The sequence below is a fragment of the Nostoc sp. JL34 genome (assembly GCF_017114945.1).
Lineage (GTDB): Bacteria > Cyanobacteriota > Cyanobacteriia > Cyanobacteriales > Nostocaceae > Nostoc.
Window position 1 is genome coordinate 1 of sequence record NZ_JABXKQ010000076.1, and the last position, 57,671, is coordinate 57,671.

Annotated in this window: 48 protein-coding genes, 3 pseudogenes and 1 riboswitch (1 of these 52 running past the window's edge); of the genes and pseudogenes, 28 read left to right on the top strand and 23 right to left on the bottom strand. The window is 42.7% G+C overall.

Annotated elements, in window-relative coordinates:
* Positions 1–256: 256 nt before the first annotated feature.
* Positions 257–1,036, top strand: coding sequence for an ABC transporter ATP-binding protein (locus tag HWQ44_RS15075; RefSeq protein WP_292719849.1), 780 nt, complete (start codon positions 257–259; stop codon positions 1,034–1,036).
* 417 nt (positions 1,037–1,453) lie between these two features.
* Here HWQ44_RS15075 and HWQ44_RS15080 read toward each other — a convergent pair whose 3' ends face one another.
* The gene (locus tag HWQ44_RS15080; RefSeq protein ID WP_292719851.1) at positions 1,454–2,116 is read right to left on the bottom strand and encodes a GIY-YIG nuclease family protein; all 663 of its coding nucleotides are present in this window, start codon (positions 2,114–2,116) and stop codon (positions 1,454–1,456) included.
* A 199-nt stretch (positions 2,117–2,315) separates the two neighbouring features.
* On the opposite strand from HWQ44_RS15080, the gene HWQ44_RS15085 reads away from it, so the two are divergent.
* Complete coding sequence (locus tag HWQ44_RS15085) at positions 2,316–3,245, top strand: carbohydrate ABC transporter permease (RefSeq protein WP_292719853.1); 930 nt, start codon at positions 2,316–2,318, stop codon at positions 3,243–3,245.
* A 183-nt stretch (positions 3,246–3,428) separates the two neighbouring features.
* Here the strand turns inward: HWQ44_RS15085 and HWQ44_RS15090 are convergent.
* Positions 3,429–3,847 (bottom strand): annotated as a pseudogene (locus HWQ44_RS15090) (glutaminase); the annotation flags it as partial.
* A 914-nt stretch (positions 3,848–4,761) separates the two neighbouring features.
* Here HWQ44_RS15090 and HWQ44_RS15095 point away from each other — a divergent pair.
* The 6 genes from HWQ44_RS15095 (at position 4,762) to HWQ44_RS15120 (ending at position 11,620) form a co-directional block, all read left to right on the top strand.
* Positions 4,762–5,853: a septal ring lytic transglycosylase RlpA family protein gene (locus HWQ44_RS15095; RefSeq protein ID WP_292719855.1), complete on the top strand. Its 1,092-nt coding sequence runs from the start codon at positions 4,762–4,764 to the stop codon at positions 5,851–5,853.
* Positions 5,854–6,036: 183 nt separating this feature from the next.
* Positions 6,037–7,641 (top strand): bifunctional pantoate--beta-alanine ligase/(d)CMP kinase, encoded by a 1,605-nt coding sequence (locus tag HWQ44_RS15100; RefSeq protein ID WP_292719856.1) that lies wholly within the window; start codon positions 6,037–6,039, stop codon positions 7,639–7,641.
* A gap of 514 nt (positions 7,642–8,155) precedes the next feature.
* On the top strand, positions 8,156–8,758 hold the full coding sequence (locus tag HWQ44_RS15105; RefSeq protein WP_292719858.1) for a superoxide dismutase: 603 nt from the start codon (positions 8,156–8,158) through the stop codon (positions 8,756–8,758).
* Between the two features lie 263 nt (positions 8,759–9,021).
* Positions 9,022–9,228, top strand: coding sequence for a hypothetical protein (locus tag HWQ44_RS15110; protein WP_099099470.1), 207 nt, complete (start codon positions 9,022–9,024; stop codon positions 9,226–9,228).
* Between the two features lie 104 nt (positions 9,229–9,332).
* The gene (locus tag HWQ44_RS15115) at positions 9,333–10,469 is read left to right on the top strand and encodes an AIR synthase related protein (RefSeq protein WP_292719861.1); all 1,137 of its coding nucleotides are present in this window, start codon (positions 9,333–9,335) and stop codon (positions 10,467–10,469) included.
* Between the two features lie 464 nt (positions 10,470–10,933).
* A complete protein-coding gene (locus HWQ44_RS15120; RefSeq protein ID WP_292719863.1) occupies positions 10,934–11,620 on the top strand; it encodes a PHP domain-containing protein in 687 nt (228 codons plus the stop codon).
* An 84-nt stretch (positions 11,621–11,704) separates the two neighbouring features.
* Here HWQ44_RS15120 and HWQ44_RS15125 read toward each other — a convergent pair whose 3' ends face one another.
* From HWQ44_RS15125 to HWQ44_RS15150, 6 genes are all read right to left on the bottom strand, one after another.
* The gene (locus tag HWQ44_RS15125) at positions 11,705–12,409 is read right to left on the bottom strand and encodes a precorrin-2 C(20)-methyltransferase (protein ID WP_292719865.1); all 705 of its coding nucleotides are present in this window, start codon (positions 12,407–12,409) and stop codon (positions 11,705–11,707) included.
* Between the two features lie 2 nt (positions 12,410–12,411).
* Positions 12,412–13,038: a precorrin-8X methylmutase gene (locus tag HWQ44_RS15130; RefSeq protein WP_292719867.1), complete on the bottom strand. Its 627-nt coding sequence runs from the start codon at positions 13,036–13,038 to the stop codon at positions 12,412–12,414.
* A gap of 48 nt (positions 13,039–13,086) precedes the next feature.
* On the bottom strand, positions 13,087–14,631 hold the full coding sequence (gene cobG, locus HWQ44_RS15135; RefSeq protein ID WP_292719869.1) for a precorrin-3B synthase: 1,545 nt from the start codon (positions 14,629–14,631) through the stop codon (positions 13,087–13,089).
* Positions 14,632–14,680: 49 nt separating this feature from the next.
* Positions 14,681–14,812, bottom strand: a riboswitch (cobalamin riboswitch).
* Positions 14,813–14,968: 156 nt separating this feature from the next.
* Positions 14,969–15,454 carry a molybdenum cofactor biosynthesis protein MoaE gene (locus HWQ44_RS15140; RefSeq protein WP_292719871.1) on the bottom strand — a complete coding sequence of 162 codons (486 nt, stop codon included), beginning with the start codon at positions 15,452–15,454 and terminating at the stop codon, positions 14,969–14,971.
* Between the two features lie 132 nt (positions 15,455–15,586).
* Positions 15,587–15,712 carry a hypothetical protein gene (locus tag HWQ44_RS15145; protein ID WP_292719874.1) on the bottom strand — a complete coding sequence of 42 codons (126 nt, stop codon included), beginning with the start codon at positions 15,710–15,712 and terminating at the stop codon, positions 15,587–15,589.
* Between the two features lie 198 nt (positions 15,713–15,910).
* The gene (locus HWQ44_RS15150) at positions 15,911–16,243 is read right to left on the bottom strand and encodes a hypothetical protein (protein WP_292719876.1); all 333 of its coding nucleotides are present in this window, start codon (positions 16,241–16,243) and stop codon (positions 15,911–15,913) included.
* Between the two features lie 325 nt (positions 16,244–16,568).
* Here HWQ44_RS15150 and HWQ44_RS15155 point away from each other — a divergent pair, with 325 nt between their 5' ends.
* The 7 genes from HWQ44_RS15155 (at position 16,569) to HWQ44_RS15185 (ending at position 24,819) form a co-directional block, all read left to right on the top strand.
* A complete protein-coding gene (locus HWQ44_RS15155; RefSeq protein WP_292719878.1) occupies positions 16,569–17,138 on the top strand; it encodes a Rieske 2Fe-2S domain-containing protein in 570 nt (189 codons plus the stop codon).
* 137 nt (positions 17,139–17,275) lie between these two features.
* Positions 17,276–18,061 (top strand): HAD family hydrolase, encoded by a 786-nt coding sequence (locus HWQ44_RS15160; RefSeq protein WP_292719880.1) that lies wholly within the window; start codon positions 17,276–17,278, stop codon positions 18,059–18,061.
* A 172-nt stretch (positions 18,062–18,233) separates the two neighbouring features.
* Complete coding sequence (locus HWQ44_RS15165; RefSeq protein ID WP_292719882.1) at positions 18,234–19,412, top strand: DNA double-strand break repair nuclease NurA; 1,179 nt, start codon at positions 18,234–18,236, stop codon at positions 19,410–19,412.
* A gap of 14 nt (positions 19,413–19,426) precedes the next feature.
* On the top strand, positions 19,427–19,570 hold the full coding sequence (locus HWQ44_RS15170; RefSeq protein WP_292719884.1) for a hypothetical protein: 144 nt from the start codon (positions 19,427–19,429) through the stop codon (positions 19,568–19,570).
* Between the two features lie 471 nt (positions 19,571–20,041).
* Positions 20,042–22,735: a PAS domain S-box protein gene (locus tag HWQ44_RS15175; protein WP_292719886.1), complete on the top strand. Its 2,694-nt coding sequence runs from the start codon at positions 20,042–20,044 to the stop codon at positions 22,733–22,735.
* A gap of 65 nt (positions 22,736–22,800) precedes the next feature.
* Entirely contained in the window at positions 22,801–24,156 is a 1,356-nt protein-coding gene (locus tag HWQ44_RS15180; protein ID WP_292719888.1) for a GTP-binding protein, read from the top strand.
* A 402-nt stretch (positions 24,157–24,558) separates the two neighbouring features.
* Entirely contained in the window at positions 24,559–24,819 is a 261-nt protein-coding gene (locus HWQ44_RS15185) for a Calvin cycle protein CP12 (RefSeq protein WP_292719890.1), read from the top strand.
* Here HWQ44_RS15185 and HWQ44_RS15190 read toward each other — a convergent pair.
* The 6 genes from HWQ44_RS15190 to apcB all read right to left on the bottom strand — a co-directional run bounded on the left by HWQ44_RS15190 (position 24,816) and on the right by apcB (position 30,033).
* Positions 24,816–25,634, bottom strand: a complete 819-nt coding sequence (locus HWQ44_RS15190) for a TlyA family RNA methyltransferase (protein ID WP_292719892.1) — start codon at positions 25,632–25,634, stop codon at positions 24,816–24,818. The two genes, HWQ44_RS15185 and HWQ44_RS15190, sit on opposite strands and share 4 nt — an antisense overlap.
* Entirely contained in the window at positions 25,635–26,069 is a 435-nt protein-coding gene (locus HWQ44_RS15195) for a DUF29 family protein (protein ID WP_292720026.1), read from the bottom strand.
* A 133-nt stretch (positions 26,070–26,202) separates the two neighbouring features.
* Complete coding sequence (locus HWQ44_RS15200) at positions 26,203–26,538, bottom strand: XisI protein (RefSeq protein WP_292719894.1); 336 nt, start codon at positions 26,536–26,538, stop codon at positions 26,203–26,205.
* Between the two features lie 93 nt (positions 26,539–26,631).
* Positions 26,632–28,809 (bottom strand): Z1 domain-containing protein, encoded by a 2,178-nt coding sequence (locus HWQ44_RS15205; protein WP_292719896.1) that lies wholly within the window; start codon positions 28,807–28,809, stop codon positions 26,632–26,634.
* Complete coding sequence (locus tag HWQ44_RS15210; protein WP_292719898.1) at positions 28,806–29,282, bottom strand: hypothetical protein; 477 nt, start codon at positions 29,280–29,282, stop codon at positions 28,806–28,808. The genes HWQ44_RS15205 and HWQ44_RS15210 overlap by 4 nt, the downstream gene beginning before the upstream one ends.
* 241 nt (positions 29,283–29,523) lie before the next feature.
* Positions 29,524–30,033: an allophycocyanin subunit beta gene (gene apcB, locus HWQ44_RS15215; RefSeq protein ID WP_292719900.1), complete on the bottom strand. Its 510-nt coding sequence runs from the start codon at positions 30,031–30,033 to the stop codon at positions 29,524–29,526.
* Between the two features lie 357 nt (positions 30,034–30,390).
* Here apcB and glnA point away from each other — a divergent pair, with 357 nt between their 5' ends.
* Entirely contained in the window at positions 30,391–31,815 is a 1,425-nt protein-coding gene (gene glnA / locus HWQ44_RS15220) for a type I glutamate--ammonia ligase (protein WP_292719902.1), read from the top strand.
* A 119-nt stretch (positions 31,816–31,934) separates the two neighbouring features.
* Here glnA and HWQ44_RS15225 read toward each other — a convergent pair whose 3' ends face one another.
* Positions 31,935–32,135, bottom strand: coding sequence for a hypothetical protein (locus tag HWQ44_RS15225; protein ID WP_292719904.1), 201 nt, complete (start codon positions 32,133–32,135; stop codon positions 31,935–31,937).
* Between the two features lie 390 nt (positions 32,136–32,525).
* Between HWQ44_RS15225 and HWQ44_RS15230 the strand changes: the two genes are divergently transcribed.
* Positions 32,526–33,425, top strand: a complete 900-nt coding sequence (locus HWQ44_RS15230) for a ferritin-like domain-containing protein (RefSeq protein WP_292719906.1) — start codon at positions 32,526–32,528, stop codon at positions 33,423–33,425.
* Positions 33,426–34,280: 855 nt separating this feature from the next.
* On the opposite strand, the gene HWQ44_RS15235 is transcribed toward HWQ44_RS15230, so the two are convergent.
* The gene (locus tag HWQ44_RS15235) at positions 34,281–34,508 is read right to left on the bottom strand and encodes a hypothetical protein (protein ID WP_292719907.1); all 228 of its coding nucleotides are present in this window, start codon (positions 34,506–34,508) and stop codon (positions 34,281–34,283) included.
* Between the two features lie 107 nt (positions 34,509–34,615).
* Positions 34,616–36,445 carry an FAD-dependent oxidoreductase gene (locus HWQ44_RS15240; protein WP_292719909.1) on the bottom strand — a complete coding sequence of 610 codons (1,830 nt, stop codon included), beginning with the start codon at positions 36,443–36,445 and terminating at the stop codon, positions 34,616–34,618.
* Between the two features lie 162 nt (positions 36,446–36,607).
* Here HWQ44_RS15240 and HWQ44_RS15245 point away from each other — a divergent pair.
* The 3 genes and pseudogenes from HWQ44_RS15245 to HWQ44_RS15255 form a co-directional block, all read left to right on the top strand.
* Positions 36,608–36,823 (top strand): annotated as a pseudogene (locus HWQ44_RS15245) (helix-turn-helix domain-containing protein); the annotation flags it as partial.
* Positions 36,824–37,024: 201 nt separating this feature from the next.
* A complete protein-coding gene (locus tag HWQ44_RS15250) occupies positions 37,025–37,279 on the top strand; it encodes a hypothetical protein (RefSeq protein WP_292719911.1) in 255 nt (84 codons plus the stop codon).
* A 691-nt stretch (positions 37,280–37,970) separates the two neighbouring features.
* Entirely contained in the window at positions 37,971–39,476 is a 1,506-nt protein-coding gene (locus HWQ44_RS15255) for a TIGR03032 family protein (RefSeq protein ID WP_292719913.1), read from the top strand.
* Here the strand turns inward: HWQ44_RS15255 and HWQ44_RS15260 are convergent.
* Entirely contained in the window at positions 39,450–39,773 is a 324-nt protein-coding gene (locus tag HWQ44_RS15260; protein WP_292719915.1) for a hypothetical protein, read from the bottom strand. The genes HWQ44_RS15255 and HWQ44_RS15260 overlap by 27 nt on opposite strands.
* Between HWQ44_RS15260 and HWQ44_RS33575 the strand changes: the two are divergent.
* The 5 genes and pseudogenes from HWQ44_RS33575 to HWQ44_RS15285 form a co-directional block, all read left to right on the top strand.
* A pseudogene (locus HWQ44_RS33575) lies at positions 39,676–40,707 on the top strand (VCBS repeat-containing protein); the annotation flags it as partial. The gene HWQ44_RS15260 and the pseudogene HWQ44_RS33575 sit on opposite strands and share 98 nt — an antisense overlap.
* Before the next feature lie 45 nt (positions 40,708–40,752).
* Complete coding sequence (locus HWQ44_RS15270) at positions 40,753–42,597, top strand: VCBS domain-containing protein (protein ID WP_292719919.1); 1,845 nt, start codon at positions 40,753–40,755, stop codon at positions 42,595–42,597.
* Between the two features lie 264 nt (positions 42,598–42,861).
* The gene (locus HWQ44_RS15275) at positions 42,862–43,908 is read left to right on the top strand and encodes a zinc-dependent dehydrogenase (protein WP_292719921.1); all 1,047 of its coding nucleotides are present in this window, start codon (positions 42,862–42,864) and stop codon (positions 43,906–43,908) included.
* A 166-nt stretch (positions 43,909–44,074) separates the two neighbouring features.
* Entirely contained in the window at positions 44,075–45,376 is a 1,302-nt protein-coding gene (locus tag HWQ44_RS15280; protein WP_292719923.1) for an inorganic phosphate transporter, read from the top strand.
* 673 nt (positions 45,377–46,049) lie between these two features.
* A complete protein-coding gene (locus HWQ44_RS15285) occupies positions 46,050–48,383 on the top strand; it encodes an EamA family transporter (RefSeq protein ID WP_292719925.1) in 2,334 nt (777 codons plus the stop codon).
* On the opposite strand, the gene HWQ44_RS15290 is transcribed toward HWQ44_RS15285, so the two are convergent.
* Both HWQ44_RS15290 and HWQ44_RS15295 read right to left on the bottom strand, forming a co-directional pair.
* Positions 48,380–48,502 (bottom strand): hypothetical protein, encoded by a 123-nt coding sequence (locus HWQ44_RS15290; protein ID WP_292719927.1) that lies wholly within the window; start codon positions 48,500–48,502, stop codon positions 48,380–48,382. The genes HWQ44_RS15285 and HWQ44_RS15290 overlap by 4 nt on opposite strands.
* A 1,410-nt stretch (positions 48,503–49,912) precedes the next feature.
* A complete protein-coding gene (locus HWQ44_RS15295) occupies positions 49,913–50,299 on the bottom strand; it encodes a hypothetical protein (protein WP_292719929.1) in 387 nt (128 codons plus the stop codon).
* 77 nt (positions 50,300–50,376) lie between these two features.
* On the opposite strand from HWQ44_RS15295, the gene hetR reads away from it, so the two are divergent.
* On the top strand, positions 50,377–51,276 hold the full coding sequence (gene hetR / locus HWQ44_RS15300; RefSeq protein WP_069071266.1) for a heterocyst differentiation master regulator HetR: 900 nt from the start codon (positions 50,377–50,379) through the stop codon (positions 51,274–51,276).
* Positions 51,277–51,630: 354 nt separating this feature from the next.
* Here hetR and HWQ44_RS15305 read toward each other — a convergent pair whose 3' ends face one another.
* Positions 51,631–52,254 carry a hypothetical protein gene (locus tag HWQ44_RS15305; RefSeq protein WP_292719932.1) on the bottom strand — a complete coding sequence of 208 codons (624 nt, stop codon included), beginning with the start codon at positions 52,252–52,254 and terminating at the stop codon, positions 51,631–51,633.
* A 468-nt stretch (positions 52,255–52,722) separates the two neighbouring features.
* On the opposite strand from HWQ44_RS15305, the gene rpsD reads away from it, so the two are divergent.
* Positions 52,723–53,331 (top strand): 30S ribosomal protein S4, encoded by a 609-nt coding sequence (gene rpsD / locus HWQ44_RS15310; RefSeq protein ID WP_012408407.1) that lies wholly within the window; start codon positions 52,723–52,725, stop codon positions 53,329–53,331.
* A gap of 166 nt (positions 53,332–53,497) precedes the next feature.
* Here rpsD and moaA read toward each other — a convergent pair whose 3' ends face one another.
* Entirely contained in the window at positions 53,498–54,484 is a 987-nt protein-coding gene (gene moaA, locus HWQ44_RS15315; protein WP_292719936.1) for a GTP 3',8-cyclase MoaA, read from the bottom strand.
* A gap of 162 nt (positions 54,485–54,646) precedes the next feature.
* Between moaA and HWQ44_RS15320 the strand changes: the two genes are divergently transcribed.
* Positions 54,647–55,678, top strand: a complete 1,032-nt coding sequence (locus HWQ44_RS15320) for a hypothetical protein (RefSeq protein ID WP_292719938.1) — start codon at positions 54,647–54,649, stop codon at positions 55,676–55,678.
* Between the two features lie 223 nt (positions 55,679–55,901).
* Here HWQ44_RS15320 and HWQ44_RS15325 read toward each other — a convergent pair whose 3' ends face one another.
* A protein-coding gene (locus tag HWQ44_RS15325; protein ID WP_292719940.1) for a filamentous hemagglutinin N-terminal domain-containing protein crosses the window boundary here: on the bottom strand, positions 55,902–57,671 show its 3' portion. Its footprint extends 582 nt past the window's final position; 1,770 of the gene's 2,352 nt are visible here — the last part of the coding sequence; its start codon lies beyond the right edge, outside the window; it ends in the stop codon at positions 55,902–55,904.

The following is a 57,671-nucleotide window of genomic DNA, read 5'->3' on the forward strand; positions in this document are numbered from 1 at the left end:
GTTTAGGGGTAGCCCTACGCAAAAATAGCTCGATGCCAGGATTCATTATTTAAAAAAGCCTCTCTAACAAAATTAGAGAGGCTTTTTGTATAATTGGTGTTTACTTGAAGTCCCTATTTCAAATTTGTCCTCTAATTTATCATACTGATAATCTCTTTCAATACAGCTAGTCTTCTTTGAAATTCATTAACCTGTTCTGCGTCAAAACGCCTTTCTAAAAATTGTGGTCTACTACACCTTTAATTTTTAATCTGAAATGCCACTAGAACTACAAAATCTCACTGGCGGTTACGCCTTAGTGCCAATTGTCCAAGACATTAACCTCACTTTGCAAAGAGGAGAATGGTTGAGTTTAGTTGGTGCTAATGGCTCAGGTAAATCTACTTTACTTAAATTGCTGAGTCGTATTCTCTGGCCACAACATGGAATAGTGCTACTTGATGGCAAAGCAATTCACTCTCAACCTCCAAATCTAGTTGCACAGAAGCTGGCATTATTACCGCAACAACAAACAGTTCCCGTTGGCTTAACAGTGCGACAATTAGTAAGTTTAGGACGCACGCCACATCAACCTTGGTGGCAATGGGAATTAAACACCCAAGATTGGGGAAAAGTCGAAGCTGCAATTAAAAAGACACAATTAGAGAAATTAAGCGATCGCTTAGTCGAACAACTATCAGGTGGTGAAAGACAACGGGCTTTTTTAGCTCTAGCACTAGCACAAGAACCAAAAGTTTTACTATTAGATGAACCTACAACTTTTTTAGATATCAACTATCAATTGCAACTATTGGAACTGCTCAAAGAACTGAATCAGCACCAGGAATTAACTATTGTCACAGTTTTACACGAACTCAATTTAGCAGCTCGGTATAGTTCCCGTATTGCATTATTAAAACAGGGTCATATTTGGAAAGTTGGTACACCTGAAGAAGTTCTGACACCAAATGCGATCGCACAAGTCTTCAGCGTAGAATCAGTGATTATTCACACGCCTGTAGGATTACAGGTTTGTGCCCTTTCTGCTGTGTCATGATGACTCAATTAATTTTCTGACCAGAGTTTGACAAAATTTTACCGTTTTTCGTGCGTTTGTTGCAGGGTATAACTCAAGGCAAATCAATCAGACTTTTTCCTTGATTATGAAATGAAGTACAGAAGCATTGGAGATGCCATCTACTTTTTCAGCATCTCTTAATTTTTTGTAAATCTTCGCTTCGTTTTGTGATTTCTCGCATTGCAAATTTATCACCGTCATAGATTGAATCGAGCCACATGACCTCAACTTTATCCAGTAATTCTGGACGCTAATAATATTTTGTTGTGTACTTAACCAAGTTTAAATCTGCTGCCTAGCTGTTCTCTTTTGGATGGAATACGCGATAGTGGCGCACATCTGTGCGCCACTATCACATGGGCATTAGTTTGTCAAAACAACTAATTTAATTGACACCTAAGACTTGGTTTCCTGTGTCTGTGCGTCGATAATTACACTCCAGTCATCATTTTTCACAGCAGCTTCAAGTTGATGCTGACGTTTGGATTCACTTGCATCTCTTGTTTCTGACTCTTTAGAGAGGGTTGTGTCAGCCATTGCTTTCCGCAGTTTTAGCTTTTTCTCCTCGTAGGCTTGGCGTTGGGCTTCTGACATTACCGCCTTACTAGCTTCGCCTACCGTACTAGCCCACATTTCACTTTCCGAAGCATTACCAGGTGGCGTATTTTTGAGTTCTGCTATCCACGCATCTCGCAAATCTTCCATTTCTTGACGTTTGGGGAACTTGAATGCTTGCACGCGCACAAAAGCACACTTTTGCTTACTATTTTGGCAAAGATGACCGTTTAGGGAAAGCAACACATTTCGAGAATAGCCAATGTATTGTATGTGGTGTTCTGCGTCTAATACTGCGTAAACACCTGCAATTTTGGCGTTCTGAGTAGCTGTACACCAAGCCTCAAAGTCAATAATTTCAGTCCCATTGTTTGCCAGTTCAGGAGTTATACTCACGTCTGTGGTAGTGTGTTCATCATCGGAACTATACAAAAATTCATGCAGTCCTCGGTGATTTGTGGGAACATTTTGATGTTCAATTGGTAGGTTGTACTGAGTTTCCATTGCAGTTTATCTCTGAGTTATTGATTGATAATGTCTACGACGAGCTTTTCTACGAGACGGTATGCGTAGCTTGCTTCCCTGTAGCGGTACACTTACACAAGCAAATAATATGCCTTTAGAATATTGAAGCTTAAATCTACTTACATCCCCAAATTCTTGTTATTAAGGATTCTGACAAATAAAACAACTTAAACCTTATATGAATCAATTAACACCTAAAAATGGGATATTCATCAAACAGCAGCTAACCCCTTATTTATTTTTACTACCCGCCTTAGTTATTTTGGGGTTAACTGTCTTTTGGCCTGCACTGCAAGCGTTTTACCTCAGCTTTACTAGCTATGAAGATATTGCCCAACAGCCACAATGGATAGGTTTTGCTAACTTTCTCAAGCTTTGGAAAGATGCAGTTTTTTGGAAAACCTTGGAAAACACTTTTCTATATCTTGTGGGTGTAGTACCAATTTTAGTAATTGCTCCCTTAATGCTGGCAATTTTGGTAAATCAGAAACTGCGGGGGATGAATTGGTTTAGAGCAGCCTACTACACCCCAGTGGTAATTTCAATGGTGGTTGCGGGAATAGCTTGGAAATGGTTGTATGCAGAAAACGGATTACTGAATCAGTTCCTGAAAGCTTTAGGTATTTTTCCAGAAGGTATTCCTTGGCTAACTAGCCCAGCAAAAATTTTTGGTATCGTACCAATTTCTCTTGCTAGCGTGATGGCTGTCACTGTGTGGAAGGGACTAGGTTACTACATGGTAATTTATTTAGCGGGGTTGCAATCAATTCCCAGTGATGTGTATGAAGCCGCAGCCATTGATGGCTCTGATAATATCAGGAAACATTTGGATATTACCATACCTTTGATGAAGCCGTATCTAGCACTAGTGGCAGTGATTTCGGCTATTTCTGCGACCAAAGTGTTTGAAGAAGTGTACATTATGACCCAAGGGGGCCCACTCAGTAGCTCGAAAACGATTGTTTATTATCTATATGAGCAAGCTTTCAACAATTTGGAAATTAGCTACGCTTGCACAATTGGCCTAGTGCTATTTTTGATAATTTTGGGGTTATCAATTTTGCGATTAGTTATTAATCAGCAGAATGACGATAATATCACAATCTGATATTGACTTAATTTAACCTGATTTCGACGTTTAGAAAAAGATAAAAAGCTTACTAAATATGAAGTGTGAGAAACTACGTAAGTTTAAGCAATCGCTAAGATTGATTGAGAATCAGCAAAAAATCACAAAAAAACGCGCCTGTCTAAAAATATCTAAACCTAATAGTTGGGAAAGTTCTTCTCACACCTTTACCCCTCCTACACTGTTACCACGCACATCCAATAGCGACGAAATGTTAGCAAGGGTAACCGCCATTACCGCTAAGTCGGCAATTTGGCAATTCACCATCACAGCACACTACTGGAAATAAAGACCCAGCGCCTCTTCAACGTTTCGGAATCATGTCAAAGTTGAGCATCAGATGCGCCATCGGGCGGTTGTTATACCCTGTATTGTATTCTTAGGTAAAACCTGAAATGTTCCATAATGTATTTTGCTACTGCACCCTGCCGCACTGACTCGTACTGAGAATGTAACTCGTTGAGAACAGCTAATAATGGTGATGGTTCTAATTAAACTCAACGAATCGGTCGCCCAACCCGTTGGTCTTCAGAACCCGATATGAAACTTTCTAAATCTCCTTGATGTGCTTGATTTTTCATCAGGCTGATAGCATTTTCCAAAATACTAACTACAAAATACTAACTATATATAATAGGGGTTTACAGCCGCATATCCCTACAGTTACAAAGATTTTGTCAAAAACAGCTTCCTCTGAAAAATCATCCTTGAGTAATTACGGAGATTGTCAAGTATTGACTGTATTTTTTAAGACGTACTGAGTCTCTTGTACAAGCGATCGCAAAAATTTCTGAATTTTTTCATCATTAATTATAAAAAATATTAAGTTGAGTATCATCCTTTATTTTATACTCAGCGACACTGATAGCAAAAGTTGTATTTATTACTGTTTTTGTTGTAACTACGGAGAAAACCAGTTATGAATAATGTACGTAAAAAAAACTTTGGAAAAAGATATTAAACTCAAACGAATTTGCATAATTATTTAAGATGTAACTCATATCACGACTTATTCATAGGGAAATCTAAATATTTAATTAAATAAATTTTTTTAAGTATTTATGCCGATGCCATTTAATTAAAGTTATATTACTTCCTTTTAGGAAATAGTCATGAAAGATGTTATCTAGAATACACGGGTAGTTGCGAGCCTTTGGAATCAATGTGAATAGGGTATCGTCACTTTGGCGTACAAAAAACGTAAAGTTTTTTTAAGAAATTTTCGACTTGCTGAAAAAAGCGTTACATAGCCAAAGTCCTCATTTGAGAAAGGTTTCACCCTTAAAATTGGAATCAGAATCTGAAAAGGTGGCCGATAATTACGCTAAAACCCTGATCCCCAAGCCAAAAGGTTCATGTTAGTCTGTTGCAGTTATAAATAAAAAGTGAAAACGGAACGAGTTCGAGTTTTTCAAAAGGGAAGTTACTTTTTAAAAGTGAAAAATCCCGCGAATCATAAAACTTAAGTTCTTACACTCGCTTTAAAAACGGACGCATGAATCAAAGACATTTGTGGACTATTGTTGCCCTGTTTATGACTGTTTTGGGTATACCCTCAGTCGGTTGCACTCAAACCACCAGGGGAAATGCGCTAGCATCCCAAAAATCACCTGGCCCTGATGTGGTGAAGGTGGGAGAGTATCAATCAACAGCAGGAAAGCAAACCTTGGATGCTGTGATTACAGAAATTCATCCTCACAACATTAGAGGACGTAAGGCGGCAACCCTTTTTATCCGAAATATACCCGTTCTCACCTTTTTAAGTTCTGTATCAAATACGAATCTTGAAAGTAAAAAAGTTGGTGAAGTTGGAGATGCTAGGGGCGTACAATCGTACGCCCTTATTGCTAGCAACTCACCAAAGGCAGTAAGTACTGGGAACCTAATGGGTGTGAGTAACCAGATTAGCTCTGTTGACAATGACCCGGTTCAGATAGCTGGTGTAATAGCAGCTAAGATCAACCAGTTGAATCGGGAAAATGTGGATGGGAGTAAGATTACCGTTAGTTGGAAAGCAGGGGAAAAATCTACTGACAATCAAGCGCAAAACAAAAGCGCCCCTGTCCAGCAAAGTGGCGATCGCTATGTAATCAAAATTAATGACGAAGAATTGGTCGAAATCAACGAAGGTACACGATTAGCAGGTAGCACCAACAATCTAGCGCAAGATGCATTGCAAGCAACCAATCGCCTGCGGAGACTACTAGGCAATGCATCTCCCTTAAAAGAGATTGCTAATTTACCAGTATCAATACCAAAGCTACCCCAACAGATTGCCGTTGGAGGGGTGCGAATCAGTTTCAGAGGCATGGCTTCTTATTACGGCTATGACGGTTCTGGTAATCGGACTGCTAGTGGTCAGAGATTCAATCCAGAAGAAATGACTGCGGCCCATCGTAGCTTACCCTTTGGTACGCAAGTGCGTGTAACCAACACCCGCAACGGTCGTTCTGTAGTGCTGCGGATTAATGACCGAGGCCCATATATTCGTGGTCGCATTATTGACGTGTCTGCCGGCGCGGCTCGGATTTTGGGAATGATGGGCAGTGGCGTCGCACCAGTACATATTGAAGTCTTGGGGAAATAATTATTAGGGACTGAGGACTGAGAACTAGGAAGTAGGAAAAAGCTTTCCCAGTCCCCAATCCCTAATACCCAATCCCCAATCTCCAGTTCCGTATCACTTAATTCCCCTAGTTCAATCATCTCTTCCCTCTATTTCAGATATAAACTAACGGGGGAGGGATCGATAAGAACTAGGGGTATTTTTGTGCGCCTGCTGACAACAGTCGCAGCTTTACGCTGCTATTTAACTAAACGCTGCTCAGAAAACAAGCTGATTGCAGTTAGTGAGGATCTGAGACTAGATGAGATAACTGTCTGGTATCAGACGGCAGTCGGTCTGGTGCCAACAATGGGGAATTTGCATCAAGGTCATTTAAGCTTGATCCAACGGGCGCGGCAAGAAAATTCTACGGTGATTGTGAGTATTTTTGTCAATCCCCTGCAATTTGCTCCCAATGAGGATTATCAACGCTACCCCCGCACTTTAGAGCAAGACCAACAACTTTGCGAACAAGCTGGGGTAGATGCTATTTTTGCGCCGACTCCGGAAGAAATGGCAGTTCCCCAGAAGAGTATACAAGAATCAAAAGTTACACAAGTTATCCCCCCATCTGCTATGATAACAGGCTTGTGTGGTCGTTCTCGGCAAGGTCACTTTCAGGGTGTCGCTACGATTGTGACCAAACTTTTCAACTTGGTACAGCCTGACCGTGCCTACTTTGGTCAAAAGGATGGTCAGCAACTGGCAATTATTAAACGCTTAGTAGCTGACTTAAATTTGCCAGTAGAAATTGTTGCTTGTCCAACAGTGCGGGAAGGGTCGGGTCTTGCCTTCAGTTCTCGTAATCAATATTTAACTGCGACGGCAAAAGAGCAAGCAGCGGTGTTATATCGCGGCTTGCAACGAGCGAAAACTGCATTTCGGGCAGGCGATCGCGATCGCCACAAGTTGATAGCAGTGGTACAGCAAGAAGTGGCAATGGTCAGCACGATCTCAGTGGAATATATTGAATTGGTTGAACCGACTACGTTGATGTCTTTAGAAAAAGTTGAGGAGGAAGGAATGTTGGCGATCGCAGCTCGTCTTGGTGCTACACGTTTGATTGACAATACGATATTGCGCGCTCGTCAACCTATTATCGCCATTGATGGCCCAGCTGGTGCTGGGAAATCCACGGTGGCGCGTCAAGTGGCAGCAAACCTGAGTTTAGTGTATTTAGATACAGGAGCCATGTACCGTGCTGTCACTTGGTTAGTACTGCAAAAAGGGATTGCTATTGATGATGAGTGTGCGATCGCTGAATTAACTAACCAGTGTAAAATCGAACTTACTCCTAACCAGGATTTACAATCGTCCGTGCGGGTTTGGATTGACGGTATTGATGTTACCCAGGCAATTCGCACAATTGAGGTAACATCTCAAGTATCGGCGATCGCGGCACAAAGCGCTGTTCGTCAAGCACTAGTTAAGCAACAGCAAAACTGGGGTAAAAGAGGTGGTTTAGTAGCTGAGGGTCGGGATATCGGTACTCACGTTTTCCCCGACGCTGAAGTGAAAATCTTCTTAACCGCTTCTGTGAGTGAACGCGCCCGTCGCCGCCAGCAAGACTTTCACAAACAAGGTCAGCCCGAAGTGAGTTTAAAGCAGTTGGAACACGACATTGCCGAACGTGACTGGAAAGATAGTACACGCAAAGTTTCTCCTTTGCAAAAAGCAGTCGATGCGATCGAAGTTGTAACCGACGGTTTGAACTCTTTTGAAGTCACAGCACAAATCGTTAACTATTACCAGCAGCATTTATCTCACTAGTAATAGCCGCTATTTGCTGTTAGTTTCTTAGCTTTAAAGGGTGGTAAATGAGTGATTACTCATTTACCATTCTCAAAACTGCATTTAAAAACAAAATAAATAACTTGACTTTTGGCTATTTTCTTTGAAAATCAATTTTTAGTACTTTAGACAAAGTTTAAATTTATTTAAATATTAAATCATCTCGCTTTCGACTGATTTTTCACATCGTAATTAATCCTACTAAAGGTAGAAGTATGAAAGTTTTAATTGCTAAATGCTAATTAGTTATTGGCCTTTCGCTAGGAAAGATTAGTCATTTTTATTTATAGTCATGAATTTCTAGCGATTTGACTTATCACCGAAGTACTTTGTTTCCGTCTTCACTTTATCTTCACTTTGGTAGTAGAATGACGATGCTAAGTTTTATGTTCCATGATTAAAGACATAAAACCCCTAAAAATAAAAGCTATTAATTTCCCAAGCTTCTGCAATAGCTTAAAACTGGAAACCGGTAAAGAGAGGATTTGACACAATGGCATTTGTACAGCCCCCACTACCCTTTGACAAGAATGCTCTAGAGCCTTTTGGCATGAAAGCTGAAACTTTCGAGTATCACTATGGTAAGCATCACAAAGCTTATGTAGACAACCTCAACAAACTCACTGAGGGTACAGAACTTGCTGATAAGTCTCTGGAAGAGGTGATCAAAATTTCCTTCCAAGACTCCTCTAAAGCGGGAATCTTCAACAACGCTGCCCAAGTTTGGAACCACACTTTCTTCTGGAATTCCTTGAAACCACAAGGTGGTGGCACACCCACAGGTGAACTCGCCGCCAAAATCGATAAAGATTTTGGTAGCTTCGACAAATTCAAGGAAGAGTTCTCTAACGCGGCTGCAACTCAATTCGGCAGTGGATGGTCTTGGCTCATCGATGATGGTGGTACGCTGAAGGTGATCAAAACACCAAATGCAGAAAACCCCCTAGCTCATGGGAAGAAGGCACTCCTAACCTTGGATGTTTGGGAACATGCCTACTACATTGACTATAAAAACGCCCGTCCAGCATTCATCAAGAATTTCCTAGAAAACTTGGTTAACTGGGACTTTGCTGCTGAAAACTTGGCTAAAGCTTAATTAATTTTTGGTTTTGAACTGAGTGTGATACCTCTTAGTAAGCTGCTTCCTACCTTTTGAGAATGGCAAAGCTAAATGTGTCTGCGCGGCTTGTGCCAGACTATGTAAAGTATAAACAATAAGTTAATTTACAAAAGTTGAAGCAGAAAGCCCACCAGGAAAGGGAGAAGTTCTTTTTAATTTCTCCCTTTTCTGTTTTCCAGTAGTGGGACGGGCATCGCCTAAATAAAAGTAGTGACAGGAAAATCAAAATATAAAACATTATGGATAGCAAAGAACTAGCGCAATACATCGAAGCTACAAATAGCATCTCTAAACCTTGGGTATTGGTACAACTGCGCCTCAAGAAATTGCAAGAGCGTCGAGCTACCCTGACAAATGATGTTTATACTAAAGAATTAGAAGATATTTACCAAGACTTGATGAAATTGGGTGAATGGTGGCGCGGTATTGAAGATGAGGTATTTTGAGGTATTTTAAAGTGATGAGTTATGAGTTTTCCTAACTTTTAACTCTTGCACAGACGTGATTAATCGCGTCTCTACTCCAAACTCCTAACTTTAAACGCAACCTGATGGCTCAAGCTCTCGATCAAGTCGATTACGATACTCTCGATGCCGCAAAACGACGTTTCATCAATGCTGCAAAACGCACACTTGGCTTTGCAAGCGCCTATGGCATAGTCCCCGCGTCTGGTCTTGGAGCAAGCGCCAACGCTTTCAGTTTTAACCTTGCTCCGTTTCTGGAGGCGGGGGCTAGAGAACTTTCTATGACACTTGTCCCTGAAGGACTGGGCACCGCAGATGATACCCGACCTGACGACCTCTGTGAAGAAGAACTTCGACGATTCTGGTGGAATATTGGTATCAAGATCATCTCGTGTCTGACGAACGACGCCGCAACTTCAGGTATGCAGACTATACTTCTCGGTCTTTATCTGCCATCAAGTACTCCTGAAACGATCTTCACCCCCGCTTTCCTTGATGGGTTTCTAGATGGAGTGGTTGAGGGGTGCAAACGAGTTGGGTGTGTCTATCTCTCAGGAGAAACTCCTCAACTTAAAACTAAGATGATTCCAGGACGGCTTGACATCGCCGGCTCGGTTTTTGGGGTTATGCCGCCTGGTGTTGCTCCCATTGATAGTTCCCGTCTGGATGCCGGAAATACCATTGTTCTCGTCGAGAGTTCAGGCCCCCATGAGAACGGCTTTACCCCACTGCGAAAGCTCGCTGAGTCGCTCCCTGATGGCTACAGAACAAAACTTCCAAGTGGGCAGGAGTTCTGGGAAGCGATGAATGCTGCGTCGTATCTTTACACGCCGCTTGTACAGGCGGTGCTTGGTGAGGGAATTCGTCCCACGGCGATGGAGAATATTACTGGTCATGGCTGGCAAAAGCTGATGCGGTCGGTGAAGCCGCTTCGGTATGTCATTGAAACGATGCTGCCAGTGCCGGAGATATTTACGTTTGTTGAGGGTCATCTGGAAGGCGGGGCCGAGACGATGCTTTCTGTGTTCAATTACGGTGCAGGATTCGCATTCTATACAGAGTCGGAGCAGGATGCAGAGAAAATTGTCATGCTTGCAAGAGAACATCAACTCTCGGCTGTGATTGCCGGAAGGGTTGAAGCCTCCCTTAGCCGCGAGGTGGTAATAGAACCTCTTGGGGTCACTTTGAAGGGAGATTCTTTTGGGATTGCGCGAGGGGTATAATGAGCCGCAAGCGATCGCTAATTTTCTCGAAGCTATTGTAGACTCACTTATGCGATGCCTGCGGCGGGCTACGCCTACGCTGAAGTCATTAGTGGTTAAATTAAATTAGTGTAATTACTGAGATAAGTAATAGTTTTTACACAGGAAATGAATTTACATTTTAGGCTTATTAGAAATAATTTCTCTACTAAGTTTTTAGTATCTAAGTCTTTTACCACAGATACTATAAGCGTGTTTATGAAATTTACGATGCAATATTTATTACTACTTAATAATAAAGTAGTCCAAAACACCCATGACCACTGAGGTTAAGATTTGCTAACGTAGTCTTAACATATTGAAAAATTTGCTGAGAAAGCTGAGAAAGTAGCAGCCAACACTAAATTTTTAGTGCTGGATCTTTCTCATCTGTAGATGTAGCGTTTTAGTGTGTTGAGAATATATATTTTTGTTCAGAGGGGGTTATGGCTGTAAATTTGGCCCGGACTACTGCTTCCACAGAACTTTTGAAGCAAATATTCCATAACATTGATGCACATAGTTGTCCAAGGTTATTCAACTTTCACATGCACACTGTCTACTCGGATGGAAGGTTGCAGCCGAGTGGATTGATGGAGCAGGCGATCGCTATTGGTCTAAAAGGGTTAGCTATCACCGATCATCATGGTATTATCGGCTATCAAGCTGCACTTGCTTGGTTAGAAGACTGGAAGTGGAATAATCCTGGTGAAAGCACTCCTCATCTGTGGAGTGGCGTGGAAATCAATGCCAACCTTTTGGATATAGAAGTTCATATTTTGGCTTACGCTTTTGCAACAGAACATCCTAGCATGAAACCCTATCTGCAAAGAAGGGCGACTACAGGCCAAGAATATCAGGCAAGTAACGTGATTGCCGCTATTCATGAAGCTGGGGGATTGGCAGTTCTGGCTCATCCAGCTCGTTACAAGCGATCGCATTTTGACTTAATTCCAGCTGCGGCCCAAAAGGGTATCGATGGCGTGGAAACTTTCTACGCTTACAATAACCCTAACCCCTGGCAACCTAGCATAGTGGAATCAGAACAAGTGCAAAAGTTAGCTGATGAATACTTTCTTTTCAATACCTGTGGTACTGATACTCACGGTTTGAGCCTGCTACAACGCTTGTAAACATGAATCCATTTTTTTCAACTCTCCTGGTTCAATCTGCCAGGAGGTTATTCTATTTGGGATTTTTGATTATCCAACAAAGGACTATAATCGATTCTTAGTAGGAATCACAATCATTGAGAAATAGGGTACTTCATCTGGATTAACTTCATCCAGGGGTATGATGCGTTGCTGTGAGGTTGATGCCCGCTCAATATATTTTGCCCGTGATGCTAGCCCTAATTTATGCAGGATATCCCGCACTTTGGTAAAGTGGCGACCTAGCTTCATAATTGCTGCGGCATCAGTCATCAGTAGATGTGTAGTCAGTTCTTCTGCTGGTAGTGGGGCTGGTAGGACAGTAAGAATATCGGTGTAGTAGGTGAAAGGTACACCCAAGGCTACCGGACAAGCCATCAGCGAGGAAACTCCGGGGACAACTTCTGTTTCGTACTGGTCACATAACCGCGTGAATAGGTACATGAACGAACCATAGAAAAATGGATCGCCCTCGCACAGCACTACAACATCTCGACCGGCTGCTAAATGGTCGGCGATTGGTTCAATTTCTTTGTCATAAATAGATTTTGCCTTTTCTGGTTCCAAAGCGCGGGGGAGGTGAAATAGCACCTCGATTTGATTGCCAGGAAGATACTGCGCCACGATCGCTCTAGCAATACTTTCTTTATCTGTGGCTGATTGATAAGCTACCACAGGAGCCGCACGTAATAGCCGCAGCGCCTTCAGAGTCAATAGTTCGGGATCGCCTGGGCCGACACCAATTCCATAAAGACGACCTTTGGGTTGCATATTCATTCTTCCTCCGTTGCCAGGGCGTTAACTGCTGCTGCCGCGATCGCACTCCCACCGCGCCGACCATGTAAGGTTAAAAATGGTACATTTTTGCTGTCTGCTGCCAGTGCGGCTTTTGATTCTGCTGCACCGACAAACCCCACTGGAAAGCCTAAGATAATCGCAGGTTTAGTAGCTCCTTCATCGAGCATTTCTAAGAGTCGGAACAGGGCTGTGGGTGCATTCCCAATTGCGATCACTGATCCTTCCAGGTGCGATCGCCATAATTCTAAGGCTGCCGCTGACCTTGTAGTACCCATAGCCTGGGCAAGTTCTGGCACTTTTGGATCGTTGAGGGTACAGATAACTTGATTGTTTGCAGACAACCGCCGTCTGGTAACGCCTTCAGCAACCATCCGGCAATCACACAAAATTGGCGCTCCATTTGCCAGTGCTGCTCTTGCAGATTGCACTGCTGTTGGTGAATATCCCAAGTCAGTGACAATATCCGTCATCCCACAGGCATGAATGAGACGTACAGCAACTTTTGCTACATCTGATGGCAGCACATCTAGGTTCGCTTCTGACCGGATGATTGCAAAGGAATTACGGTAAATTTCGTTGGCTTCTCGGATGTAGTCGGGCATTCAATTTGAGATTTTAAATTTTGGATTGACATATAAAAATCAAAAGGCTCAGATTCCCAATTTCTCTAAAAAGTCGGGAATCTTGTTGTTCACGAATGACTTAGGAATAATGTTAAATAATTGCTGTAATTGAGTCAGTGCATATCGATTAGCAAATTCCCCAAAGGACTCATCAGAATTTAAGCGTTGAATTTTATATACATATAGCATCCGCTCTATTAATGCAGGTAGTTCGGCAAAAGTTACATATTGATATAGTTCACGTCCGAATTTTTGTTTGCTGTCACCAACATAAACGTGATACCTTTCCACAGTTTCATTTTCAGCCTCAATGCTGACGCCGAGGAGAGTAATATCACTCTTGCTATGCTGGGCACAAGATTTTTCGCAACCGCTAAAGTGGATATTAACTGGGCAATCGAGAATCATGCGAGTTTCAAGATACTCTGCCAATGCCAATGCATGACTTTTGGTATCCGTAGCAGAAGCGGCGCAACCCTTTCTTCCAGAACAGGCAACTAATGCACTTTTGATGTTAGTTGCAGAGGAATCTAATCCTAAGAAAGCAATTTCACTTTGGACATCAGCAACCCATTGCCAAGGAATATCTGTAAGGAGCAAATTTTGCCAAGGGGTTAGCCTGAGATTTCCACTGCCGTATTTTGCGGCTAAATCTGCTAAACCGCGCATCTGTCTACTCTCCAATCGGCCAAGAGGCAAGACGACACCAATGTAAAATAAGCCTTGCTGACGTTGGGGATGGATGCCAATATGCTGATACTTACCCTCTCTTTGCACAAGAGTAGAGAATTTCTCCCCCTTCTTTTGCAGGGGTTGGAGGGTTAGGTCTTTTTTTATTTCACTGCATAAAAGAGAAAAAGGTAGACGCTGCTCTACTTCTTGGAGATAATTTTCACAACCCAAAGTATTCAATAACTCTAAGAAACGTAGCCGCCGCCTACTTGTAGTATGACTATGAGCTAGATAGACATCCGCTAAAGCTGCCAAGACGGGCAAACATTCCTCTGGTGGTAGCAAAATTCCTGTATCGCTGGGTGGTTGACCCTTCTCGCCTACACTGAGATAGAGACGAAAATAAACATTACCGTCAACTAAGACAGCAGCAAAGGCGATATCATTCAAGCGATCGCCCACCCGAATTATCCCACCACCATCAAAGCAAACGCTAAATTTTGCCGACAGTTCCGAAAGCGCCGGATGTGCAGCAATATAATCATCCCAACCTTGCACAAAAGGACGAGTGTCGATTAATTCCTGGGGATCGATTCCAGCAGTTGGACTGGTCATAATATTGCGGATTTGATCTACAACACTATTGCCAGAACCCAATCCCATATCCTGTAGGTGCTTCAAAACCTCAGCATTTATCTCGGTGCGGATTTCACGAACTTGCAGATTAGCTCGATTAGTCACATCTACATAGCCGCCACCGTACTGATCTGCTATATCTGCGATCGCACGGCACTGCTGACTACTAATAATTCCACCTGGTATTCTAACGCGAGATAATATACCATCTGCGGCGGGTGTAGCATAAAACAAGCCAGGACAAATGGCAAATCCAGAAAGCAAACTTAGAACTCCTTCCCCGTGCAACGCAGGGAGTAGACGGTGAGTGTGTCTTCAGGACATCGTTGAGAGTTGGCATTCTGACTTGGGTGATCCCCTCACAGCTGCGGCACAGTCCCGGAATTTCACCGGAGTTTCCCAACTCTCAGCTTTAGTAATTTAGACTTTGTTTAGGTTATAGATATCAACCAGACATCATCCAGATAATCATCTTACATTACCATAGCCAGAAATTTTACTGGTAAATTTTTAACTTACCTTATCCACTCTAGTGGCTAGAGTAGCTGAAAACTCAGCTACCCTAGACAAAACACGAGTGGAGGAAATTGTCTCTGAAATCTTAACAATTTTCTCCTGATGTTTCACAAGCGCCAATACTCACCCAACGGCTAGAACCATCTTCCCAATGTTCTTTCTTCCATATAGGGGCATTGTGTTTGAGCGTATCAATAGCATATTGGCAAGCTTCAAACGCCTCACTCCGATGAGGACAACCCACTGCCACTAAAACGCTGATTTCCCCAACTCGCAAACGTCCAACGCGATGATAAATAGCAACTCGATTCACATCAGAGGTAGATAAGCGAATATCAGCAGCAATTTGATAAAATATCCGCAATGCCATCGGTTCGTAAGCTTGATACTCTAGAGCAATCACAGGTTTACCATCGGTTTGATTGCGAACCATACCACTCATCACAACCACAGCACCGTTGGCTGGATCGTCAGACTTGGTGTAAATTTCTTCGAGAGACAATGGTGCAAAGGTAATGGCAAAACTATCTTCAGCTCTTGGTTTAACAGCAGAGGCAAGTGTAGTCGTCATAACTGCATCAATATATGTGGGCTTCTTCTATTGTCTCTGAACAAAGCGTTGCTAGACTATGTTTAATAGCTCTTGTTAATGCTTTTGAGCAAAAGAGGATTTTTTCAGGTAATTTTATCTGTTAGCAAAAAATTATAATGACTCAAATCTTCTAGAATTTACTTTGCGATCGCCTCTACTGGAGCGTAGCCCATCAGGCAAGAATAGCAGGTACTTGTAGCTGTCGGTGGAAGTAACTTGCTGTTGTGTTGAGGACATAAGGTTCATAACTACTGTTAGTTCAACATCTGCGAACACCAATTATCTACCTTGGTTACTGTCTCGCTTCTTGTTGACTCATGAACAGTTGAAAGTCATTCATCATCTATCAATAGAACGCGGTAAATGGTAGACGCCAGCAAACGCAGAGAGTATTTGATAATTTCTCTGCGTCCCCGCGTCTTCAATAAACAACTACTACCAAATTCGATTTCCATTTTCGTCAAGTCGCGCCTGCCGAATTACGTCGGAAATTTCTTCAGCATCTTTAACGTGGTGGAGTGCCTTCTTTTCGCCGTTGGGTTCATCCACAACAAAGTAAGTCGGGACTGTGATTCTGTCGCCTGTAATGTCTGGTACATCATCAACAGCTGCCTGTTTAGCCTTCTCTTCAATTGATTGAGGCTCATCAGCAATTCTATCTCCTGGATTCGCGGTTAAGTTTCTTTCGTTCACATCTGGCTTTTCACGAGAATCCCGATCTTCGCTTACTGGTTGATTAATTTGATTTTCTTGATTTTTATCACTCATGGCACTTTCAGGTATTAAAATATATGACTTGACTAACAACAGCTTAAAAAATCAAAGGCATAAAGAGTTCTTTCTCTGGAGAGAGTTTGAGAATAGATTTTGAATAGATTTTTTGAGGAACATATCTTAGGTTAGATTCTAGCGCTGAGGTTTATAAATCACCTCTTACTCCAGAAATAAATAAGAATTAAAAATTAAAGTTTTAGGAACAATTATTCAAGAAAGTAAATTTTCTGAAAATGAACCTACAGTGAACACAAATATACATTAAACCTGATGCGATCGCACCGTAGTATATTACTAGACCTTCTTGGCAAATCGAATCATGAAAGAAGATTCTTCTACTAATGGCAAAATTCCAGCGAGGATAAAAACGCGCCGGGATTTCTTAACCTACATGCTAGGAACTACAGTTGCATCAGTAGCTATGGGATATCTATTTCCCAAAGTCAGCCAAAGTCGTGAGATAGACCTAGAAACCCTTTGCTCACTTTATCCAAAGAATTCACGCTGTCAAAATTATCTTCCAGGATCGGTGGCACTGGCTCAAGATGGCAAAGAAATTGAGGTTAATGCACTATTGGCAACCGCAAAGCCAGGAATTCCGATTCTCGTAAAAGGCTTGCCAGACCGTAGCGTTGATTATCTGATTATTCAAAACGGGCCACAGATTGCTGAGTATGCTATCAATCCAATCTGCACCCATTTAGGATGTACAGTTGAATGGGATCTTGAGAAGAATCACTTTATTTGTCCTTGTCATGGGTCTCAATACGATTCTCAGGGTCGGGTAGTTCATGGCCCAGCTAAACGTTCTTTGCCATTAATCACTGTAGTAGTCAAGCAAAACCAAATTCGTTTAGTTGATCACAAACCTGCTGTAGATCCTCGTTAACCTGCCAGTATAAAATCAAATTTAACAATGCCACCATCTTTTTTAAGCAAGTTATAAATTATCAAAGACTGACAAAAACTACTGCATGATTTAAATTTGTCGGGTAAGCTGACAACAGCAGTTTCATTCTCAAACCAATGACCGCAAGTAGTCCCAAAATTTTAGCCCTGGACTTTGATGGAGTGATTTGCGATGGATTAATTGAATATTTTGAGGTGGCATGGCGTACTTACTGTGAAATTTGGTCTCCTCCTAACGACACACCGCCAGATGATTTAGCTTTGAGATTCTATCGCCTAAGACCTGTTATTGAAACGGGTTGGGAAATGCCCGTTTTAATTAAAGCCTTAGTAGATGGAATTTCTGACGAAAAGATTCTTCATGAATGGGTAAGCATTGCCCCACAACTTTTGTTAAATGACAAGCTACAAGCAAGAGAAATAGGTGCGAAACTAGATCAGCAGCGAGATAAATGGATTACTACGGATTTAGGTGGTTGGCTGAGTCTGCATAGATTTTATCCGGCTGTAGTAGAAAAAATCAAATTAACTATTGAAAGTGGAGTTAAGCTATACATTGTCACAACTAAAGAAGGGCGTTTTGTGCAGCAGTTGTTGCAACAAGAAGGGGTGAATTTACCACCAAGAGCAATTTTTGGGAAAGAAGTCAAGCGTCCCAAATATGAAATTTTGCGAGAATTAATCCAGTCAACAGAAGACAAGCCAGTTAGTCTCTGGTTTGTAGAAGATAGACTCAAGACATTACAGTTAGTCCAACAGCAAGCAGACCTTGAAGATGTGAAACTTTTCCTTGCCGACTGGGGCTATAATACCCAAGCAGAAAGGGAAGCTGCCCAAAATGATCCGCGAATTCAGTTGTTATCACTTTCTCAGTTTGCCAAAGATTTCTCAGCTTGGCTTTAATATATTAAATATCTAGCGAAAAAGAGATGTAGCATTGCTACGTCTCTACAAAGATTCTGAATAATACATATTTAATTTCTGGACATATTTATATAAATCAAACGATGTGTTTTATAAATTTAGGTGAAATAATAACTTACAAGTATTCACTCCTCACTTCGCACTTACTTTTATGCTTGACCTAACAAAACTGGCGCGACAAATGCAGGGTTTAAGTCAGCATCTTACCTTAGAAGCTGCTGCCAGTCGTCAGCGTTTAGAACTGGCACAACAACATTTAAAAAATGCTTACGAGTGTCAACAAGATTTAATCGCTCGTCAGGAAAAATGGCGCGATCGCATTATCTTTGCTAATGCTACCCCAATCGAGCCGCTAGAAACCTGCATCGATATCCCAGTTCCCCCAAAAATTCATACTGTCATCGCTACCGATGGTTCCCAAATTGCCCCTAACCATCACGAAATTGCTTACTGTTATCTCCTAAATATCGGCAGAGTCGTCTTACACTACGGGCAAAATCGCCATCCGCTACTCGATAGTTTGCCAGAAGTATTTTACCGCCCAGAAGATTTATATATGTCTCGGCAGTGGGGAATTAGAACTGAGGAATGGATGAGTTTTCGCCGCACTGCCTCAGAAGCAACGGTGTTAGCAGAACTGGCATGTGATGCAGCCCAAAGGGAAATGCCAGCGCTAGCAATGGTAGATGGTTCGCTAATTTACTGGTTTTTAGAACAGTTGCCGATGGATGCACGCGATCGCATTTTACCCCCCATCCTGGAAGCTTGGCAGCAGATGCGTGAGGCGAAAATTCCGTTGATGGGCTATCTTAGCGCCTCTCGCAGCATTGAAACAATGAACTTTTTACGGTTGTTGGCTTGTCCCCATCCAGCGCCAGACTGTAAAAGTCATTGCCCAAATCAGCTAGAAAAAGTACCTTGTAAAATTTTTGAACAATTGCGAGATACTTCTGTTTGGGCAACCCGACTCAAACCAGGACAACGCAGTACCTTGTGGCGCAGTAATTCCCCCATTCTCGAACTTTACGGCGATCAAACAATTTACTTTTGCTACGTTCACGTTGGCACCGAAATCGCCCGCATTGAAGTTCCAGCATGGGTAGCGGAGAATGCAACCATGTTAGACCAAGCATTGGGACTGATGTTAGCACAAGTGCAAAAAGGATATGGCTACCCTGTAGCGATCGCCGAAGCCCATAATCAAGCAGTAGTCAAAGGTGGCGATCGAGCGCGTTTCTTTGCCCTTCTTGAACAACAAATGATTAAAGCTGGTTTGAAAAATGTGGGAACTTCTTACAAAGAAGCCAGAAAGCGCGGGAGTATTGCGTGAAGGAGGCAGGAGGTATGATATTAAGATTGTTGACTGATAAGCAACACAAATTTTACGTTGAGCAATTTGCTAAAAACTCAGATGGTAAATGGGTATTAACTGAACATGAATCTCCTGATGCTTTGTTAACATTAGCTTCTAGAAATTTACAAATTTAATTCAGTAATATTTATGAAATGGTAAATTTTTAGATTAGCGAGGATTTAAGCATCAATTTTACACATCAGGGAATGCAAAGACATTAATAATTGTTACATTTATTCAGCGATTTCTTCGCTGTTTAAGGACAATGACAGATAAAAGTCCTGATTAATTCAGCTTACGTAATACTTCTTATCTTAAATTTAAGATAAGAAGTGTTTACTTTCTACTTTTTTGGGGAACCCTTTATTTAGTAGAGAACTAAGTCAACAGCTAGCTAGTTTACTCAGTACAAACTAGTAGATACTTCTTGCCTCTACTATCAAGTTAAATACGTTTTATTTAGTAAGCTAAATAGTCTTCCTCAGAACTGACATTAGGCGAGTCTCTTGCTTGACATATCCCATTGAGATGATTATTCCATGTCAGGAAAAAACGTATTAACTTATTTAAGCCATCACAAAAAAAGATTCATACCTAAAAAACTGATGAAACTAGTTAAATCTGAGTACAAACAATCTGAAGAACAATACTCTCGATTTTTCTCACTTTCTATAGATTTATTGTGTATTGCTAATTTTGATGGTTATTTTAAGTATTTAAATCCAGTCTGGACAAAAACACTAGGTTGGTCTGTTGAGGAACTTGTTGCTAAACCCTTTATCGAATTTATTCACCCTGAAGACCGAGAATCTACTATTGTCGCAGCCCAAAAAATTACACAATCTGTAGATGCAATCAGCTTTGAAAACCGCTATCTTTGTCGGGATGGCTCTTACAAATGGCTGTCATGGAATGCGACTGGTTTCAGTGAAGAAAAGTTGATTTATGCAGTAGCTCGTGACATAACTCTGAATAAAGAAAATGAGATAGCGCTACAAAAATCTATCCAAGAATTAGAAGCTTTTAGATTTGCTTTAAATACTCATTCACTGGTAGCTATTACTGATAAAGCTGGAAGAATAAGCTATGTCAATGACCTATTTTGTCAAGTTTCTAAATATTCTCCAGAAGAACTTCTAGGGCGAGATCATCGGATTATCAATTCTGGATATCACACAAAAGAATTTTTTGCGAATTTATGGAAAACCATTGCCCAAGGAAAAATATGGAAAGGAGAAATTCAAAATAAAGCCAAGGATGGTACTTTTTATTGGGTGGATACTTTGATCGCTCCAATGTTAGGACAAGATGGAAAGCCCTATCAATATGTAGCAATTCGTACAGATATTACACAGCGTAAGCTTTCAGAGTTAGCTTTATTAGAGCGATCGCGTTTGTCAGTTTTGAGTGCAGAAGTCAGTTTAGCTTTATCTCAAAGTGGTACACTTCCAGAAATTTTGCAAAACTGTACAAATACTATTTCCCAATACCTTGATATCGGCTTTGTTTGTATCTGGACTTTTGAACGACAGACAAACCAGCTACAATTGCAGGCTGGCGTTCACTGCACAGATATTACTTGTAGTGCTTTGAGGGATACGCAAGATTTCCCAGATCACATGGTTTTAGTCAATAATATTATTGGTTTAATGATTCAAAACCATCAGGCTATTTTTAACGAAGAATTATCAATTAATAATTCCGAGCAACTTGTCAATTCTACATTCTCAATTTCTCGATTTTCTGCTTATCCCTTGATAGTAGAGCAGCAATTAATCGGTATAATAGCTTTATTTAGCAAGCAATTATTTACCGAAGCAACTCATAACCTATTAAATTGGATTGCTAATAATATTGCTGTGGCTATTGACCGAATCTGGGCGCGAGAAGAACTCTTTAGCCGTCGGGAAGCTTTATTGCTACGTCTAGCTAGCCAAATCCGTAGTTCTCTTGATCTAGATATGATCCTAGAAACTGCTGTTAATGAAATTCGTAGCTTATTACAAATTGATCGTTGCTACTTTCTTTGTTATTTACCGCACCCATCCGAATCAAGGTTGACTATAACCTATGAAGCACGAAACCCTAACTTACCAACCATGTTAGGTAATATTCCGCTGCCAAAGAGCAATGTTTTGACCCAAATACTTCTCTCTCAAGAACTAAGTTGCATCGACAATATTAATAGTAAATCACATCTCGATTATGATACTCAAGAACTTTTAACCGAATTTGGGATCACATCTCAATTAATGCTACCAGTTAAGAGTAATTCCGGGGAAATTGGAGCAATTGTGTGTAGTCATTGTAGTGGCGATCGCATTTGGAGTAACAGTGAAATTAGCCTGCTACAAGCTGTTTGCGATCAACTAGCGATCGCCATAGATCATGCACAACTTTATACCCAAAGTCGCTCTGCTACTTTAATCGCTCAAACTCAAGCTGAAAAACTCACCGAAATCTTGCATAAATTGCAGCAAACTCAATCTCAACTGATCCAAAATGAGAAAATGTCTAGCTTGGGACAATTAGTAGCTGGAGTTGCCCATGAAATCAACAATCCAGTTAATTTTATTCACGGCAACTTAACTTATGCTAACGAATATTTTCAAGAGATGTTAACTCTCTTGCACCTTTATCAGCAACATTATCCCCAGCCGCAAGCAGAAATTGCAGATTTCGCTAAAAAAATTGATTTAGAATTCATTACCGATGACCTTTCTAAACTCCTGTCTTCGATGAATATGGGTACTAATCGCATCCGGGAAATTGTTTTAGGGTTGCGAAATTTCTCTCGTCATGATGAAGCAGATAAAAAACTAGTTAATATTCACGAAGGAATTGAAAATACACTATTAATTTTACATCATCGCTGGAAAAATAATGGAATTGGATTGGATATATCTATCGTTAAAAAATATGGTGATTTGCCTTTAGTTGATTGCTATCCTGGGCAGCTTAATCAAGTATTTATGAATATTTTGACTAATGCGATCGATGCCTTGGAAGAGTCAATGGTCAACAGAAAAATAACCGAGAAACCGCAAATTATAATTAGTACTGAAATTTTAGAGAGTAAATTTGTTGTGATCCGAATTGCCGACAACGGATTAGGAATAGCAGAAGACGTTAAAAAGCGGCTATTTGATCCGTTTTTCACCACCAAACAGGTAGGTAAAGGAACAGGTTTAGGACTGTCAATTAGCTACCAAATTGTAGTAGAAAAGCATGGGGGAATTTTGAATTGTCTATCAGAACCAGGAAAAGGCACAGAATTCTGGATTCAAATTCCCATTTAAAAATACTCTGCGTTTAAAAACGCCACGATAGTTCTAGAATAGTCAAAGCTGAAAGTGCTGGTATTATGTCGGTTTATCGTAATCTGCAAGAAACTCACTTAAATCGTGCCCGCGCCAGTCTCAGACAAGCGCTGTCTTGGTATGGATATCTTCGTAAGTCAGGACAGTTATCATCTAACCCAGAATTGGTAGGTTTGGTGAAACCAGAATTAGAAGCTTTGAACGCCACACTCAACAAGCTGGATTCTAACGTCATTAGAATTGCTGTCTTTGGTTTGGTGAGTCGGGGAAAGTCAGCAGTTTTAAATGCTTTACTAGGAGACAAGATTCTGCAAACTGGGCCCCTGAACGGTGTCACCCAATGGCCCCGTTCCGTCCGGTGGCAACCCAGTGGCAAGGTACTAGTAGAGTTAATTGATACCCCAGGATTAGATGAAATTGAGGGTGAGTCACGGGCAAATATGGCCCGAGAAGTGGTGCATCAGGCAGATTTGATTTTGTTTGTCGTCTCTGGTGATATCACGCGCACTGAGTATCAAGCACTGCTGGAATTAAGGCGATCGCAAAAACCCTTGATTTTGGTATTTAACAAGATAGACCTTTACCCAGATACAGACAAGTCCGCGATTTACGAAAATTTGCAACAACTGGGTGCAGGACATCCCGAAGCAAAACCTCTACTACCTGATGAAATTGTCATGGTGGCGGCGGAACCAGCAGCAATGGAAGTACGGGTTGAGTGGCCTGATGGTAGTGTCAGTTACGAATGGGAAACACCACCACCGCAAGTAGACGAACTCAAAGAGACAATTCTGAATATCCTGAATCGGGAAGGGCGATCGCTTCTGGCTTTAAATGCACTGATCCAAGCCCGGGATGCAGAAGCCGCGATCGCTCAAAAAACCATTGATTTACGCGAACAAGAAGCCGAAGAAATCATTTGGCAATTTACCAAATACAAAGCTTTGGCAGTAATGCTCAATCCCATCGCCTTTTTAGATATCCTTGGCGGAACTGTTGCCGATTTAGCTTTAATTCGCGCTCTCGCTAGATTATATGGTTTGCCGATGACTGGCTATGAAGCCGGGAAAATTTTAAAAACGATTTTATTTAGTTCTGGCGGCTTGCTACTGGGAGAATTAGGTAGTAGTTTTCTTCTGGGTTTAAGTAAAAGTACTGCTGCAATCACCAGTGGTGACAATCCCAGCAATATTACTGCCTTTGCTGGCAGTGCGATCGCTCAAGCTGGTATCGCCGGTTATGGCGCATACTCTGTTGGCAAAGCCGCTCAAGTCTATCTTGAAAAAGGTTGCACCTGGGGACAGTTGGGCGCTAGCAGCGTCATTCAAGAAATTCTCTCTCAAGTTGACCAAAACACAATTCTGTATCGTCTGCGACAAGAGCTAGGGATAAAGTATTGAGAATAAATAAGAATTGTTTCCTCTTTGTTACCGTTTATAAGTGTTTATCAAGTTCTATCAAGCTCCTCTGACAATTGACTGACATTCCTAATTTGGGATGCAAGATTGAGAACATGAACACCTCTACTAGTGATTACAACTAGTGGAATTCTCGTACCTTTTTGAATCAAAGATGACAAGAGGGTAATTCCCACTCAATTTTGCGAAAAAGATGGCGGTGTTTACCACTACATCTTGTGGGAAGCCTATCTAAACTGGAAATGTGAGCCAGCCCGGTCTTGTTGCTCCAACAAAGAGGGACTGGCGTTAGCGACGCAGGAGCGTCACTCGGAGGGTGAGCTTCCTGAGGTCATTTAAAGTTCATAGTTAATATCTATCTCTGTAAACAAAGGTGAAAGTATCATGACAACTACCCTAAACTCATTTGAAACTGCTGGGGCGGCAAATCTTGAAGAAGCCATTACTAATGCCATTACTGAAGCCCGAACAACTTGCGATCTAGATGGCAGTAATTCTGCTGGTTGTGCCGTAGCCTGGGACATTGTGGAAGAATTGCAAGCCGAGAAATCTCATCAACAGCAAGCAAAATCAAAGAAAACCTCTTTGGAAAATTACTGCGATCGCCATCCAGATTCCGTAGAATGTCTAATCTACGACGTTTAATTTTTCCGTAAATCAGTTGTTGCTGATTGCGTTATTTGCTTAATTGCTTCTAAATCAAGTGGTGGTGTTTCACTGTCCATTCCCAACCACAGCAGATATTCGATATTCCCAGCCGGGCCAGTGATCGGCGACCAAGTTAAGCCTTTGTATTTCCATCCTAATTCGTGGGCGGCTTGCAACACCTGGAAAATAGCATCAGCTTGGTCGTTTGGATCGCGCACAACACCTTTTTTACCCACACGGGATCTGCCGACTTCAAACTGTGGCTTGACTAACAATACAGCTTCTCGGTTAGCTTGAGTTAGTTGCCACAAAGCAGGCAGAATATTGGTTAAAGAAATAAACGATACATCAACCACTGCCAAATCAGGAATCGCGTCATTTGCACCATATAACTCATCTGGCCGTAGTTGTCTTAAATTGGTACGTTCCCGCAAAATCACCCGCGGATCGTTTCGCAACCGCCAGTCAACTTGTCCGTAACCGACATCAATACCGTAAACTTTTGTTGCTCCAGCTTGCAAGAGACAATCAGTAAAACCACCAGTAGAAATCCCACCATCTAAACAAATGCGCTCTGCTACGGGAATGGCAAATACTGATAAAGCTTTGGAGAGTTTTTCACCGCCTCTAGAAACGAAAGGCGATCGCTCTTTAATATTTATTTTAGCTGCAATATCAACTTCTGTACCAGGTTTATCAACTAACTGCTGATTAACAGTAACCTTCCCCGCCTGAATTAGCCGTTGTGCTAAGGCGCGAGAAGAACATAAATTTAACTCTACTAATAGTGTGTCGAGTCGCTGTTTAGCCAATTAACTAGACTCTCCTGGTAAGATTAAAGCCAAAGCACGATTGATAATTTCTTCTTGGTTAACCAGCTTTTCTAATTCTTGGGCTTCATAACGACCTTCTTCTACTTCTAAGGAAGCCTCATCAATGGCATTTAAATAGGCTTCTGCTAAGATTTCTAACAATTCTTCTGGCGTGAGATAATAGCCCCCAGCTTCGCGCCGCTTATTTTCCCGCTGAATTTCCCGAACCGAATTCCGAATTGAGACTTCCCAAGAGCGAGTCGTGCGATTTTCAGCTTGTTGTTTAATCAAATGCAACAATAAAATCACTGCATAGCTACGAATCGTTTTGATTATGTCATTTCGGCTCATTTCTGTTAATTCTTCAACTATAATCAATGCCCCTTGAACATCGCCCTTAACAAGTAAGTCTTTTAGGGTTAATAATTCTTCCATCATCAGCGCCTCAAACATCGGCAACTTCTATTGTGGCTTATGACGGTGATAGTACAGATAAGCTAATGCGTTTAATCTAGGAGCGATCGCTACTTAATGTATTATTCTTTGCAAATACACAATATTCAGATAATTAAGATACAGCAAAATCCGTGTATTGCCGTAGTTCAGCCGGATGAAAACCCAAGACAATATCTTCGCGCAAAATACCCGCTTCTAATAATGCCTCTGCCACTGGAACAGAAGTACCATCATATTGAATCCACACTTTATCATTAATAATATCTATATGTACCACCGAACCATGTATGCGGCGCACTCCATCCCAGCCAATATGTAACACTTCGTAGTGGTCTCGCTCCGAGTCAATAACAGCTTCTGTCTCTATTTGACCATTGGCAGGCTTATGAGTAGCATAGTCAAATATCAACTGACGAATAATTTCACGATACCGAGCTAGCTTATCCATCTAATAATCTTAGTCGAAAGATAGTTCCAAAAACACAGCTTTAATCTAGCAAAACTATTTTACAGAGGTGCGATCGCTAATTCAAAATATCACTTATTCATCCTCATGATAATTAAACATTAAAACAAATTTTTGTTTAGGTAATACCAACATCGGTAGATATATAGGATGATCATCCCATCCTGTAGTTTTTTCTCCTTTCTGATAACAAATAATTAATGTTGGAACATCAGGATATTCCTTTTTAGCTTGTATTGACCAATTACCTGAACCAAAGCCAAATCCTCCCCATTTAAAAGGATCTTTTCTTGGCATATCCAATCCTTGCTTATTATTTTTTTTACCTCTACGAACATTTAAACGAGCTTTTGTCAATCCCTTTGATTTCATATCTGTTAATGCTTTAATAATACGTTTAGATTCCCATTCTTCAGAGGAAACATAATAACTTTGCGTGTGACTGATTATTTTAATAATACAATCTATATTTACCTCAGCATATTCTTCATCGTCTTGATAAGTAATTAAAAGGGTTTCAAGCTCTTTAAAATTATCCTCAATTTCTTCTCTTTTATAAGCTGGATTTTCAGGAAAAATTAATTTCCCTGGTTTTAATACATTAATAACGGAAGGATCTAAAACATTAGAGCGAGTTGCTTTAAGATTTCCTCCTATCCAGACAGGTTGAAGTTTAATGTTATGAATATCATCTCCTATCCCTTGACGCACTGCTTCATCAGCTTCGTGAATAGAACGAAAAGACTCAAGTATATGTTCTGCTAAAAAGAGACGAGTAACATCTTTTAATTGTGAACGATAACCATACATTCGAGCGTGTTGATGAACTGTATCAATTACTTTTTGTTTTGCATCACGCCCATAATAAGTTACCATTAAACCATCAATTGTCACACCTCTACCTAATCTATTTCCTCCGATTAGTATATTCATCCCTGGATTGTAGTTAGGTTCTTTTTCGGGGTTATTTGCATTAATTATTTTAGGAATTGCGTGTCTTAGCTGGATTTTTAATGCATCTATCAGTTCAGTAATTGGAGGTAAATTATCAGCAGTTTTCTTTAGCTCGTTATAAGCTTGCTCTAACCATTTTTGGGCTTGCTTATTTTCTGTATCTGAACTCTTCTCTCGAATTGCTTGATCTAAATTAATTACAAATTGGCTAATCACCTTTTCTAACACACTATGAATATCTTGTTTATAACAAACATGAGCAAGAAAAGAATATTTCTCATCTTCTTTTCCAGAAGATAACATTTTGTAGGTTGAACCTAAGAAGAAGCAACAAAGTGCAAGTCTTAATCCTTCAGGAATTATCCATTTATTACCCGGATTTATTGCACCTTTTTGTTTCTTTAATTGGTTAATTTCTTCAGCATCTACAATACACCAGTATTTACTGTTCTCAGCAAAAAATAACTCTCCTCCCATATAACTATCTCCCGGCTCTGGTAATGCTGCACAGAATTTTGGCTTACAAGGATGAGGGAGACTTTGTAATAATAAACTTTGGGGAGTTGCTGTGATTTGAATATAAATATGATTAGCAACCTCTTGACGAATTTTACCTATAGTCTCAAAAATTTTACTATCATCAATCGCATCTTTTCCTTTTTTAGCTTGTTTAGATTCATTCGTATTTAAACTAGCGTTATCCGCTTCATCATCAAAAATCAAAGTAGGAACACCTCTAACCTTTGCTACTTTTAAAACCTTCAATAAATTATCCAAGTGATGACCATTTTTTGTAGAAACTAATACAACACCCGTATCTTTGATATAGGGTACTACTTTAGTTTCTGCAAAACTATCGGGATCTTTTTTCCATGCTTCCCAATCAAAGAAAACAGGGCCTCCTTGAACTTGATTATTGAAACGATTAGCCGTTTGTTTTCCTAACCATGTATTATCGGAGGTTAAAATAATAAAACAACGAAAATTATTTTCATGAGCCAGTGCTAAAGTTGCAATAGTTGTGTTAGTTTTACCACTTTGAACACGACCATAAATAAGTCCGGTTGTACCATTAGGAATAGGGTCTTGTCCTTTATAAGGTTGGCTAACTAAACCTGTACTATTTTCACCTACATCACCATTACCAAAATTTTCAGAGTAAATTTTGACACAATTTTGGACAATTTCAATAGCAGTTTCTTTAAGTTTATTCGCTTCTTTTTGCCCAATTTGTTTCTCTAATCTCTTAATTAATTTATCAAGACAGTCGCCATTAGTTTTAATCTGAGTGGGTGTCATAGGTTATTTGATGTTGATAAAATTACGTTAGGCCAATTATTTTGAGGGACTGTCTGCTCTAAGGGAACTCTCCCCGTACCTTTAACATAATAACTCCCTCTTAGTTCTCTTTTGACAGAAACACGCTGCTTGGCTAAACCCTCACTAGGATCAATAATTGTCCATAGTTGTTTTTCTGATAGGCAACAAACGCCATCTCGATGACAAATCAATGCTATAAAAAGTTTGACATCAGGATAATTTTCACGAAATGTTGTCAGCGCATTTTCTTCCTGTGAACTGAAGCTAAATGACCATGAAGAAGTCGGTTTTTTTGATATTTTAAATAGAATCGCTGATTCTTGATTTAAGCTTTTTATAGTATAAAGAGATGAATGAATATAAGATAAATAACTAATAGAGATATCAGATGTTCCTTTTAGTAGTCGAAGAAAAGCTGCACCGTGCAGAAATTCTAGATCATTAATACTCATATAACTGTTGCCAAAAATTATTTATATCAATAATAAATATCATACGAGCAGGTATAAAAATTTTCCAGTACTTACTTTCGTTGTAATGCAATTAATTTGTGAGACGACAAATAGTTTTTTGCTTTAAGAAAAGTAAACGCACCTTGCCAATCAAGCCAAAGTGCGATATCTGTTCTGTAAAGTATGCTTACGTGAACTTTGTTTGTATAGTTCCGCGATTTTTAGTCACCAAGGCTAGATGCTAAATATCCTGTTCGCTCAACTCGCGTGTGATGTGATCAAATGGTTCATCCACAAAAGCAGTATTAATCACACCGGCTGCTGCTACTTGTTCCTTAATCAGATCCTTGAGAATTTGGATACCGCGAACCGTAGGCCCAATAGGCACTCCTAAAGAATTGTAAGTTTCTCGCAGCCCTTGTAGCACACGCTCATCCAATACATTTGTGTTCCCAGCAACCAGCGCATAGGTGGCGTAACGCAAGTAGTAGTCTAAATCCCGCAGACAAGCTGCATAACGACGAGTTGTATAAGAATTTCCACCAGGACGAATTAATTCTGGCAGTTCTTCATATAACTTCAAACCAGCTTGCTTGACAAGTGCAGCCGCATTAGAATTGATTGCCGCCGCAGCTTGTACCCTTGCTGTACCACTGTCAAAGTAAGACTTTAGGCTATCGATCGCATTCCGGTCAAAATACCGACCAGCTAGGTCATAATTCTTAATTAAACTTGTTACCGCATCGCGCATTCCTTCTTCTCCCAATCATTGCTATTTATGGTTTGATATTTATTTGGCTGCACTTATGCACCAGTAAATTTTTGTGCTATTAAAAATAGATTCGGCACAAAAACAATCTATCCACTATCTATGGATTCTATGCCAAAGTTGACCCCTATATGATGAACTTTCCAGTTTTGTACAGATGATCGCCGAAAGGTTAATATAACCTGATAATCCAGATATCTGTAACACAAGCTACAAAATCCACTAATGTCTAGTATTTAAGATATCTCTGGTGTGTCACGGCAAGATTTAGATCAGCAGGGTTAGGATGCTTTGGAAGATTCTGGTTTACTTTAGGAAATTGGTAGAGAAGGAGTAACAATGACAACACCACAAGAAGTCTTGAAGAAAATTCAAGATGAAAAAATTCAGCTGATTGATCTCAAATTCATCGATACAGTAGGAACTTGGCAGCACCTCACACTGTACCAAAACCAAATCGATGAGACTGCATTCACTGATGGCGTTCCTTTTGACGGTTCCAGCATCCGCGGTTGGAAAGCGATCAACGAATCGGACATGACGATGGTACTCGACCCCAACACTGCTTGGATCGACCCATTCATGGAAGTGCCAACGCTAAGTATAATTTGTAGCATCAAAGAACCCCGCACGGGTGAATGGTACAACCGTTGCCCACGCGTTATTGCCCAAAAAGCAATAGATTACCTGGTTTCCACTGGACTTGGTGATACAGCCTTCTTTGGCCCGGAAGCTGAATTCTTTATCTTTGACAGTGCTAGGTTTGCTCAAACCGCCAACGAAGGATACTACTTCTTAGACTCCGAAGAAGGTGCTTGGAATTCCGGTAAAGCCGGTACAGATGAAAAACCTAACTTGGGTTACAAACCACGCTTCAAAGAAGGTTACTTCCCAGTTTCACCAACGGATTCTTTCCAAGATATCCGTACAGAGATGCTGTTGACGATGGCAAAATTAGGTGTACCCATTGAAAAGCATCACCATGAAGTCGCCACTGGTGGTCAGTGCGAATTGGGTTTCCAGTTTGGGAAGTTGATCGAAGCGGCTGACTGGTTGATGATTTACAAATATGTCATCAAGAACGTTGCCAAAAAATATGGCAAAACCGTCACCTTCATGCCAAAACCAATTTTTGGTGATAACGGTTCGGGAATGCACTGTCACCAGTCCATCTGGAAAGACGGCAAACCTCTGTTCGCAGGTGATAAGTATGCTGGGTTGAGTGAAATGGCGTTGTACTACATTGGTGGTCTTCTCAAACACGCACCAGCGTTATTGGCAATTACCAACCCCAGTACCAACTCATACAAGCGCCTAGTTCCTGGTTATGAAGCACCTGTTAACTTGGCTTACTCCCAAGGGAACCGTTCTGCTTCTATCCGTATTCCCCTATCTGGAACTAACCCCAAAGCCAAGCGCTTAGAATTCCGTTGTCCAGATGCTACCTCTAACCCCTACTTGGCATTTGCTGCAATGCTTTGTGCTGGTATCGATGGCATCAAGAACAAAATCCATCCTGGTGAACCCTTAGATAAGAATATCTATGAACTCTCTCCAGAAGAACTGGCAAAGGTTCCTTCAACTCCAGGTTCTTTAGAACTGGCGTTGCAAGCACTGGAAAAAGATCACGCCTTCTTGACAGAATCAGGCGTCTTCACGGAAGACTTTATCGGAAATTGGATTGATTACAAGCTAGGCAACGAAGTCAAGCAGTTGCAGCTACGTCCTCATCCTTACGAGTTTTACCTCTATTACGATGCTTAATTAAGAGTCGTATCTAACTAAAAGTAACAAGTTTTGCCACCCTAAAGTAGAGGGTGGCTTTTTTTTTCAGAGTTGTCAGTTGAGACATGAGACATTCACTCAAAAATCAACCTTAAAACTTAGCTCATGGAAGCATGACTCGGCCCATAAATCATCCGAGTGTTAGCATCTACCTTCCCTTGAATCGGGTTCCAGTGGTGAGATGCTTCTTCAGGAAGACCAAGTTCTTGTGCTGCCCGCATCAGTATTGATTGTTGGCGATTCTTGACTTGCTGATGTTCACGCACCATTAACGCACGAGATTTATCTGCGATAGACATAACCATAGTCCTCTCTATTTTTGTGAATATATAATTTTTTTGTTTCTCACAAGACTAATATAGCAAAAATTCTGTAACATAAGCTACTTTTTATAAAAATTTATATTTTCTTTGCCGACAATATCAGGTATTTTTTCCCAAAAGCCAGAAAAATCTCCCTAATTCACCTTTGATGACTAAAATCATCTAGCTTCAGATTGGTCTGACCTGAAAAAACACACCTTTCCCAAGACTGAACATTTATTCGTTACTTTTATTTACACTTAAGCTCAACTAAGGTGATTAATTTTTGTAACCTTTACTGTTTTTTTCGGTGAAGCGGTACGAATACAGCAGTTGCAAAAACTAAGTTAGCATCACAATACAGATTTACAAAAATTTACATAACTTATGACAGTTACTTACCCACGTAAATTTCAGAATGTTTTGGGTGCCAGAGATATATTAAAACGGGTGATATGCGATCGCGAAATCCATCTCATTACCCTCAACCGCTACCGTTACAGTGAACAACGCAGTTGCAAAGACCTCACAGAGCTAATTGAACAACTGAATGGACAGCCACGGCAACTGGTGCGGGATTTGTCTCATCACATCTCAGATGAAGCTCGTCATGCCATGTGGCTCACTGACTTGTTGGTGGAACTGGGAGCAGATATTGGTAAGCCGCCCGGTTCCTCCTATATCAATGAATTTGAACGTCTGCTCGACCACGAACAACAAGATCCAATCCAAGACCTCGAAGATTTTGTGATTTCTTCCCTTGCTGCCATTAACGTCACCGAAAAACGGGGCTGTGAGTATTTCTCTGCCCATATTTATGCACTCAAGCAAGGAGCGCAGACACAAGAAAACATCAAAATCCAAGAAACGATTGAAAAAATTCTCCCAGAGGAAGTGGGGCATGTCCGCTGGGGTAATCGTTGGCTAGGAGAACTTGCGCGTAAGAGTCCAGAACATCAGCAAAAAGTAGAGCAAGCCAAGCGAAAATATACCGCAATTGAACAAGCGGCATTTGAATCAGGAATGGATATCACTTTGGGTGCAGAACTGCGGCGAGTTGCCAACTTAGTGGAAGTGGCAAATACTATGCCACTTTGGCAACGTCCCCAATATCTGATGGAACGCTTACCCCAAACTTTGCTAGCGCCTGAGTTGCAATTTACTAGGATTCAGGCTGCACAAACGGCTTGGCAGCGCGATCCACAGATGTTTATCGAGAAGTTTGTGCCAATGTTCCTCAACGGCATCCAGGGAAGAGAAAATAACCGCAAGAAAACAACTGTTTAAAAGGCAGTGGGCATTGGGCATGGAGAAGAGACAAGGGACATAAGGAAGAGACTTGTTCAATAATTCCCCCTCGTCCTCCTCATCCCCCACTCCCTTTTCTTTAAGTAAAATTCATCTAAAAAGACCAAATGCAAAATTCTGCATCTGGCCTTGGGTGTAGAATAATTAAAATGACTAAGATGATCTAGTAGATCCTTCTTAATATTTATTTCGTCGGGAGCCATCTGCGAGGAGAAGGAAGCAGGGTGCAAGAGTAGGTCAAGAATAGTAAGATTTGTTGCCAATTGCAATAAACCTGTACTACTTGTGAAAATCCATGCCCTAGATTCAGATTCAGATGAAACGAAAGAGATTTTATGCTTCAGCAAAGGACGTTAAACAGGCGTCGAAGCGAAGATAAATTACTGCTGATGTAGAAATCAGCTAGTCAATGTATGAGAAGAAAAACTATTGGGGAATAAAGTGAAGTTGCTTTAAGACTGTTTCCTCAATCAAGCAAAATATCTGAATTAGATGTGCTTTAGATTAACTGATAGCCTAAGTCACATTTATTTCTAGAACAGTTGAAGATTGAGACGCAGAGCTTCTCAGGAATATGAACAACAGTTGTGTAGCTTTTGAGGAGTTGGTAATGCTGTTGATCAAGGCACTGAATTTGATTTGCGTTTTGATCGGCAGGATTGACACCAACTATATATACAAAGCTTGCAGTTGAAATACTAAGCGATCGCTGAAGATTTTCGTGTGTCAACTGTATATATCTCTGCCAGAAAAGCTGTGTAAAAGATGTTAGCACAACATCCTGTTTTATGGTAATTCTGTTCCTTTAGGAAAAGAGGCATTACCTTACAGTAGTTAAACCACAGCATAGATATTTCCGAATTTTTGTGTCACTTCTCTACGCCCACTACCGCGATGACGTGGCGCATCATCTGGATTTTGTTCAGATGCTGCCGAGAGCCACTGTTCCGAAGCAGGCGTGGAAAGCAGCCCATAGGATAAGTGATTGACCATTGCTTGGCAGTTAGAAGCTAAGGGGCCGAACACCAGACTCGATATTAAAAGTGAAATGGCAGCACGCATAGCAAATGTCTATTTTGGAACTCTCCACTTCACTGATACTTAGCTTTTTGATTAATATCCGGATAATTAATCAAAAAGTATTCTGTTTTACTGAAAATAAACTCTTCTTATCCTCCGTTTAAATGTTCGACTAATAACCAATTACCAGAGTGATTGTGACGACCCCACAATGTAACTAATTGTTCGTGGGGATAAGCGCGTAATTGCTCGTCGATATGCGATCGCAAAGTCACAAGCTGCCAATTTTGCCCTTGATATGCGGCTGGTGCTGTGACAGTGAATCTGTATTCCTGCTGTGACAAGCGGTAAAAAATACCTTTGAAACAGTTACTTTCCCGAATTAATGCCTTGTCAAAAGCAGAGTCAGGGTATTCATTCCCCGATGGGAAAAGGCAATCGCCACTAACTGGATAGGCTTGTGGGTTATCTAAGTAATACAGTTGCCAGTGCTGCCAATCCGAACGATTGGGTGGAAGATTAAACAAAGGAATAATTAGCGCTTTTGAGCGATTATCTTCCAATAAAGCCGTTTGCAGTGTTCTAACAGGTAAATCCCTCGGCTGGCAGTTTAACTCAACACACATCGCCGCTGCCATCCCAGCTGCTTGACCAATGCCCATAACCACAGGTTGTAATCTGGTGGCCCCATTAGCAATGTGGGAGACAGAAATATTCTTTTCACAGACCAAGAAACCATTTGTTGTGGCTGGAATTAGGGAACTGTAGGGAATTGTAAAGGGAGTTCCAGTCCAACGTCCCCCCCAGCGGATAGATTTAGGTTGCAGTGGGAATTGAACACCAGGATAATGATGGTCATTGGCGTAGTTACCAACAGCGATCGCTTCTCCTGTCGGAGACGCTTTGCGTAGCTTGCTTCCACGAAGTGGTACGCAAAAACTCGCATCATTAAATATAGATGCAACTCTACCTCTTGCGATCGGCAAAATATCCTGTTCACGGACAGTAGTTAGCCCCACTAGGCGACGGCTTTCCCGATAATAAGGATGCAGTGCAAAAGCTGTAGAGGTGTGAGGAAATATTTTTTCTGCTAAACCATAGCGGCGACCAAGCTGATTTTGGATAAAATGGGCAAAATTTTGGCTGTGCCAGCGAGATTCTTGGATGAATTCACCTCTGGATACATCTGACTCTATCAGCCGCCCTACTCCTTGGCCGTAGTCATTGCCACAGATTGGCCAATTAATCATGAATCGACCACCAGGTAAGCGTCCATAATTCAAAAATGTCTCTGCTCCATAGCCATCCCAAGCACCTGTAAACTGGGATGGATGATAGTTAGGGGCAGCCGGAATTTCTAGTGCAATCGCTTCACCAAAGTCTTGCATAATTACTACATAAGTAGGCGCTTGCACAGGATATTTGTGAGTTAAAGAGTTAAAAGTCACTGGGGCGCTGGGTTCTCCCCACTCAGATTGCAATTCCCAACCCCAACGGTAAGGTATTTCAGCTAAAGCTAATAAATCTCCTAATTCTGTACCGTCAAGAATAATCTTGGCTGTGATAGCAAAATCAGCAAAGCGGACACCAGTTATAGAATCATCTTGTCGGAATACTTCTATTGGTACTTGTCCAGAAATCCAGTGCAAATTGGGCAATTCCTGCACCCAATCAGCAAAAATCTCTGCCCCAATTCGGGGATCGTAACTAAAAAAGCTTACCCAACTGTTATCTAATCCTCCAGGTTGTCGGTGTCGCAATTCCTGCAAAAACGCACCCCATAAGCCCGTTTGAAAGGCTTCTAATTCGTTGCCATCGGGTACAGACACTCCAGCCGAAGTTAGCATTCCTCCCAACCAAGGAAATTCACTTACCAAAATGGTTTTGGCTCCCCGTCGCGCCGCTTGGATAGCCGCCGCAGTCCCTCCGGTTCCACCACCGACGACTAAGACATCAGCTGTATATGTCTGATTGAGCATTTTCTTCACCTCGTTGGAATGTACCCAGTTAGGCTACATCAGACAAGGTATTTTTAATATCCGTTGCCAGAGAAAGACACAAAGAACTTTCTTCTTTGACATCTCACGGATACAAGCGAGCATATTGCCCTCACCACAAGATTAGATCAATTATTTTTTACCTTAACAACACAACAAGCGGCTGATTTGTTGAATGTATCACGTCCCTATCTGATTAAATTATTAGGGCAGGGTAAGCTTCCTTACATGATGGTAGGAACTCATAGACGGGTGAAATTTGAGGATTTAAGAAAATATAAACAGCAAAGGGATATTAAACGTAGACAATTGCTAGATGAATTAATAGCCGAAAGCCAAGAGTTAGGATTTTATGAGTAGGGTATTCTCGATTATTTACTGAGTATTATGTATCCTGCTGTACTAGATTGTTGTGTAATGTTCCCTATGTAATTACAAGATACTCTGTTGTGTGTTTCTGAGGCTGGATTATGATTATATGTACCGCATTGGTCGCAAGAAATACTTGATGGTGCAACTCGTAATCTAGTAAATACAAGTAGACTTACAACTACCCAAGCGATGAGACTGGAAGCGAGAATTAAAGAAGCTTTTCCCACAGCACTAATCGTAATTACTGATAGTATTGTTCAATTAATGACAAATCACCCTGGCGATCGCCATGTTCTGGCTGCTGCTGTGGTAGCGAAGGCTAATATAATTGTCACCTCAAACCTGAAGCATTTTCAAGATCAGGATTTAGCACCTTGGCAAATCGAAGCCAAATCTCCAGATGAGTTTTTAACCGATCGCAAAGAGGAACAATTGCCCTTCTAGTTGACAACCAATCCCCGGAATTTCGGGCGAGTTTACAAAAGTCACCTCAAGAACAGCAATATTCAACGCCGCGTTTATATCAGCATCATTTCAAATCCGCAATGCCCACAATTAAAAACTTTTCCGTTGCCATAGGACTTCCCTTTAATTGGGTGGACACGGTGACACCGAGAACAAGTTTGACTTGTATAGGCTAGCTGGAACAAATACCACTGGAACATCTGCAATATTTGCTTTGTACCCAACGAACAATTCGTAACCAGGGAGGACAAAAATCCTTTAATACTGATACAACATAGTTCCACTGAAATAAAACGCTATGTAAAAGTCAAAGGGGCAGCATCCTCCTATGACAGTAACTCCCCCAAACCCGTACTGCTAAAGCGGAACCCGAAGGGTAGGGGGTTTCCCAACTGGAGGAAGTTGCGGGAAACCCCTGGGTATCCATCAGTGGCTCCTGGACACTTAACTTATTTGCTCTCAATTATGCCCTTAGAGAGATGATTTATATTTATTTATTGAATTTTTGATAAATTCTCCTCAAATACCAAAGAGTTAGCCGTAATATTACCATCAGTACTAAATAAAAATTGCAGATAGTCGGGTGCTACCTGTATAAATTTCCATTACTTCTGTAATGGAAACGGTTTTGTTGTATATCAAAAATTTTTAATAAATTCAAAACTTTTGTATGGAAAGTTTTCTGCACCGCAGTAACGCCATGCCATCGTCAAGTGCGCCCAAACTAGAAATTACCTGTTCGCCGCACTTAGTAACCTGGCTGCAAACCCAGCTTCTTAGCCTTGCCTTCACTACTTATCAAACTAATCGCTTGTTTTTTATTGGCTGCAATGACCAAGGTAGGATAACTGCTCACGAGCGATTGTTTGATAAACCAATGGGCATGTATGCATCAAACAACAGTATATATGTTAGCACGTGTTATCAAATTTGGCGATTTGAAAATTTACTCAAACCACAGGAAATATATCAGCAAAGCGATTGCTTTTACATACCTCGCACGGCATACACTACTGGTGATTTGAATGTCCACGATGTAACGCTGGATGATTCAGAAAATCTGATATTTGTTAATACAAATTTTAGTTGCCTTGCTACTATCAGCAACGACTACAGTTTTGTACCCCTGTGGCAACCACCGTTTATTTCCAAGTTGGCAGCAGAAGACCGTTGTCACCTCAACGGGTTAGGGATGCGCGACGGCAAACCCGCGTATGTTACTGCCTGTAGCACCACCGACACCGCCGCCGGCTGGCGTAACCACCGAGTTGGTGGAGGTGTGGTGATTGATGTGCAAACCAACAACATAATTGCCACGGGGTTATCTATGCCCCACTCGCCCCGCTGGTATCAAGGAAAGCTGTGGCTATTGAATTCGGGAACGGGGGACTTGGGATATTTGGATGATGGGAAATTTGTACCGATCGCCTTTTGTCCTGGCTTTTTGCGCGGGCTGGCCTTCTGGAACAACGTCGCCTTGGTGGGCTTGTCAAAGCTGCGATCGCGCAGTTTTAGCGGACTTGCCTTAGAAGAGCGGCTGGCGGCTCAGGGTCAGGAGGCACAGTGCGGTCTAATGCTGATTGACCTGAACACGGGTGAAACCTTGCACTGGTTACATATAGACGGCGTTGTGGAGGAACTGTTTGATGTGGTTGTGCTGCCAGGTGTGGTTCAGCCCCGCGCCATTGGCTTGCAGAACGAAGACATCAAGCGTCTAGTCACCTTTCCAGGGTCTAACGGCATTGTTATCACCAAGCCAACCGCCAAACGTCCCAGTCAGGGTGAGGCTGCACCACGAGCAGGTCTGCCGCGATCGCCCTCAGTTGCCGCCCAGAGCCAGGAACTCGATCTGGCAAACATCAAATACCAGCGGATCTACCACCTCAACGCCGACAACCTAGCTCCCTACGAGGCGTTCACGTTTCCTAGCCTGCAAAGGCGCTGGCAAACTCAGCCGCAGCGGGGCGAACTGCTGGGAATTTCAGCGGCAGTGGCGGGTGAGATGGTCGGCTTGGCGATCGCCGAACTATTACCCGACCAGACAGCAGAGATGTTGTCGCTGTATGTCTTGCCGAATTGTCGCCGGCAGGGCATCGGCACGCGATTAGTCAAGCACCTAGAGCGGAGCCTTGCCGAGCGGGATTATCTGTTACGGCAACTCACCGCACAAGGATAGGTTAGCCGCGGCAGCAACAGGCGACTGATGTCGGGTTACAGGGGGGTAGAAACAGGGTGCAGTTTCATCAGGGGCGATCGTCGCGCGGCGCAAACCTCCCTCGGTTACACAGCTTAATAAAACCATTTTTTCTATTGAATCAAGAGAACAAAATATGGCAACACCTAATTTCGATGCCCCAATCGCCAATCCCTTCGGATTGAGAAATATTCGGACTATCACCAGTCCCCTCAATGCGTATGCCAACGATCCGGTCTTTGTCGATATTGACAACGATGGCGACCTTGATGCGTTCATCGGCAGCGATATTAACAATGATAGCGGCAGCCGCACATTCTTTTTCGAGAACACGGGCACAGCCTCTGCACCCAGCTTTGCCGCTCCCGTCATCAACCCCTTTGGGCTGGGCTTTTCCAGGGGGTACAACTCACCCGATTTTGCCGATATTGATGGCGATGGCGACTTCGATGCCTTCATCGGAGACAGTGACGGCAACACGCTGTTTTTCCGCAACACGGGCACAGCCGCCGCTCCTACCTTTGTGGCAGCAACCAGCCCCTTTGGTGATGTGGGGGCTTACAGCAAGCCCACCTTTGCCGATATTGATGGCGATGGCGACCTCGATGCTTTCATCGGAGAAGAGTATGGCAACACGCGGTACTTCCAGAACACGGGCACCAGGACAGCGCCCAGCTTTGCCGCTCCCGTCACCAACCCCTTTGGGCTGAGCGATGTCAATCCCGCTTCCTTCACCTTTGATAACGCCAGTCCGACCTTTGCTGATGTGGATGGCGATGGCGACCTCGATGCCTTTGTGGGGGCTTTTAACGGCAACACGTTTTTCTTCCAGAACACGGGCACCAGGACAGCGCCCAGCTTTGCCGCTGCCGTCATTAACCCCTTCGGGCTGAGCGATGTCGGGAACAATAGCAATCCCACCTTTGCCGATATTGATAACGATGGCGACCTCGATGCCTTTGTGGGAGAACTTTTGGGCGATACCAGATTCTTTGAGAACACGGCGAACGACCCCAGCCTTAGCATCGCCGCTGGTAACAATGCGGCTGAACCCAGCACACCGGGCAGCTTCACCCTCAGCCTCAGCAAAGCTGCTCCTGCTGGCGGTCTCACCGTTGCCTACACCCTGAGCGGCACTGCCACCAACGGCACCGACTACACCACGCTCCCCGGCACCGTCACTTTTGCGGCTGGAGCCACTACTGCTACCGTTACTGTCGCGCCGATCGCCGATACGTTGGTAGAGGGTAATGAAACGGTGATCCTCACTCTGGCAGATCGCTCCGGTTATACCTTGGGTGCTACCACCACTGCCACCATTACTCTGGCCGATCCTAACAATCAACCTCCAGTTGCTGTCAACGACACTGCCACAACCGATGAGGACACCCCGGTTACAATCAATGTCTTGGTAAACGACACTGACCCCAACAGCGACCCCCTCAGCCTCAGCAGCTTCACCAACCCCACCAACGGCACTGTCACCCGCAACGACAACGGCACCCCCACCAACTTGACCGATGACCAGTTAATCTATACTCCTAATGCCAACTACAACGGCAGCGATAGCTTTACCTACACCATCAGCGATGGCAACGGCGGCACGGCAACCGCTACCGTCACTCTGACGGTCAACAGCGTCAATGATGCTGCCAGCATCAGCGGTACAGCAACGGGAGCTGTCACCGAGGATCTGAATGTGGTTATCGGCAATCTCAACGCCACAGGCAACCTCACCGTTGCTGATGTCGATACCGGGGAGAACAAGTTCAAAACCACTGTTGCCGCAGCTAGTGGCAACCTGGGCAGCCTCAGCATTACCGAAGCAGGAACCTGGAATTACAGCGTCGCTAACAGTGCGGTGCAATCTCTCGGTGCAAGCGTTACCAAAAACGAAACCTTCACGGTGCAATCTTTTGATGGCACAGCCAGCCAGAATATCGTCGTGACGATTACCGGGGTGAATGATGCCGCCAGCATCAGTGGCACGGCAACCGGGGCAGTGACTGAAGATGCCACCACTCCCAACCTCACCACCACAGGCACCTTAACCGTTACTGATGTCGATACCGGAGAGAACAAGTTCAAAACCACCGTCACCTCAGCTAGTGGCAACCTGGGTAGTCTCAGCATCACTGAAGCAGGAGCCTGGAATTACAGCGTCGCCAACAGTGCGGTGCAATCTCTCGGTGCTGGAGCCACTAAGACCGAAACCTTCACTGTGCAATCTGTTGACGCTACAGCCAGCCAAAATATTGTCGTCACCATTAACGGAGTCAACGATACCCCAGTTGCAGGCACTGACTCCTTAACTGCCACCCAATTCATCCCCACCACCATTGCTATCAGCACCCTACTTGCCAACGACAGCGATGTCGATACTGGGGATGTGTTGAGGATTACCGGGGTCAGCAATGCGGTAGGCGGCACGGCTGTCTTGCTCAACAATTTTACTCCTGCCAATCCTGCGGATGATTTCATCGTCTTTGTCTCTACTAGCAGCGGTACAGGCAGTTTCAAATACACCCTCTCTGATGATAAAGGTGGCACTACCTTGGGCAGTGTCAACCTACTAATTGGCTCTAGCCGATTCGGCGGTAATGGCAAAGATACCCTCAACGGCAATGACGGCCCTGACTTGCTCGATGGCGGTAACGGCAAAGACACCCTCAATGGCGGCAAAGGTAATGATACGCTGATTGGCGGCAACGGTGACGACCTGCTGGTAGGTGGTGAAGGTGGTGATTTGCTTACCGGAGGCAATGATGCTGATACCTTCCGCTTCGCCCTCACCGACTCGCTGCTGAGTAACTTTGATCGCATTACCAACCTGCAAATTGGCACGGATGTCATTGATGGACCTCATGCTGTCAGCGCAGCCAATCTCAGGAAACTGGGGGCAGCGATCAGCCTAGATGCTGTAGGAGTAGGTGCGCTGTTGAATAATACCAATTTTGTCGCTAATGGGGCTGCCACTTTTACCTCTGGTAGCCGCCGCTTTGTGGCTCTCAACGATAACATCGCTGGTTTTCAATCTAGTAGCGATGCTGTGATTGAAATTACCGGGTTTAGCGGCAACATCAACAATTTGGCGATCGCTTAAGTATAGATGGAGCGATCGCACTTTGGGAAACTTCAGGGGCGATCGCTTGATCAAGCGAATGGTATCTTAAGCTTTGGTTTACGAATCAGATATAAAGCTACAGTCTCAAAGTCTCAAAAAACCACCCATAAGTTTTTTTGAGCTTCTAGAATTACTCAGTAGAGAAGCACCAAGATTTACAAACAATATTAAATCCCAAACTTCATAGCCTAACCTGAACCACTAAATGTTACATCTAGTATCGTTGAGCGGGGAAAAACCAACGTGAAAGCACAGGTATTTAGAGGCGTCAATCAACTGTCTTACGAAGATATCCCAGTTCCAACCCTAGAACCAGATGAAGTGCTGGTACAGGTGCGGGTTGTGGGATTGTGTCAGTCAGATATTAAAAAAATTCGTTATCCGCTATATGAACCGCCGCGCATTTTTGGACATGAAACTGCCGGCACGATCGCAGCACTCGGCAATAATGTCAAAGGTTGGCAAGTTGGACAACGGGTAGCAGTGATGCACCACATCCCCTGTATGCGTTGCACCTACTGTCTAAATGATAATTTCTCCATGTGTGATGTTTACAAAAACATCTCTACTACCGCAGGTTTTAACGCCAGTGGCGGCGGTTTTGCCGATTATGTCAAAGTACCGGGACATATTGTGCAAAACGGCGGGTTAATTCCCATCCCTGATCATATCAGTTTTGAAGAAGCGAGTTTTGTAGAACCAACTAACTGCTGCTTGAAAGCTGTAAAAAAAGCCCAAATTGCCCCAGGACAAACTGTATTAGTTACTGGTGCTGGGCCAATTGGGTTAATGTTCATTATGTTGGTGAAGTATTTCGGAGCAAAAGCGATCGCTACCGATTTACTACCCTCTAGAATTGATAAAGCCTTGAGTGTCGGTGCAGAGGCGGCTTTTGATGCTCGCGATCCCGATTTACTCGCCAAAATCTCTGCCTTAACTGGTGGACTAGGTGTTGATGTCACCCTGTTGGCTGTTCCTAGTGAAAAAGCCTTCTTTCAAGCACTTGATAGTACCCGCAAAGGCGGTAAAATTTTGTTTTTCGCCGAATTCCCTGATGAGGTGGAAATTCCCATCAATCCTAATACCCTCTACCGTCGAGAAATCGACTTGATAGGTAGTTACAGTTCATCTTATCGGCTTCAGAATCTATCAGCTGATATTGTATTTAATCAGCGGATTGACGTGCAAGCATTGATTAGCGATCGCTATCCCTTAAAAGATTTATCAGCAGCTGTGGAGCAAGCGATCGCACCCACATCGGATACTTATAAAATCTTAATTTATCCGTAAATGGAAGATGAGGGAGATGGGAGAGTGTTAAAACTAGAATTTTAAAGCACAAAGGTTCAACGATGAAGCTCCGAGGTTCAACGATGAAGCTCAAAGGTTCAAAGTTCACCCTTAAAAACTCAAGTTTCATCCTCATCTCTCTCACTTTCCTCTTGTCCCCAATAAAATGCTTATTACCCTACTTTTCGTAGCTCTACTAGCTTTCTACGTCGCCTGGAATCTCGGAGCCAACGATGTTGCTAACGCGATGGGAACCTCTGTAGGTTCCAAAGCTGTTACTCTCAAACAGGCACTAATAATTGCTGGGGTTTTAGAGTTTACGGGTGCTGTATTGTTTGGACATGAGGTAACGGAAACTCTCGCCACAAAAATTGCCAATCCCGCCTTATTCGCAGCTACACCCCAAATATTCGTTGTTGGGATGGTAACGGTACTAATATCGTGTGGTGTGTGGTTGCAAATTGCCACATCACGCGGTTTACCTGTATCCTCTTCTCATGCAGTTGTTGGTGCGATCGCTGGATTTAGTTGGGTAGCTTTGGGAGTAGATGCAATTGATTGGTCATCAATTGGCTTAATCACCATTGGCTGGATTTTAACGCCGTTAATTAGTGGTGCGATCGCTGCTTTATTTTACAGTCAAATCAAGCACTGGATTTTAGATCAACCCAATCAAGTAGTGCAGTTACAAGAATGGATTCCCTGGTTGAGTACTCTGCTGCTAGGTGTATTCGGCGTGATTGTATTACCATCACTCACAGAACCGCTAACCAATTTTGTAATTGAGCAAGTTGGTTTTACAATCCCTTCTCATGACATACCCCTGTTAACAGGTGCAATCGCAGCAGTTGGACTCACAATCATTAGTTGGCGACAATTGGCAGACAAAGAGACAACATGGCAAGGGGAAGAATCTACTCAATACCCAATGCCCAATGCCCAATGCCCCATGCCCAATCCCGTAGAAAGATTATTCGCCCGATTCCAACTGCTAAGTGCTTGCTTTGTAGCCTTTGCTCATGGTTCTAATGATGTAGGAAATGCGATCGCTCCTTTAGCTGCGATCGTTTACATCAATCGTACTGGTAGCGTACCTATTGATGGTATTACTATCCCCCTTTGGATTTTAATCCTTGGTGGTGCAGGTATTGTTGGTGGTTTAGCCGTCTGGGGTAAAAAAGTCATCGCTACCATTGGCGAAAACATTATTGCCTTGCAACCTAGTAGTGGATTTTGTGCCGAACTGGCTACTGCTACCACCATTCTCATCGCCTCCCGGCTAGGTTTACCAGTTTCCACCTCTCACGCTCTTGTCGGTGGTGTAGTTGGTATTGGACTAGTGCAAAATTTCAAGTCGATTAAGTTTCAAACACTAAAAGGTATTGCCGCCGCATGGCTAATTACAATCCCTGTGAGTGCTGGCCTTAGCGCTGCCATCTTTAGCATCGCCCGGATTTTATTTTTCTAAGAATTATTAATATTTTCCTCTACTGCAATTTACTCAAAGTAAAACATAGACTGCAACAACGCCAAAAAAGCGTGCTTTTGCAGAATTGCTGCTCATTCATTTAGAATGTTGTGCAGGGGATAGCGTAACTTTGAATTTCCACAGAAAGATACTTTAATCTCCATTTAGAGATGTAAACTGTCACACAAGTTACATTCCACACAAATTTGCAGTTAGTTTCGCAAGTCAGACAATTTTGTGGCAATAGCACACGCATCTGCAAGTCTTTGACATTATTATTGGCAGCAAAACAATAAATATTTATTTGGAGTGAGATTTCTTTAAAAGTAAAAATCTCATTGGCAAATAATTGATGAAAATTAAACTGACCAAAAACAAAAAAGTCTTAGCTCAAGCGACTTCCAGTCGTGGTGATCATTCCAAAATTCTAAATTCCAAAATCCCAAATCGAATGGCCAAATACTTGTCAATGTTGAAGAGAACACGGTGTAGTCAGCCGTGGGGCAAACTTGATGCTTTGCCAACCTGTGTCCAGTATGACAGAATTACGTTGAAATGCGGAAGTGCTGTTAATATTTTTAATTTATCTGACAAAATACAGGAAATTAGGATGACCGCCAATAAAGTGTACGGGAAGCAGCTTTATCGTCAAGGTGTTAGAGGTTAGAAGCTAATGGGGCGATTCGAGAAGCAACCAGAAAACCCGAGAATCAGAGGCGAGCTATCTAGAGCAGCAGAAAATGCTCTTTGGGCTGTAGTTGAAGATTTAGAAAATCTTCAGCAGAATGTCCTCAGAGCATTGCAGGAAGACGTAAAGCGGCTTCAGTCAGAAAAAAATCGGTTATCTGATGAGATTCAAAGCTTGGTAGAGGAAAAAGAGCATTTACAACAAGTGCGCCAAATCACTGAGCAGCAAGTTTTAATTCGTCAATTGGCAGAAGTTCTGGCAAAGCATATATCTTCGCAACTGCAATCCTCTCTGGCAACTTTAGCTAACCAAAGCATAGAGGGCAAATCTTATGAACAAGCTGCGTTGAAGTCCGCTGAAGTGAGTAGCAATGTAGTAGGTGAAATCAATGAAAAAGTCGAACACATGTTTGACAGCCTAGATGACACCGTTACTGTTACCTTTAATTCGCTGCAACAGGAGCTAAAGAACTATCAAAGTAATCTTTCCCAACAGTTGTCAAGGATGTATAGCCAGCAGCAGCAAGGGGAAACGATTTTAGCGGAGTTTGTTAATCGGCTGCATGGAGAACTAGAAAAAACTATAGAAGAAACTTCACGCAAACCAGCAACAGCAGGTACACCTACTGTTTTGCAGTTTACGGAGCCAGAAAAAAATAGTTCTGTTGATACATCCCTGCCAGAGTTTGAGGAAATAGTAAGAAATTCCCTTGAGCCAATTTCCCCGATCTCCAATCAATTTTCACCAAGGGAAACGACATCAGAGCCGCCGATTGTTAAAGAAAACACCGCAAATCCAATTTCTTCTCCCAGCAAGGATTTGTCGGCAAGGGAAACGACATTAGAGCCGCCGATTGTTAAAGAAAACACCGCAAATCCAATTTCTTCTCCCAGCAAGGATTTGTCGGCAAGGGAAACGACATTAGAGCCGCCGATTGTTAAAGAAAACACCGCAAATCCAATTTCTTCTCCCAGCAAGGATTTGTCGTCAAGGGAAACGCCATCAGAACCTACTGCGGCTGTAGTTCCCCCACCAAAAGACAATGCCACTGAGCCAATTTCTGTCCTCAATCAGGAATCGCCAGAAAACGAAACGAAATCAGAGCCTGCGATCCCAGCTGTACTACAGCCGAGAACAATCCGACCTTCTCTAAAGATTCCTATTGAACCACTTTCTGTCCGCCGTAAGAACGAATCGCAGAGCAAAGCTAAATCCTCATCTACCACTGCCCTAGAACCACAGGCGGAAGCAAAACCCTCACAATCGCGATCGCCTAATTCTTCCGGTTTTTCGCCCCTGCAAATTGGTTTCTTGTTGATTGTCTTATCAGCAGTAGTATCGTCACTTTACAACGTAGCCATCAAAGTAATTTTCCACGAAGGTTCCCAGATTTTTGGAGTATTAGAGGTAGAGCAGCTGCTACCACCGACTTTGGGTAATACTCTGTTAATTTTGACGCTACGGTTTATGGTAGTAGTACCACTGATGGTACTGTTGTCTCCTATATTGCATCCCAGACTGTGGCAAGATTTGGAAAACTTGGCCGCTTCAGTCCGAGGAAATCCCACACCTGCCAATGCAGCTACCAAGCAGATTTTGGTGTTGTCAATTGTGAGTGGGTGCTTTTTGTTTTTGTCTCAGGTACTCATCTACATTGCGATCGCTCAAGTCACAACTGGAATGGCGATCGCACTGTTCTTTGTCTATCCAATGGTTAGTGGTCTGTTGTCGTGGTTTCTGTTTCGCGATCGCCCCACTCTATTCCGCATCGCTGCGATCGCCGCGATTTGCTGCGGTGAATTGTTGGTTTTAAGCGGTTCTCCCAGCATTGGGATAGGTAATACTTCAATGGGAAGCAGCACCGCCATTCTTTCGGGCGTGGCTTTTGCTGCCTACATAATTCTGACGCGGGTTTGTGCTAGCAAACTGCATCCCGTGACTTTTACTTTAATTAACTTCGCTACCATGTTGTTGTTGAGCTTTATCTGCTTGATGCTACCTTTGCCAAGCAGTTGGAACTTGGTAGTAGTTGACCCCTCTAAGATGCTGGAACTGGTTTTAAGTGCGTTTATTTTGGGTGTGCTGACTCTTGCTGGCTATCTGCTCAACAATGTTGGTATTAGTAAACTAGGTGCCTCGCGATCGGCGCTCATCGGTGGTAGCATCCCAGTTTTAACCGTGATTTTCGCTGGGTTAATCATTCAAGAAAATTTGGATATTGTGCAAATTCTGGGAGTGTTATTTGTGACCTTTGGTGCGGCTGCTTTCAGCTTTGAAACAATGCGAAATCAGGTTAAACCCTCTAGTCCGACGAATTAAATGGCGAGTTCAATCAGTTTCGGTGTGATGGGAGCTACTTTACCTCCCATCACTCTCAGCATCAGTTCTGACGCTAATGCACACACTTGTAACTTCTCTAAATTATCTGTAAGAAACAAGATCCCCGATTTCTTTGAGAAGTCGGGGATTTAAGTTTTCACGAATGATTTAGGACTGCTGTATAGGTGCAGATAACATTTAATAGATGAGCGAGCAGTAATCTAGATTCAGGAGGAACCCACCTTTACTGGGACTTAGGCTGTGGACGCTTTGTATTACCAAGAGCGCCTCTGGTAGCAGTATCTTCTTTTTAAACTGGGTAATAACTCAGAACTAAGTTTTTATTCATAATTCTTTCCTCCAGGAGGAACTGCCTACCTCCTGCCTTCTCTTATAACTTGATTTGTAATATATTTTTAGGGATTTAGCCTGATACAGGTAGGGAAAACACGTATATATAAGCAGTATGAGTAGTACTGACTCGATCAATTGAGTACGAGTACTTGCTTAGATAGGAGATTGGCAAAGATTTAAGACCATTGCAGCACATTTTGGAACTAGAAGATCAAGAAGTAGGAGAAATGTTTAGAGTAACCCGTTTTTTAAGCGTCAAAGACTATTGTAGCTACATGAATATATGGAGCGATCGCTCGTGAAACAGCTAGTACCTTTATCCTACGAAAACCCCTGCGGGTAAGGCTGAATCCAAAATTACTCATTTCCATGCTCTTGTGTTTGGTGAAATGGTATCTTTATTTCTGTCGTTCTCTACTAGTCAATTTAGTCTGCGATCGCCCAGACACCCAGAGAAAGAAGCTTATATCATAGCCTACTGCGGATTCTCCTCTTTGTTATAGCAACAAACTATCTACGTAATTCAAGTCTCTCAAATATATAAAACAGCGAGGTAAAAACATCCTTTGAAGTAGCTAATGAATTAGTTAAATCATGAAAATTTAAAATTCTTTCATGAAAAAAATATAAATTTATCGAAAAAAAGTCTCTAAATAATCATCAGATGGAATCTAAGATGTTTTATTATATGTATGGTTAGTAACTAAACTTTTAGTTCTTAGCACGCTCAACAAAGCCTTATAGCTACGCGATTCAATCGGAATTAATCGCGCCTTTCTGTGTCTAATCATCAATATAAAAATATCAATCAGGCTTGATTTAGGAGTAAGTCTAAAATTATCATCAAACCTTGATTTAGCCAAAAGATAAAATATTTAAAAACACATTATTTATCAACTTTAAAATCCATATTTTTATTCCCAAACTAAAAATTAATGATATGATAAGGAACGATATTTGAAAAAGCAACAGGTATTTTGAAATTGGAATTAATTGATCTACTTGATGTCTACTATCTTCTCTCAAGCCAACGGCTGATACTGCCGAGACATCACTGGAGGTTGTGAACTTCATCTTGTTCACAACGAGCCGTGTGGCTCAACCTCTAAATGTGGCTACACCTGGTAAGCGATTTCTTTTTAGATCACTCCCAATTATTTTTAGTCACCTGTGTACTACAAATAATTCGCCAAAGCTGAAAAAAACCATCTTTTTCTAGTAACAGATATCCCAGATGAACCGCGCAAACTAGTTTTTACTCCGAGTCGGCATAGTGCCATAATTAGGTGTAAGCAGCTTGACGTTGTTGCTCTTGAAAGATGAGAAAAATCCCAGAGAACCGAAAGGCTTTGTAGATTAGTTGCCACACATTTGACTTTTGGGATGTAAACCGCCGTCAAGCTGAACTCGGTGATGTCTGTAATTTTCTGGTCAGATGCAGAGACAGTTATAGTAACAACAAACGAATCTGCTTTTGTCCCAGAAAATATGCGAAAATGGTAGTTTGGGCTACCACCGATTTCGTAGTTATCGCATACTAATATAGTCTGAAGTAAAGACATTGCCTTCAGCCAGGTGTATACTACCTATTTTCATTCGATTAAAAACTGTGTAAACGTGCTATTCAATTGTCTGTAATATGAGTAACGACATAGATCTGATCAAACGTCTTGACCCCAGTGCGATGGATCAGATCATGCTTTATCTGGCTTTTAGTGCCATGCGGACGAGTGGGCACAGGCATGGGGCATTTTTAGACGCAGCCGCAACAGCAGCAAAGTGTGCAATTTACATGACCTATCTAGAGCAGGGACAAAACCTGCGGATGACAGGGCATTTGCACCACCTAGAGCCGAAACGAGTAAAAATTATTGTAGAAGAAGTCAGACAGGCACTAACAGAAGGCAAACTGTTAAAAATGCTGGGTTCTCAAGAACCGCGCTATTTGATTCAATTGCCTTATGTCTGGCTAGAAAAGTATCCTTGGCAACCGGGGCGATCGCGCGTTCCTGGTAGCAGTCTGACAAGTGAAGAAAAAAGACAAATTGAGCAGAAACTGCCAAGTAATCTCCCTGATGCCCAGTTAGTTAGCTCTTTTGAGTTTCTGGATTTGATCGAGTTTTTGCACAGGCGATCGCAAGAAGACTTGCCACCCGAACACCAAATGCCTTTGAGCGAAGCCTTAGGTGAGCATATCAAGCGCCGTCTGCTTTATTCAGGCACGGTAACACGCATTGATTCTCCTTGGGGAATGCCCTTCTACGCTCTTACCCGGCCTTTTTATGCCCCAGCAGACGATCAAGAACGTACCTACATCATGGTTGAAGATACCGCTCGGTATTTCCGCATGATGAAAAATTGGGCAGAACGGCGACGAAATGCCATGCGCTTGCTGGAAGAACTTGATATCCTCCCAGAAAAAATGGAGCAGGCTATGGAAGAATTGGATGAAGTTATCCGTGCCTGGGCAGATAAATATCACCAAGACGGTGGTATTGCAGTGGTTTTACAGACTGCTTTTGGCGAAAGAGAAGACTAGTACCGCTACTGCAAGGGTTTCATTTATTTGAGATGGGTGGTTCACTTCCGCCTTGCTGTGCTAGTGCCATTACGCGAAATTCAAAAGGCTGACAAAGTAAACTTTTTACTGATCTTTTCCCTTGCTTAAGAGTAAGGGTATGGTTGATCTATTTACATTGTAATACTTTACTAGTAGTACAAAAGTCACAAAATTGCTTGTGACTTTTGTATTGTTAAATATTCAGTTTGTATAATATGTAAGTAGAAGGCAATTATAGCGAGTTTTATCCGAATAGTATTGTTCCAGTAATAGTAGGGTGGGACAATGCCCATCCTACTAATTAACTTTCAACCTAGCATCCTTGGAATTCAATTAGGGCTGGGCTGGAACGAGGGGTTGCGTTGGAAATGGGGTAGTCTCGATACTTGGACTTGATCCGGCTGGAATGATAGTCGGTGGTGTAGACGAAGATGAAGCGCCGATAACGGTGTCACTGGCATCGATACAGGTATCCAACGCCTGGGTAGGAGGAAGGTCGATTTTACTACGCAAGCCAACCACACACTGACCAAAGCGCACGGGCAACAAACTACGACCACAGTAATCTAAAGCTGCGGGATTAACTGCTTCCTGAGTACTAGAACTGACACCGACTACACAAGTAGCTAACTCCTCAGGACGCCGGGCCTTCCCACAAGAAGAAAGCGCATCTGTTGCGGCAATTTGGGTCTGCTTCTCAATTTTAGCCACGCAACCAGCCAAATCTGTTGGACGCAGTGCCTTTGCACAACCTTGTGATGCCGCTTCTGCCGTTATGCCTACGCTCAGAAGGCGACCAGCACAGACACTATAATCGTTGCTGTAGGAGGCAGCAACAGCCACATTAGGCAAGATTGTTGTCAACCATCCAGCTATAGCCAAAACTGGTACTGTTAGAATCCTGGAGGTGGAACTGCCTTGTTTGTTCTTACCTCTGCTAACCACTTTTTTGCTCATTGATATTGCCATTCTCCAAACACCCAAGGTTATGCTAACTCAAATATCTTAAAAATCCTCTGTAATCAAAGAATTTCGGCGGGAGTAAAGTATAGACATAATTAATTATGTCGAAAATTGTGTTAATATAACTGTTTGAAAGATAAGTAGGCAACGTAAAAAGTATTTCAGAGTAAGAATACTGCGTAAACCAATCTGATGATTGAGTAGCCTACGAAACTAAATAAACACAAAAAACTTATTGGCAGGAGTACGGCGGGGCACGTCGGAATTCAGGCTTGGAAGCCAGTGCGTCGGCTCTACCGACTATAAAGCAACTGGCGCAAAGAAGATGCCTCTACATTGGTAAGAACCGTCATACCAAGGTAAGCAGCCTCGCAAAACCAAGAATTTCCTGATTTTTGATCAGGGGAATGTCAAAATGGAATGTCTAAGTAAAGTTTAAACAGGATTAGATTAAGGAAACTCATGTCCCGATATAGAGGGCCACGCCTCAGAATTGTCCGTCGCTTGGGCGACTTACCAGGATTGACTCGTAAAAGCGCTAGACGCGCTTACCCACCTGGTCAGCATGGTCAGAACCGCAAAAAGCGCTCTGAGTATGCTATCCGTCTAGAGGAAAAGCAAAAGCTCCGCTTCAACTACGGTTTGACTGAAAAGCAATTGCTACGCTATGTGCGGAAAGCCAGGCGTGTTACTGGTTCTACCGGACAAGTGCTGCTGCAATTGCTAGAAATGCGCCTAGATAATACCGTTTTCCGTTTGGGTATAGCCCCAACTATCCCAGCAGCTCGTCAACTGGTGAATCACGGTCACGTAACTGTTAACGGTCGTGTGGTGAATATTGCCAGCTACCAGTGCCGTCCTGGTGAAGTAATTGCGGTCAGAGATCGGGCACAATCACGGAAGTTGGTGGAAGCTAACTTGCAATATCCCGGTTTGGCAAACCTCCCCAGTCATTTGGAGTTTGACAAAAATAAGTTGGTTGGTAAAGTCAACAGCGTTATTGAACGAGAATGGGTGGCATTACAAGTTAATGAACTACTTGTGGTTGAGTACTACTCACGACAAGCGTAATAGTCATTTGTCCTTAGTGAGCTAGTGCGGTCTTCTCCCAAAGGGAGACGCCAAAGGCGATGGGGGTTTCCCCCATGAGCAACTAGCGTTAGCGAGGCACGAGCGTCACCCGAAGGGTCATTTGTCCCTAGTCATTTGCAAAGGACAAATGACCAGTGACTAATGACTAACCACCAATTTGCGACATTGTGCGTGTATATGTACCTAAAATGCCGGAATCGCGCCCTTTAAAGTTAATTTCTGGCTTGATTCCGAGTAAATGCCTGACGTGCTCTTGTAATTGAGTGGTGCTCATACCAGAACGCAGAGCAGTTTTTAAATCTATTTGACCAGTTTCATTCAATAAACAGGGACGCAGCCAGCCATCAGCACTCAGGCGCATCCGGTTACAACGATCGCAAAAACATTCTGACATCTGACTAATAAATCCTAGTGTCCCCTTCGCACCGGGAATTTTAAAGACATCAGCAGGCCCAGCCCCACGAACTTGGGATTCTGTCAAGCCCCAGCGATCGCGGATTTGTTGCCGTAAATCGGCTGAAGATACCCAACCGCGATCGCCAAACAAATGCACATTACCAATAGGCATAAATTCAATAAATCTAACGTGCCACTGTTTGTCAATTGTCAGGGCAGCTAAATCTAGAATTTCGTGGTCATTAACGCCTGGAATCACCACCACATTCAGCTTCAGTGGGTCGAATCCGACGTGATGAGCAGCTTGAATGCCATGCCAAACTTGTTGCCAACGAGAACGCCCCTGATTACCGATAATTTGGTCAAAAGTGTCGGGATCAAGAGAGTCCAGACTAATATTAATTCGTCGTAGACCAGCATTATATAGGTTTTGCGCCATCGGAGCCAGCAAAAAACCGTTGGTGGTCATTGAGAGGTCTTGAGTTTGGGGGAGAGTTGCGATCGCGCTTACCACATCCACTACACGTGGACGCAATAAGGGTTCACCTCCAGTCAAACGAAACCGATTAAAGCCTAATGGAATAAATACCTCTTGAATTAAGGTGAGCAGCTCCTCATCAGTCAACTGCTGTTGCTTAAGAATATAGTCCAGTTCTACTCCCTCCGGCATACAGTATTGACAACGGAAATTGCAGCGATCAATTAAGCTAATGCGGAGGTAGTCTACCTGGTTCATCGTTTTATTTTTATTGTCTCCGATCAATTAAAAACCTCACTGAGGTGGTTTACCCCTTCTTACTATATTTGTTGTAATTCAAAATACCGCACTCCCCCTTAAGTGATAGTCTACAGATTGTGGCATAATAAGCCGATCGCATCCACTAGTTAGTCATCAATCGTGCAAGACACCGACTCCATCAACGACCTTGCTGCTGCGTTACTACAGCCAGCAGATATCAGCTTTGAACTGCCCGATCCAGAAGATGAACAGATTCTAGAGTCAGATTTTCAACAGCAGCTCGAAATTGCTTGGCAGGTATGCGATCGCTTTGATTTGCAAACTGAAATCTGGCGGGGGCGAATTTTACGAGCTATCCGCGACAGAGAGAAAGTGGGTGGTGACGGACGCGGTACTGGCTTTCTCCGATGGCTAAAAGAGCGGGAAATCAGCAAAAGTCAAGCTTATGCCTGGATTCAACTGGCGAATAGTGCCGATACTCTCATCGAAGACGGTAAACTTGACCCCGGATCTGTGAACAACTTCAGTAAACGGGCTTTTGTGGAAACCTCCAAAGCATCCCCAGAAGTGCAGCAGATGGTGAGTGAAGCCGCCCAAAAAGGCGATCGCATCACTAGGCGGGAAGTGCGTCAACTCAGCGATGAATGGACAGCTATGTCCTCAGATTTATTACCCGAAGCAGTTAAAGAAAAAGCAGCAGATAACACCCTCCCCCCACGCTACATTGCCCCACTGGTGAAGGAAATGGAAAAACTGCCAGAATCGCACCAAAAGTTTATCCAGAAAGAAATAGCTGCCAATCCTGATGTGGATACCTTGAAACAAGTAACTACTGAAGCGCGTAACTTAGCCAAATATCTCAAAGGGGCGGCTCAAGTTCAGGCGCTGACAAAGGAAGATGTTGATATTGAAACAGCCTTAGAAGAAGCGCAAAGAGTCGGCTGTTTGAGCATTGCTGCTGATTTGGTAAATCAAGCATCGCAGATTGAACAAACGATCGCTAAATTGTATATGACTTGGAAACGGATCGGCAATTTGGCAGATCGATTATATGTAGATACTGGCGCAAGTACACCCAACTTGCGATCGCTCCTCACTTGCTTGGAACCTCTAGGTGGTGAAATCATGGAATTGCAACTTAGTGGTGCGACTGAACACACTATTCGTTTGCAAATTCAGGAGACGAGTTAGGGAATAGGCATCGCGCATGGCCGCGAAGTTATGAGAATTAAACATTGATCCAGAAACAGTTTAACTTATAGTCTAAAGGGCGGTTAGAAACCTCGTCTACACGAGACTTTACCCACCTTCGTAGGTTTCAAGCCCTCAATTTTTCCTTAGTCCGCGGAGGCGGACGAGAGTTTGTGTAGCCGCGAATTCCATTCGCCTTGGCTCTAAGTTGACTGTTCATCTTCTAATTAGCAGCGCAAGATGTAGCGGTGAGCGAGGAGTTATGGGGCGATGCAGTGGGTACTTGAGCAACCAGAACCACGTTACCATTGGCATCTATAACCCACCCTTGGGCTTCTACAATTTGAGTAGGTTCATTGACAAAATTAGCTTTCTGTGATTTTTCTTCTGTGTTTCGCTGCGCCTGAACAACCGCTTTTTTCTGAATACCGCTAGCACGTTTCTGACTCTCTGGAGAGAGTGTGATCCAATCTGCCAGCACTGCATCCTCAGCTATCAATGGCTGCGTGGGATCGGCTACTAATCCTCCACGCCCAGTAGTAATAAATGAACTTCTTGCTATTTTTCCACCAGAATCACAACCAGCAGCAATTTGCTGCGAAGCATCAACCAGATTTACAGGCAATTCCACTAATCCCTTACTGGGGTCAGCATCTGGGGAGTTGATTTGTACAGTGCCACTTAATGAAGGGTTTTGTTGAGAAAATGCGGTGATGTCACTTGTTCGCAGGTTATTCGGGTTTATTTCCTTTGGATCAAGCATTTCTACATTTGTACGGGTGCGAGGCACAAAACCAAAGATGCTCTTAGCGGTGATTGTGATTTTACCACCTGAGCCAGAAACTGCGTTGGCGGTGATATCGCTATTTCCGAAGGGAGCGGCGACAAGGAAGCCATTAGGTGCTTTGATGGTGATATTACCGCCATCTCCATCACCCCCCGCATTAGTGGATATTTGGCTGTTGCGGCGCATTAGTAATAAGTCCCGCACCTGTAGCGCAATATTCCCACCCTGTCCTGACTCACTATCAGATGTGATTTGTCCTTGGTTGTCCAGCAGGATGGAGCGAGCAGTTATATTTAGTGCACCTGGTGTTTCTGTAATATTTATGTTTTCTGGGAGAATCGCATTTGGTGGAATCGCAACATCCACAGCTATTGCAGCATTGTTTTGGATAAACAATTGGCCCGTGGTTATGTTTATATTTCCAGTATTTCCGTACTTTATAGCCGAAGTAAACAAGCCACTGGGATGGGAATCATCTGTTGCCGAAGTTCCAATTAGCTCTATGGACTCGGAGGCGTTCACAGTCAAATTCCCTCCTTTTCCTTCAGCTATTATCAATTGTGAGTCTCCCACTATTGCCGTAGACCCTGCTGATATCTCTGCTCCTTGGACACGCAACTTTCCAGTTTTGATCGTAAGATTACCCGCATTTCCATCACTGAAAGTTGTAGTAAACAGTGTAGTAGTACTATCTGGTAAGTTATTACCAATCAACTGTACAGACTTAGAGGCATTCACAATCAAGTTTCCTCCCGAACCCTTATTTAAAGTAGAAGTGCCCACTTGTGCGCCATTCTGAACAATTAATTTTTCAGTCGTAATCGTTATATCTCCGCCATTTTTGTCACTCGTAGTTAAACTGATCAAGCGCACAAAATCACCACTTAGTTCGACTGTCTTGCCCTGTACCTGGATATTCCCGGCATCATCGCCACTAGCATCTACAATAGATGAAATATTAGAACCATCAACAGTTTGCCTCTGAATTAGTCGAATGTTTTGGAAATTTTGGACACCTTCATATCCCAAACTCCAGCCTTGGCTCGTTGGTTTCAGACTGACTAAACTATTACTAGCAACACTTCCTAGCTCTATTCGCCCCGATGCTGCTGTTAAATTTCCATTCTCCACCGTGATATCACCACCCACTAATGCCAAGGTTTTACCTGGCTTAACCTGTAGACCAACTGGTTGACCAAAAAGATT

Bases quoted from the DNA above. Each gene is read 5' to 3' on its own strand.
- HWQ44_RS15200 (WP_292719894.1), bottom strand. From the start codon at position 26,538: ATGGATAAGCTAGCTCGGTATCGTGAAATTATTCGTCAGTTGATATTT.
- rpsD (WP_012408407.1), top strand. From the start codon at position 52,723: ATGTCCCGATATAGAGGGCCACGCCTCAGAATTGTCCGTCGCTTGGGC.
- glnA (WP_292719902.1), top strand. From the start codon at position 30,391: ATGACAACACCACAAGAAGTCTTGAAGAAAATTCAAGATGAAAAAATT.
- HWQ44_RS15140 (WP_292719871.1), bottom strand. From the start codon at position 15,454: ATGACGACTACACTTGCCTCTGCTGTTAAACCAAGAGCTGAAGATAGT.
- HWQ44_RS15205 (WP_292719896.1), bottom strand. From the start codon at position 28,809: ATGACACCCACTCAGATTAAAACTAATGGCGACTGTCTTGATAAATTA.
- HWQ44_RS15120 (WP_292719863.1), top strand. From the start codon at position 10,934: ATGGCTGTAAATTTGGCCCGGACTACTGCTTCCACAGAACTTTTGAAG.
- hetR (WP_069071266.1), top strand. From the start codon at position 50,377: ATGAGTAACGACATAGATCTGATCAAACGTCTTGACCCCAGTGCGATG.
- HWQ44_RS15260 (WP_292719915.1), bottom strand. From the start codon at position 39,773: ATGAACGCATCAAGGTCGCCATCGTTGTCAATATCGACAAAGACCGGA.
- HWQ44_RS15285 (WP_292719925.1), top strand. From the start codon at position 46,050: ATGGGGCGATTCGAGAAGCAACCAGAAAACCCGAGAATCAGAGGCGAG.
- HWQ44_RS15240 (WP_292719909.1), bottom strand. From the start codon at position 36,445: ATGCTCAATCAGACATATACAGCTGATGTCTTAGTCGTCGGTGGTGGA.
- HWQ44_RS15105 (WP_292719858.1), top strand. From the start codon at position 8,156: ATGGCATTTGTACAGCCCCCACTACCCTTTGACAAGAATGCTCTAGAG.
- HWQ44_RS15175 (WP_292719886.1), top strand. From the start codon at position 20,042: ATGAAACTAGTTAAATCTGAGTACAAACAATCTGAAGAACAATACTCT.
- HWQ44_RS15210 (WP_292719898.1), bottom strand. From the start codon at position 29,282: ATGAGTATTAATGATCTAGAATTTCTGCACGGTGCAGCTTTTCTTCGA.
- HWQ44_RS15280 (WP_292719923.1), top strand. From the start codon at position 44,075: ATGCTTATTACCCTACTTTTCGTAGCTCTACTAGCTTTCTACGTCGCC.
- HWQ44_RS15165 (WP_292719882.1), top strand. From the start codon at position 18,234: ATGCTTGACCTAACAAAACTGGCGCGACAAATGCAGGGTTTAAGTCAG.
- HWQ44_RS15230 (WP_292719906.1), top strand. From the start codon at position 32,526: ATGACAGTTACTTACCCACGTAAATTTCAGAATGTTTTGGGTGCCAGA.
- HWQ44_RS15125 (WP_292719865.1), bottom strand. From the start codon at position 12,409: ATGCAACCCAAAGGTCGTCTTTATGGAATTGGTGTCGGCCCAGGCGAT.
- moaA (WP_292719936.1), bottom strand. From the start codon at position 54,484: ATGAACCAGGTAGACTACCTCCGCATTAGCTTAATTGATCGCTGCAAT.
- HWQ44_RS15235 (WP_292719907.1), bottom strand. From the start codon at position 34,508: ATGCGTGCTGCCATTTCACTTTTAATATCGAGTCTGGTGTTCGGCCCC.
- HWQ44_RS15155 (WP_292719878.1), top strand. From the start codon at position 16,569: ATGAAAGAAGATTCTTCTACTAATGGCAAAATTCCAGCGAGGATAAAA.
- HWQ44_RS15145 (WP_292719874.1), bottom strand. From the start codon at position 15,712: ATGTCCTCAACACAACAGCAAGTTACTTCCACCGACAGCTACAAGTAC.
- HWQ44_RS15305 (WP_292719932.1), bottom strand. From the start codon at position 52,254: ATGAGCAAAAAAGTGGTTAGCAGAGGTAAGAACAAACAAGGCAGTTCC.
- HWQ44_RS15080 (WP_292719851.1), bottom strand. From the start codon at position 2,116: ATGGAAACTCAGTACAACCTACCAATTGAACATCAAAATGTTCCCACA.
- HWQ44_RS15110 (WP_099099470.1), top strand. From the start codon at position 9,022: ATGGATAGCAAAGAACTAGCGCAATACATCGAAGCTACAAATAGCATC.
- HWQ44_RS15130 (WP_292719867.1), bottom strand. From the start codon at position 13,038: ATGCCCGACTACATCCGAGAAGCCAACGAAATTTACCGTAATTCCTTT.
- HWQ44_RS15180 (WP_292719888.1), top strand. From the start codon at position 22,801: ATGTCGGTTTATCGTAATCTGCAAGAAACTCACTTAAATCGTGCCCGC.
- HWQ44_RS15195 (WP_292720026.1), bottom strand. From the start codon at position 26,069: ATGGAAGAATTATTAACCCTAAAAGACTTACTTGTTAAGGGCGATGTT.
- HWQ44_RS15295 (WP_292719929.1), bottom strand. From the start codon at position 50,299: ATGTCTTTACTTCAGACTATATTAGTATGCGATAACTACGAAATCGGT.
- HWQ44_RS15150 (WP_292719876.1), bottom strand. From the start codon at position 16,243: ATGAGTGATAAAAATCAAGAAAATCAAATTAATCAACCAGTAAGCGAA.
- HWQ44_RS15255 (WP_292719913.1), top strand. From the start codon at position 37,971: ATGGAAAGTTTTCTGCACCGCAGTAACGCCATGCCATCGTCAAGTGCG.
- HWQ44_RS15185 (WP_292719890.1), top strand. From the start codon at position 24,559: ATGACAACTACCCTAAACTCATTTGAAACTGCTGGGGCGGCAAATCTT.
- HWQ44_RS15170 (WP_292719884.1), top strand. From the start codon at position 19,427: ATGATATTAAGATTGTTGACTGATAAGCAACACAAATTTTACGTTGAG.
- HWQ44_RS15225 (WP_292719904.1), bottom strand. From the start codon at position 32,135: ATGTCTATCGCAGATAAATCTCGTGCGTTAATGGTGCGTGAACATCAG.
- HWQ44_RS15075 (WP_292719849.1), top strand. From the start codon at position 257: ATGCCACTAGAACTACAAAATCTCACTGGCGGTTACGCCTTAGTGCCA.
- HWQ44_RS15095 (WP_292719855.1), top strand. From the start codon at position 4,762: ATGAATCAAAGACATTTGTGGACTATTGTTGCCCTGTTTATGACTGTT.
- HWQ44_RS15250 (WP_292719911.1), top strand. From the start codon at position 37,025: ATGAGACTGGAAGCGAGAATTAAAGAAGCTTTTCCCACAGCACTAATC.
- HWQ44_RS15115 (WP_292719861.1), top strand. From the start codon at position 9,333: ATGGCTCAAGCTCTCGATCAAGTCGATTACGATACTCTCGATGCCGCA.
- HWQ44_RS15160 (WP_292719880.1), top strand. From the start codon at position 17,276: ATGACCGCAAGTAGTCCCAAAATTTTAGCCCTGGACTTTGATGGAGTG.
- HWQ44_RS15085 (WP_292719853.1), top strand. From the start codon at position 2,316: ATGAATCAATTAACACCTAAAAATGGGATATTCATCAAACAGCAGCTA.
- apcB (WP_292719900.1), bottom strand. From the start codon at position 30,033: ATGCGCGATGCGGTAACAAGTTTAATTAAGAATTATGACCTAGCTGGT.